We start from the raw sequence: 57,671 nt of genomic DNA on the forward strand, positions 1-57,671 counted from the left end.
TAATGATGGTGATCTGGATATGTATCTGGTGGTTAATGAAATAACTTCAAATATAAACCCGGCTGTTTTTAGACCCAAAATAGTAGATGGTTCATCGCCGAGCACAGGAAGGCTTTATAGAAATGACATGAACAATTCCTTGAAGCATCCGGTATTTACAAATGTTACTAAACTTGCTGGACTTACTATAGAAGGCTATGGGCATGGAGTAAATATTGCAGACTTCAATAAAGACGGTTGGAAGGATATTTTTGTTACTAATGATTTTATTTCAAATGACCTTTTGTATATAAATAATCATGATGGTACTTTTACTGATAAAGCCACATCTTATTTTAAACATACTTCTGCAAATGGAATGGGGCAGGATGTGATAGACATTAATAACGATGGACTGTCGGATGTTATAGAATTGGATATGAGTCCTGAAGATAATTATCGCAAAAAGATGATGTCAGCTTCAAACAGCTATCAAACATTTCAGCTTAATGATTTTTTTAAATATCAATACCAGTACGTTCGTAATTCATTACAAATTAATCAAGGACCAAGGGTAAATTTGAATGATTCCATTGGAGATCCAATTTTTAGTGATGTGGGTTACTTTTCAGGTATTTCAGAAACAGACTGGAGCTGGACTCCCATAGTTTCTGATTTCGACAATGATGGACTGAGGGATTTGGTGGTTACTAATGGTTTCCCTAAAGACGTAACAGATCGTGATTTTATTGCTTTTCGGCGTGAAGCCTCACCAGTTACTACTCAAGCCAATACATTAGCGCAAATACCAGAGGTTAAATTGCATAATTACGCTTTTCGTAACAATGGTAATTGCAGTTTTAGTGATGTATCTAATGACTGGGGTTTAACAGAAATATCATTCTCAAACGGAGGTGTTTCTGTAGATCTTGATAATGATGGTGATTTGGATATGGTGATTAATAACATTAATGATGAGGCGTCAGTTTATGAAAATACCAAGCTGAATTCAAAGCCGGAAAATGTGCATTATCTATCTGTGCAATTAAAAGGTGATTCCTTAAACTTAAATGGACTTGGTGCCTGGGTTGAAATATATTATGCAGGACAGCAGCAAGCGTATGAGCAAACTCCTTATAGGGGCTATCTATCCACTATACCTTTAAATCCTCATTTCGGGCTTGGAACTGTTACTTCGGTAGATTCTTTGATTGTTAAATGGCCGGATGGAACCAAGCAGTTGATGAAAAATGTAGCATCAGATCAAACCGTAAAAATTGATAAGAAAAATGCAAAAGAAAAGTACAATTGGCAAACTCCTGTATTAGCACAGAACACCTTGTTTAAGGAGATCACTAAGTCGGTAGGTATACAATATGTGCATACGCAAGCCGACTATATTGATTTTAATATTCAAAAGTTATTGCCCCACAAATTTTCAGAATACGGGCCATCATTGGCGGCCGGAGATGTGAATGGCGATGGTTTGGATGATATGATTGTTGGCGGTAATTCTTCTGTTGGGGCAGTATGTTTAACACAACAGAAAGATGGTTCTTTCCTGCAAAAAACAATTGTAGAGCCGGTTGAAGTAATGAATGTTCACTTTCAGGATATGGGAGCTATTTTGTTTGATGCAGATGGTGATGGAGATCTGGATCTTTACTTGTCTCGCGGTGGTTATGAAAGTAAACCAAATACAGCTGCGTATCAGGATCAGTTTTTCATCAATGATGGAAAAGGTAATTTCACAATTGATGCTTATGCACTTTCTCAAAATTTCACTAGTAAATCATGCGTTAGAGTAATTGATTATGATAAAGACGGAGATTTAGATCTTTTTATTGCAGGAAGGATAGAGCCCTGGAGTTATCCAAAACCGGTATCCAGTTACATTTATCGCAATGATTCTAAGGGTGGTAATGTGAAATTTACTGATGTAAGTACAGTGGTTGCAAAAGATTTAAATAATATTGGCTTGGTATGCGATGCCTTGTTTACTGATTTTGATAATGATGGATGGCAGGATCTTGTGCTTACCGGAGAATGGATGTCAATGACATTTTTAAAAAATGAAAAAGGTGTTTTCAAAAACGTTAGCGAAAAAACGGGCTTGTCAAGTCAAATTGGGTGGTGGAACAGTATTGCCGCGGGGGATTTTGATAACGATGGAGATATTGATTATGTAGTTGGCAATCTTGGTCAGAATTCTTTTTTTAAAGCGACTGATCAATATCCTGTATCAATTTATGCCAAAAACTTTGATAATAATGACAGCTTTGATGCTTTTCCTTCTTTGTATCTTCCAGAAAGCCAAGGTAATCCTACGAAAAAGGAATATCCGGCCCAAACGAGGGATGATGTTGTAAAACAGATGATCGGTATGCGTTCAAAATTTCAGAATTACAAATCATTTGCAACAGCTACTATGGATCAGGTGCTTAGTAAAGAGCAATTAAAAGATGCATTGATATTAAAATCAAATAATTTAAAATCTTCTTACATCAGGAACGATGGTGGGGGTAAATTTACTATGATACCCTTGCCTTTTCAGGCACAATTATCAGCTTTGAACGGAATGACTGTAGATGATTTTGATGGAGATGGAAATCTGGATTTAGTTATTAATACAAATGATTATGGAACAGAGGTGACGGTTGGTCGTTATGATGCTTTGAATGGGTTGATGTTGAAAGGAGATGGGAAAGGTGGTTTTGTTCCTCAAACGATTCTTGGGAGCGGTATTTTTATTCCAGGTAATGGGAAAGCACTAGTTAAGTTGAGAAGTGGAAGTGGTAAATACTTATTGGCAGCAGGTCAAAATCGTGGGCCATTAAAGGTATTTGAGCTTAAAAAAGATAAGAATAACATCGCCCTGCAACCAAACGAAGTAAGTGCCGAACTTTTATTTAAAAATGGTAAAAAGCAGAAGCAAGAATTCCCTTATGGCTTTTCATTTCTTTCTCAATCAGCAAGGTTTCTTAGTGCTGATAAGAATGTTGCATCCGTTGTTATTTCCGATAGCAAGGGGAAAACAAGGAAAATAGTTTATTAAAGTAATAGAAGTTAGATATGAAAAAAAGTCTGGAACCAATCTGGTTATTATTGTGTTTTTTTATTTTGATTAGTGGTTGTGGTAAAAAAGGCGAGGTGAAATTATCAGATGCTGAAGTATTGCATCAAAACCAGGATCTACTTACACAGATTATTATTTACGATGTATTTACTCCCCCGGTAGCTACCAGGATTTATGTGTATTCATCTTTAGCATCTTATGAAGCTGTAAGGTTTGATGAAAAAGGAAGCAGCTCCATTGCTGAAAAATTGCATGGTTTTGGTAAGATGCCTCAGCCGGAAAAAGATAAAAAATACAATTATACGCTTGCTGCCACAAAAGCTTTTTTTACAGTAGTTCGCAACATTAAAGTTTTTTCTATTGACTCGTTGAAAGCTCATGAAGATTCTGTTTATACTAATTTTAAAGAGAATTTAGATGATTCAACTTATCAGCGTTCCTTAGCTTTTGGTGATACAGTTGCTAAGGCAATACTGAAAAGAGCTATGGTAGATGGGTACTTACAATCCAGAGGGAAGCCTAAACATTTGGGAAGTAACGCCCCAGGAAAATGGAGGCCAACGCCGCCGGATTATTTAGATGGAGTGGAGTGGTGTTGGAATACAATGAAACCAATGGTGCTGGATTCTGCTTCGCAATTTATGCCTCCGCGACCTCCTGAGTTTAGTAAGGATACTAATAGTGTGTTTTATAAGCAAGTTAAAGAGGTTTATACTGTAGGTAAGAGTTTAACTGAAGAGCAAAAAACAATTGCGCGGTATTGGGATGATAATCCTTTTGTAATTGAGCATTCAGGACATTTGATGTTTGGTACTAAAAAGATAACTCCGGGTGGTCATTGGATGGGTATCGCAGCCATTGCTGCAAGGCAAACGAAATCTAGTCCGGTAAAAATTGCAAAAAGCTACACAATGACAGCGATAGCTTTGTATGATGGTTTTATTGCTTGTTGGGATGAGAAATATAGAAGCAATGTTGTTAGGCCAGTTACAGTAATCAATGAGTGGATAGATAAAGATTTCTATCCGTTTTTGCAAACCCCGCCATTCCCGGAATATACCAGTGGACATAGTGCGATTACCGCATCAGCATCTGCAGTGTTAGCTCATATTTATGGTGATAATTTCTCATTTCTAGATACAAGTGATCTTAAGTATATCGGGATGCAACGTCATTTTAATTCATTTCAGGAGGCGGCAGCCGAAGCATCCATTAGCAGGATATATGGTGGAATTCATTACCGATCCGGTGTAGAGGCAGGAGCTGAGCAAGGCAAAAAAGTTGCTGAACTTATCATTCAAAGATTAAAAGATACTTTTTAATGTATTAACATATAGGGTGGGTTTATTCGCTATTTTTAAGTTGTAATAGCTATTTTACAGGTTTTTTTTACTTTTTATAAGGAATTTATAAAAAGTATTGGTATATATGTATATACAAACTAAAGGAGGTTTAATTGGTTTCCTTTAGCTAACCAAATTAAACCAAAACCAATGAAGTATAAATTCTTACTTATATTATTGTTAGGATACATAAAGGCCAATGCAGGAGGGGATAATATTGCCCCTAAGGCAAAAGTGTCCGTTTCGACTACCTACAGTGCTGATTTTTCAGCTCAAAATGTGACAGATGGTATTATTGGCGTAAATGGCAAAGGTGAATGGGCATGTATGGGAAGTACAGCCTTTTGGGGATATGTAAGATATCCTTGGATACAGCTTGACTGGACAGATAATGTGATGGTTGATCGAATTGTTCTATACGATAGACCAGATTTGAAGGAATTTACAGGCAGTGGGAAACTGATATTCAGTGATGGATCTGTTGAATGGGTTAATTCTATCCCAAATAACGGTACTGCCAAGGCAGTTACTTTTAAAACTAAAAAAATTAAGTGGGTGCGTTTTGTGGTTACGGATGGAGATGGTAATAATCTTGGCCTCTCTGAAATTGAAGTGTTCAGATCACCTGAAAATAACCCCGACTATACCTCACTTGTCGATCCTTATATTGAAACAAACAGAGGACGATATTTTTATTTTATAACAGGGTGTAGACCTTTTGGAATGATGAGTGCTGCACCGCATACCAGAAATAAAAACCAATGGGGAGGTGGATATAATTACAATGAAAATCAGATACTTGGTTTTGGGCAAATCCATGACTGGAGTTTATCAGGATTGGAAATTATGCCAACTGCGGCAAGTGTAGATCCGGTAAAAGGTGAAGCAGCCTGGAAATCTGAATATAGTCATGACGACGAAATTGTGCAACCTGGATACCAGCGTGTTTTTCTACGAGATCATAAAATATGGACAGAACTAACTTCTACTGATAGGGTAAGCTTTTATCGTTTTACTTATACTCAGGATATGAAAGCTCAGGTAATTACCAATTTGGGAGGACTTATTGGGGGTACAACTATGGTAAACGCCAATGTAGATCAGGTTTCAGGTAGTTCGTATGAGGGTTCCTTTAGTTCAGTTGGCCGCTTGTGGGGTGGGCCTAAAGATGTAAGAGTATTTTTTGTTGTTCAGTTTGATAAACAATTTAAATCGCTTGCAGGTTGGAAAGGCCAAAAGCGTTTTGAAAGCATTAGTAAATTAAGTGGAGATAACGTAGGTGTTGCACCGCAATATGATGTTTTAGCAGGAGATCAGATACAGATGAAGATTGCAATTTCATATACCAGTCTCGAAAATGCTCGTAATAATTTAAAAACAGAATGTGCCGGTTGGGACTTTAATTTTGTAAGAAATGAGTCTAAAAATGTATGGAATGAGTGGCTTGGTAAAATTGATGTGAAAGGCGGAAGTACAGATCAGCAGAGAAAGTTTTATACTGATTTGTGGCATGTGCTTTTGGGACGCCATAAAATAACAGATGTTTCCGGAGATTATCCCGACCGTACAAATAAAAAAGGAGAACCAGTATTGAGTGATACTGCTTTTAGAATTAAGACCGTGCCAAAGACGGCTAATGGTGTGCTTAAACACGATATGTACAATACAGATGCATGGTGGCTTACCCAATGGAATCTTAATGTGTTATGGGGGCTAGGATGGCCGGAAGTACAAGATGATATGTCGGCAGCAATGCTTCAGTTTGCCGATGATGGCGACTTATTGCCACGAGGTCCGGTAGGTGGAGGTGATACTTTTATTATGACGAGCTCTCCTGTTACAAATCTCATAGTTGGAACCTATATGAAAGGTTTATTAACAAAAACAGATCCTGCTCATGCATTTGATATTATACGAAGGAACCATTTACCAGGCGGTGTTCTTGATACTAAAGAAAATATTGAATTTTACACTAAAAACGGATATTTTCCCAACAGTGCAGGAGTAACTGTTGAAGCTGTTTTTCAGGATTATGCTATTGCACAGATGGCAGACAAGCTTAACAGAAAGGAAGATTACAAATTCTTTATGAAGCGCTCTGAAGGTTGGAAGAAACTCTTTGACCCAAAACAAAAATTGCTATTCCCAAAAGATAAGGATGGTAAATTCATGACAACCGATCCATTAAGCCCGGCTGGCTGGATAGAAGCTAACTCCTGGCAGGCTACATGGGGTATTTCTCATGACATTGGCGGGCTAGCAAAACTTATGGGAGGAAATAATATGCTATGTGATAAACTTAATTATGCATTTGAAAAAGCATTGGAGAGTGATTTTGTAGCAGAGTATGGTCAAGGATACATTAGTTATGGCAATCAACCCGGATTATCAGATGCCCATGTTTTTAACTATGCCGGAAAACCATGGTTAACACAGCGCTGGGTACGAATAGTAAAAGAACAATCTTACGGAGGAGTTAGTCCTGACCTGGGGTATGGTGGGCAAGATGAAGATCAGGGACAAATGGGAGCTTTAAGCGCTTTGATGGGGATAGGTTTGTTTAATTTACAAGGTAATGTAACTAAAGATCCAGTTTATGATATTACAAGCCCTATTTTCGATGAAGTAACTATAAAGCTTGATCCTAAGTATTACAAGGGAAAACAATTCGTGATTAAAACCCATAACAATTCTGTTAAAAATTGTTACATACAAAAGGTAACTTTAAATGGAAAACCTTTAAATCGGTTTTGGTTTAGGCATGCCGACTTTGTTAAAGGAGGCGAGTTACAGATTTGGCTAGGAGCTAAGCCAAATAAACAGTGGGGTATTGCAGGTTTACCTTCAATGAATAATTCTAACTAATTAGTAAAATAAAATATTAAGTATTATGGTAGATTTTTTTCAAGCGATTTATGATTGGATTATTGGTTTCTTTGGTATTGGGAATTTTATCAAGATCATTAATTCTGGCGATTATAGTTCATTTTTAACTTATGATGGATTTATCTCTATTATAGGTCCGCTTTTTCCGATAGTTTTAGTGTTAGAGGTGTTAATGGCTTTGGTATTAAGGAAGTTCAAAGCTATCGATTATAAGATATCCTTCTTTTCTTATGTTTTGAATGCTTTTATCGGACGATTTATTTCCATAGCAGCCATAGTATTTTGTATAGGCCTTTTTGAAAAATATGCCATTTTTAAAACCACTTTTACTTGGTATTGGTTTATTTATGGTTATATAGTGTGGGAATTTGGACACTTTATCTATCATTATCTTGGGCATAAGGTTCGCTTGTTTTGGTGCCTGCACTCTACTCACCATGCGCCACAGGCTATGAACCTTTCGGTATCCTATGCCCACTTTTTTTTAGAAGGACCATATGCAGATGTTATCAGAACTACGGTTTGTATTCTATTGGGTGTTAACCCGCCAATGCTATTTGTAATCATGTTTGTTGATGGTTTTTACGGGGGCTTTATACACATTGGGGAACAGTTGATGAAGGATGGTAAATTAGGCTTCCTGTATAAATACATTCTAACGCCGTCACATCATAGGGTGCATCACGCTAAAAATCCATTGTATATGGATACAAATTTTTGTAACCTGTTAAATATCTGGGATCGTGTTTTTGGAACTTACCAGCCAGAGAAAGAGAATCTTTCTATCGAATATGGTATTACCAGAGAAATGAAGCCTAACAGTTTTTTAGATAGTTATTTTGGTGAGTTTGCTTGTTTGTTAAAGGATGTTTACAAAGCGCCAGGTCTTAAAAATAAATTTCTATACATTTTTATGCCACCCGGATGGAGCCACACCGGCGATCATAAAACAGCAACCATAGCAAGAAATGAGTTTCTAAAAATGGAGCACGCAACTATACAAAATGAAGAGGAACCTAAATTTAATGCTGATAAAAGCAAAATGGTGATTCAGGAATAAAGAATCTGATTAAGTCAAACTATCGTGTTCCATGATTGTTATCAATTAAATACATTTTTGATAAACGCAATGGACATACATGGACTTAAAAATACTGCTCAAAGGTTAATGGCTGATGATAAAGGATTATTGGCTATGGATGAAAGTTTGGGTACCTGTAACAAAAGATTTGAAGCACTTGGAATTCCCCAAACTGAAGAGTATAGAAGAAAGTATCGGCAATTGATTGTAACCACTCCTCAATTGGAAGAAAGTATAAGTGGTGCTATTCTTTTTGACGAAACTGTCTATCAAAAAACCGAAGATGGGGTGTCATTTTTAAGCCTGTTGGAGCATAAAGGAATCATTGCCGGAATAAAAGTTGATCAGGGGGCAGTACCCTTGGCTGCTTTTCCGGATGAGAAAATTACCGAAGGGTTGGATGGCTTGCGTCAGCGTTTGGAATCGTACTATGCCTTAGGTATTCGGTTTGCGAAATGGCGTGCAGTCATTAAAATAGATGAAGGTATACCTACTAAGGCTTGCATCAAAGCTAATGCCCTAACGCTTGCACGGTATGCTACACTGTGTCAGGAGACAGGTTTAGTGCCCATTGTTGAACCTGAAGTATTGATGGACGGGAATCATACCCTTGAACGATGTGCAGAGGTAACTCAAGATGTTTTAAAGGAAGTTTTTAATGAATTGTATGAACAGCGCGTTTGTTTGGAAGGAATGATTTTGAAACCTAATATGGTTGTTCCTGGTCTGAATTGTAATGTACAACAAAAGGCAGAAGATATTGCCGAAGCCACAATTTCTTGTTTCTTAAAAGTGATTCCGGCAGCTGTAGGCGGCGTTGCCTTTTTATCTGGTGGCCAATCCTATGAATTGGCTTCAGAACGTTTAAATATGATGCATTTGCGGTTTGGACAAGTGATGCCCTGGCCCTTAACATTCTCTTTTTCAAGAGCTATACAGCAACCTGCACTTGATATTTGGAAAGGGGAGGATCAGAATATTGCAGCTGCGCAAAAAATGCTGGCTTACAGAGCTTCCTGTAATAGTGCAGCACGTAGGGCTGAGTATAGTCAGGCAATGGAAGCCATTTAAAGAAGTTAATTAAATAGGTAGTGTAAACCAAAAAGTACTGCCTTTGTCTAATTCGCTTTCTACACCTATTAGTCCATTATGTTTTTTGATGATTTCTGCGCAAATGTAAAGCCCAAGACCTAACCCCTTATATTGAGTTCCAGGATTTTCAGCACGGTAATATCGATCGAAAACATAGCCTAGTTTTTCTGGCTGTATACCAGGGCCATTGTCAATAACCGATACCTTAACCACATCTTTTATCGTTTCGATGAAGATTTTTATTTCTTTTGACTCAGGCGCATATTTTATCGCATTGGTAATGAAATTGCTAACTATTTGCCCAATTCGAATGAGATCTGCGTATACCTCAATGTGCAGATTTCCTTCGATTTTGATCGTATAGATACCTTCTTCGCGTATATCATTGCAACATTCATTAATGGCGTCGGATAGGATGAAATTTTGTTGATGGATATGTAGTTGACCTTGGTTAGCCATACTTGAATTTAACAGATCATCAATCAATGCATTAACTTTACCTAAGCTTTTGTTAGCCTGCACAATGAGTTTGGAATGTAGAGGTGAAGGAGAATTATCTTTTATTTTATCCAAAAGTTGTAGAGATGCCTTTAAACTTGTTATTGGCGTTTTTAGTTCATGGCTTGCAATAATGATGAAATCATCTTTATGCTGCTGTAGCACCCTGAGCTCTTCTATATCTGTAGCAGTACCCACCCAAAGTTGCATTTGGCCTTCTTGATCCATAATTGGCATTAAGCGGATCAGATGCCACATATAAAGACCGTCTATACGTTTTACACGGATTTGGAATTCGCCACCATTACTTGTCTTCAGGATTGTTCTGAACTGGTCAAAACTAATCTTAAGATCGTCTGGGTGGATTACGGCCTTAAATCCCATTAATTGAGCCTGACCTTTATCCAAGCCTGTATAATTATACCATCGTTGGTTGTAAAACACTACTTCGCCTTTTACTGTATTGGTCCAGGCGATTTGAGGAATGGTCTCCATCATACTGCGAAACAGGCTTTCGCTTTCCGCCAGTGCTTTTGTACGATGAAGTACTCGAGCTTCCAGTTCCTGATTAAGCTCCAAAAGTTCCTGGTTAATGACTTTTAGTTTTTCATCAATTATTAATTTATCCTTCCTGACTTGGGTATCATTTAGTGCCCTGTTAATTTTTGTAGATAGGGTAAATAGTTTACCTTTAGATACATAGTCTGTAACACCAGCCTTAATTAATTCAACGGCATTTTCTTCTCCGATTATACCAGAAACAATAATAAATGGGGTGTCGGGATGTTTATTTTGTTTAATCTGAAAAGCTGCGACAGCATCGAAAGAAGGTAGTGAATAATCAGATAATATTAGATCAGGATTGAAGTTCTGCAGGGCATTCTCAAATTCTATACGAGTCTGGACAATTTCTGACGTAAAACTCAACCCTGATTTTTTCAATTCACGGTTAAGGAGATCAGCATCACTTTGATTGTCTTCCAGGATAAGTATTTTAAGGGTCGGTGCCATTATTTGTTCCTGATGTTAATTTGGAGGCTGATTTAAGATCATCCAATATAATCCGATCTCTTTTACTGCATTAAAAAAATTATCGCTGTCAACAGGTTTAACGATGTAACTGTTCGCTCCAAGGGCGAAGCATTTTTCTATATCCGGACCTTCATTAGATGAAGTCAGCATAACTACCGGAATGGAGTTAAGATTTGGATCTGATTTTATTTTCTCCAGCACCTGTACACCAGATACCTTTGGCATTTTTAAGTCCAGTAGGATTAACTTAGGGAACTCTTTATTATTCCTCGTGGCATACGCTCCTTTGCAATAAATAAAGTCCAGCGCTTCGGCTCCATTAATTACATGGTGGAGCTTGTTGGTGAAGCCACTTTTTTTAAGTGCGCGAATGGTAAGCGCAGCATCGTCTGCGCTGTCTTCCACAAATAAAATTTCAACGTTATGGTAGCTCATTTTTTTGATTTTATTGTTTTACACTAAGAAGACTGAAATAAAAGCAAGACCCTTTGTCTAACTCAGATTCGGCCCAAACTGTGCCGTTATGGCGATGCACTATTTTTTGTACAATGGCCAGCCCAATGCCTGTGCCTTCAAACTCTTCCTGAGAATGTAACCGCTGAAAAACTCCAAAGAGTTTATCATAATATTGCATGTCAAACCCAGCTCCGCCATCTTTTACATAGTAAACGATCAGATCGTCTTTTTTATAAGCACCAATCTCAATACTTGTTTTTATCTTATGTTTTGAATATTTAACAGCATTGGAAATCAGGTTGATCCATACTTGCTTAATCAGAGATTTATCTCCTATAGCATTTGGAAGGTTATCTGTTTTGAATTCAGGTATGTTTTCGTAATCCTCAAATGATAATTCGTCATGAACCATGTGAAGAAGGTCATTCATGTTAATCTCTGATACCGTTACTTGTTTTCTTCCCAATTTTGAAAATGCAAGCAGATCATCAATCAGTTCACCCATTTTTTTCGAATTGTTAATAATGGACTGAAGGATTTTTATGCCATCCGAATCAAGTTTGTCGGAATAATCTTCTACCAAAATTCTCGTATAGCCATTGATGGCCCTGATTGGAGCACGTAAATCGTGCGACACCGAATAGGAAAAAGATTCTAGTTCTTTGTTTACAGACTCTAATTGAGCTGTACGTTCGATTACTTTTTGTTCTAATTCGTCATTTAACTTACGAATATCATCTTCTGCATTTTTAAGCTCTCTGTTTGCGATGATTAACTCTTCCGCTCTTTTTTCTTTCTCTTTATTCTGAAAGGCAAGCTCTTTATTTGCTATTATGAGTTCTGCAGCACGGTTTTCTTTTTCTTCATTCTGAAAGGCAAGCTCTTTATTTGCAATAATCAGTTCAGCTGCTCGATTTTCTTTCTCTTCATTTTGGAAAATTAGCTCCTTATTTGCAATCACTAATTCAGCCGCTCGACTTTCTTTTTCTTCGTTTTGAAAAACAAGTTCTTTGTTGGCGATGATTAATTCTGCAGCACGGTTCTCTTTTTCCTGATGTTGAAATGCAATCTTTCTATTAGCAATGATCAATTCATCAGAATCTTTTTTTTTCATATCCTTATTAAAAGGTGATGTTGTGAAAATATATTGGAAATATGAATTGGATAATGGGCAGGAAGGAAAGTGTTTCCTCTTTGTAAGTTTATAAAGCTAACATAATATTGGAGGAAACCTGTGTAGAGTTGTATATATAGTTTTAACTTTGGGCATTGTCCCAACCAAATATGAACGATTTCCCCCCGGCTTTTAAAAGTATTATTGCCGTTTCTCCTGTGCCGATGGCAATTGTCGATACCAACATGTGTTACCTGGCAGTTTCTGATAAATGGGTGAGTTTCTATGATCTTGAAAATATAGAACTTATAGGTAAGTCTCATTATGAAGTATTTCCGGAAATAGAAATGCGCTGGAAAAATATTCATGCTGCCTGCCTGAATGGAAAAGATCAATCCTGCAATGAAGATCGGTTTGAACGTGCCGATGGTACAATAATCTGGTTGAAATGGGAGGTTAGACATTGGTTAGATGATGCAGGAAACATAGGTGGTATGATGATGTACAGCGAAGACGTAACAGGGAGCGCCAACATCACTATGAATGAGAAGCGATTTCAGCTATTTATGGATGAATTGCCGGGGCTCTGCTGGATAACTGATTATCATGGTATTTTAAAGTACGCTAACAAGTGTTTTTTTGATAACTTTCATCTGCCTGCCGAGACACTAGGTAAAAACCTCACAGAGATATTTGGTGAAGATATTGCTAATGCTACTCAATTAAATAATAAAACTATACTGCAAACAGGCGAAAATAAGGAATTTCATCAGACTTTAAGAGATAGTCATGGGCATCCTCAATATTATAAAACTTATAAATTTCTTTTTCGGGATAAGGATGGGGAAGGAAATATGGTGGGTGCTATTTCTTTTAATATCACCAAACGTATAAAGTTAGAAGAAGAGTTGCATCAAAGTGAAGCTCAATTTAAACAAGCTTTCGAACATTCCTTAATCGGAATGGCTTTAATAAGTCCTGAAGGCAGATGGAAAAAAGTGAATAAGAGCCTGTCGCAAATTTTGGGCTATACCGAAGCCGAACTTAATCTCTTAACAATACAGGATATTACTCATCCTGAAGATATGGAAAGTAGTATTTCAATTTTAGAAAACCTTGCTACGGGTAAAATTGAAGAGATGAAGTACGAAAAACGGTACATTCACAAAGACGGTCAACCTGTATGGGTGGTGATTGCAGCAACCATGCTTTACGATGTTACAGGGCACCCTTTGCATTACGTTTCTCAAATAGAAGACATCACTAAAAGGAAAGAAATTGAGAACGATCTGGTGCTAAGTGAAAAGAAATACCGTACCATTTTTGAAAATGTACAAGATGTATTTTATCAAACGGACCAGCAGGGGATTGTGACTGAGATTAGTCCTTCAATTGAACTTCATTCCGGATATCCTCGTCATGAAATTATTGGTATGCCCGTAGCCAATTTTTATTATTATCCTCAAGACAGGGAAAGAATTATCGAAGAACTGCAAATTAATGGCTTTGTGATCGATTTTGAAGTACGATTAAAAACAAAGAATGAAGAGTTGAGGTATGCATCTGTAAATGCCCGACTGATTGTAGAAAATGGATCTGTAGTTGGAACTGAAGGTAGCATGAGAGATGTGACCACAAGGAGATTTCATGAGAATGCACTCAGAGCATTAAATACAGAATTAACGGCCTCTAATGAACAGAAAAATAAGCTTTTCTCAATTATTGGACATGATCTCAGAAATCCTATATCCGGTAGTTTACAGTTGCTGAATCTAACTTTAATGGATTTTGAATCTAGTTCGGCGGATGATGTTCATGCCTATCTCTCTGTGATGAAAACAGAATTATCTAATGCAAATGATTTGCTTGAAGATTTACTAACCTGGGCCAAGTCACAGTTTAATGCTTTAAGTTTTAATCCTGTAGAAGTTAGAGATTTGTCAGCATTGATGCATAAATGTATTCAAACCGTGCTACCCATGGCTGTAAAAAAGGATATCGAAATCGTCCAAAGTGTTAAAGGCGATTCCCTGCTTTATGTGGATAGAGGGATGCTCGAAACTATCATTCGAAATTTATTATCAAACGCTGTTAAGTTTACTCATGAGGGTGGAACAATCATTCTTAAAGCAAGTGCAGGTCAGAATGAGGTTAGGTTTTCGGTTAAGGATACAGGTATAGGTATCCCAAGAGATAAACTAAGTGAACTTTTTAATAAGCACTCTAATTACACTACATTCGGTACTATTGGCGAAAAAGGTACCGGACTTGGGCTTAGCCTTTGTTATGATTTTGTATTAAAGCATGGCGGACAGTTATGGGCCGAAAGTGAAGAGGGTATCGGTTCTACTTTTTATTTTACCATACCCCAAACTCCTAAGGATTAAAAAGCATCTAAGATATTTCTGTTCTCTATTTCCTTCATAACTAAATCTGCCATGTCTTTTAAAGATTTGATCTGTTCAGTGGTAAACCCTCTGGGTTTTGTATCAACTATGCATAAAACTCCGATAGTAAAGCCATCTGGGGTTGTCAGTGGAGCACTTGCATAAAATTTTAAACCAAATTCGGCAGCAATGATCGGATTGTTTAATAAACATTTTTTGTTTTCAGCATAGTGAATAATGAGAGGTTCAGTATCCAAGATAGCAATAGAACAAAGGCTTTTCCCTCTTGCCATACCATTCAACCCCTGAACACCTATGGTCGCTTTAAAGAAAACATGATCTACATCAACCAATGAAATTAAAGCCATCGGGGTGTCGAATGTTTTTGCAGCAAGTTGTACAATTTGATCTAAGACCGGTTCTGGAGGTGTATGTATTAAATGATAACGTTTTAAAGCAGCAACACGCTGAACTTCATTGGACGGAATAATGTCTCTTCCAAAAATATTCTCCATAAGTAGTTAATCAGTAGCTTCTTAAAATCCCCTTTGCTGATACCGGTAGGTGAGTGCCCAGGTAATCAACATAAATGCAAGATAATAAAATGTACTAATGATACTAATCAATAGTAAAAAAAGATGAATATGATAGGAAATGGGGCAATTTGCTGGATTATGTTATCTTTATTGCCAATGTATATTTGCTTATGAAAGTTGCTCCGTTACCAAAAAATGAATCTGACAGACTCTCTGCTCTAGCTTCTTATAAGCTAATGGACAGTGATCAGGAGCAGGATTATGATGATCTGGCAATGTTAGCTGCAGAAATATGTCAGACTCCAGTGGCTCTAATTACATTTATTGGGGAGGAACGCCAGTGGTTTAAGTCGCGATATGGTACTGAGCTGACCGAAAATCATCGTGACTATACTTTTTGTAGCCATGCAATTCTGGATGATCAGGAGATTATGATCGTTAGCGATGCCACTAAAGATTCGCGTTTTTTTGATAATCCAATGGTTACGGAACATAAGGTAGTTTTTTATGCCGGCGTTCCATTGGTAAATCCCGAAGGATATGCGCTAGGTAGTATCTGCGTAATTGGCAATGAAAAGAAGCAGCTTAATGACAACCAGATTAGCGCGTTGAAAATTCTTGGCAGGCAGGCCCTGCAGTTGATAGAATTGCGTAAAAAAGTATTTGAATACGAAGAATTAAATAAGGCATTGGAGGTGTCTAATGGTTTAGTTAGAAAATTTGCAGAGCGCGTGGCTCATGATATTAAAAATCCATTAGGTAATATTATGCTGACTGCCCAAGCGCTAAGAAGTAAAGCAGAAAAGGCAGGGCATGTAGATTATTACCGTTTTATAGATATTTCATTAAACTCGGCCAGGAAGCTTTTAGATTATGTAAATCAATTGCTGCAGGATTCAAAAACGCAAGTAGGGGTAGGAGAAGAGAAAGAAAGGTTTTTCTTAACTAATTTACTTGAAGAAATATTAGGTATGTTAACCATACCAGATCATTATGAACTTGATCTACCGATAGATGCTGAAATTTGTTCTTCCAGGATCGCCTTAGAGCAAATATTATTGAATCTCTTGAGTAATGCGGTTAGGTATAACGACAAGGTTAAACCGGAGATTGAGTTGAGTTTTGAACAAACTATTGAAGGATATCATTTTATTGTACGTGATAATGGAATCGGTATCCCTTTAGATGTTCAACATCGTATTTTTGAACATGGTTACTGTTCAGGCCTTTCTGATCGTTTCAGTAATATAGGGAATGGTATAGGACTGGGAACTGTAAAGTCGCAGGTTGAAAGATTAAATGGTAGTATTAAGGTTGAATCTATTGAGGGAGTTGGTTCTAGCTTTTTTCTGTTTTTGCCTAAGTAAGTCGGCTGGCATTGCTTCATGGAGCATCGATTTTATACCCAATAAAAGATTTTATATGCAAGTGTAACCACAGCCAAAATCAGAATCAATCCTTTCAGAAAATTTAGTTTAACAGGGGTAATTTTTTTTAAACCGTAAGACACCGGCTTTAAAAAATATGCCATTGTGGATAAGGATATTACCGTGCCAACCAGACTACCAACAAACACATCACCTAAGAAATGTGCACCCAAATATATTCTAGAGTACGAAACCAATAAAGTTATTAGGGTGAGCAAAAAGACTGTTATTTTTGATCGGTAGTTGGATAAGGCTACTGTAGTTAATATTGTGGTAACGCAAATTGTGTGACCAGATGGGAAACTATGTTTAAACAGTAAGTAATGATTTACAGTATGTACCAGTTTCTGGTTGCCTATAACAGCTAAGGGTCTATCCCAGTGGGCAAATAGATATGTTTTACATAGAGAGGTAATAATCCCGCAAAATATAGACGCAATGATAATGGTGATAATGAGTTCCGGTTTTTTCCATATAAATATAAATACAAGTATGGGGATAAGTAAAGTGGCATCACCAAACTGAGTAATCTGGAGCATAATATTGTCCAATGAATCCATATGATGGCGATTCAGAAAAAGAAAGCTGTTAACATAGCCAAAATAGGCCAATAACATAAAGGAGCCAATCCAAAATGGTAGCATGAGCATAATCAAAAATCTTGCTCTGATCCATTGGTTTGTAAATTCCTGCTTAAATGTCATCGTGTTATCCATATCCTTCTAAATTTGTACAAAACCTAAATCAATACTGATCTAAGTTTTACTTGCATAGTTACAAGTATAATTTGAAGCAAATCTGTTTTTTGCTAAGTTAGGACATCATTTGCTTTGATTACGTAAAGCTTATTGCGTATATTTAGTAGTTAGATTATTGTAGTCTAATCATTCTAAAACTAAATAGAGATGATAAAAGTAAAAATCAACTCCCTGATCGATTTAGTAGCTGCGTTGAATAGCCATGCTCCAACAAATTTAGAACTACAAACCTCCATTCTTTGTCCGTATTCGATAGTATTACCTATTGGTTTCAGTTTAACAGGAACAGATAAGGAGAAGTGTATTATTAGTTTTAATAATGGTGATGGAATAGGTTTAACGGCTGATAATGAAGTGTCTAATCTTACCATTCAAGCTAGTCCAAATAATCGCGCCATTTATACCCTAAGCAATCATCCTGATTTAGGGACTTTAAATTTAAATAACCTTGTCGTTTCCGGACAGGTTCAAATATTAACTAGAGCCGGTACTCTTAAAACAAAACTAATTGCAACTGATGTGGATGTTGTGGCCTGTGATGCCAGAAGGTATTGTGAGCAACCGCAGAAATATGGCGTTAATGTGTTTCAGGGAGCCTTTACTGTATATAATTTCAATAGTGACCCAAACAGTGTAATTAACGCAACTTTAAAGAATATTAGCCTGGGCCGCAAAGGTGCTCCTGTAATTGGTTCGGGATTGTTTATTTGTGGTTTTGGGGATAATGGTGGTTGGGTAATAGCCGATAGCATCACTACAGGAGAGATTTATTCGAATGGAATGTTACCTTATGGACAACCGGATATGATTACCGCTGGTGTTTTTATTGTAAACGGAACCAAAATAAAAAGTATCATACACCATGGTGCTATAACCACTTACGGAGTAAATGATATGGTACTGGATACTTGGGGCTATGTAGAAAAGTGGGTGGCTGAGAAGCCAATTGTATCTTTTGGCCCAAGTGGTATTGGTTTTGTGAATTTTGGAACCGTAGATGAATTTGAAGCCAAAGACAGAGTAGAAACTTTTGGTCTTGGAGCAAGAGGCTTTAACCAGTACGATGGTACGGTGGGAAAAGCAGTTTTTCATTCCATTATTACTCATGGAAATGGATCTATCGGAATGCAGTTCAGTAAGCCTGTTGGTAGCATTGAAGTAAAAAACGGTGTAGTAACTAATGGCTCAGAGGGGCAGACGTTGGTAAAAGGCGTAATTATGACTCTTCCAGCAGATGCTATTAGTGTAAAGGCTGGTGGAGAAATTCAATATTTAAAAATTTCTGGGGGTATAAAAACCTATGGGGAGAATGTAAATTCCTATCATGTGGAAGGTGGGATTGTGCATGAGCTAAGTGTGACAGGTGATGTGGAGGCAAACGGGAATGGTTCAACTGCGATAGCTGTTTCTAGCCAGGGAGAAACCCCTTTGGCCAATATTTCAGCCATATCGAAATATGGAGTTGCCATTCAGATTTCTGGCGGAAAAATTACTGATCGAAAAGGGTTGTCTGCTAAAGGTGCAAAAGGGGATGTTATTGAGCAATCTTAATAGGGATGCTACAAAACAGAGTTACCCCATTTGGAAATATTATCAAAACCTCTGCTAGGGGTAGTTTAATGGGGAATAGGGGTTTGTTGCATAATGAAAAACAGGAAATCAAACGTCCCTTTAAGCTAACTGCCTGGATTACTTGTGTGCTTGAATTTAAAGATAGAAAGAGGCCAGTTATGGCACCTGGGCAATATACTGAGTTTTTTTTTATGGATGAGGCAACTTCATTTGCAGCAGGCCATAGGCCATGTTTTGAATGTCGCAGATCGGAAGCCAGTGCATTTAAAACCTTTTGGTTAAAGGGAAATCCAGAATATGGATTCAATTCTAAAACACCTATAAAATTAATCGACGATATTCTTCAAAAGGAACGGATCGATACGGATTATAAAAAAGTGACTTTTGAGGAAGATCCAGTTGCCTTACCCGATGGTACATTTGTGGTATTCGGAAACGAACCGTATTTAATAAAAAAAGGAATGCTGCATCTCTGGTCAGCAGAAGGATATGGAATAGCAAAGTCATTGCCTCAAGAAAAACTATCTGTACTGACACCAAAATCAATAGTCAATACATTTAAAGCGGGTTACCTTCCTTCTTTTATAGAATAATAAGGATATTGGCTAGGAATTTTGTTTAAAAAGAGATTATGAAATTTACTAAAGCTGTAGTAAGCTGCTTGTTGTTGGTTTTTGCACATTCAGCTGGCTTATGTCAGAATTTGAAAGAGCATGCACCCACGTTCGACTATAAACTGATTGCTCATAGAGGTGGTGTGGTAGATAGTGTTACCGCCGAGAATAGCCTTGGCGCACTAAATAAAGCAGTTAAGAGAGGATACAGCATGGTAGAGATAGATCTAAGATTAACCAAAGACGGTGTATTAATCACAAATCATGATCGTAATTTAAAGAGATCTTTTGGTATGGATGCTGATGTTTCATCTATGACCTGGAACCAGATGAGTAAGCTAAAAGGCACTAAGGGTAATAAAATATTGAGGTTTGAAGATGTTCTTAATTATTGTAAGGGCAAATTGCAGATTATGATTGATAATAAAATAGATGGAAATGATACTCTACTATTTGCTAAAGTGATAGACTTGCTAAAGAAGTACAATTTGTATGATAATGCACTAATGATTGGTACGGATGAATCTACAGAGTTTTTTACAGGTAAGATAAAACTCAGCTGTACCCGAAAGCAGTTGGAAGAAAATATGCTTAAACCTAACTATCGTTCATCTAACTATTTTTTGTTCTCAGATAGTATCTCAAAAGCTGATTTTGAATGGGCACATCAGCATAATATTTTAGCTGTGGGCGTTATAAATTCATGGGCATTAAAATCAAGTGATGCAATGCAAGAGGCTAAAATGCAGGCTGATAAGTTGAAATCTTCAGGGCTATTGTGGTTTCAAATAGATTCCACATATGATCATTTGTTTACTGGCAACAATTAGCAGCCAAGATACTGGCTTATAGCTTTCTTTAATTCAGCAGAAATGGCTGTTCCTTTTTTATTCTCAAGCTGGTGCTGTGCTGAATTGAACTTTTCAATATAAGTGCCGGTCTGAGCATTAAATTTCAAATAGCCTTCATCAAAGAAACGTTCTTGTACCTCGTCAGATGAGTCCATGGAACGGAAAGTTAATGGCGAAAATTCAGATGTCTCTTTGTTCAGGTGCAACCACCTAAAAACATCAGAAATGTCGGCATTTGCAGGCAAATCATTGCGTTTAATCTCCAATAAGCAATTAGAGTCGTTTTCAAGATAATACAAACAGGTAAAAGCAGTCTTCATGAATTTTAAAAGCAGATGTGGGCCGAAAATAAAGAAAAGTTATCTGATTTGAAAATGTTCAATGATTTGCTATTTGCTATTTGAGATATAATGTTCCAGATTTCCAATAATAAACTCTTGCTCCTCAATAACGTATTTCACTACATCACCAATAGAAATAATACCTGCTAATTTACCATCATCTATTACAGGTAAGTGTCTGATGTATTTATTTGTCATTATCCACATGCAGTCTTCAATGGTGCTATCTGAAGATACTGTAAGTGGGTTTTCGGTCATGATTTCGCTAATTGGTATTTCTTTTGAAGACTTTCCTTTTAGAATTACCTTTCGGGCGTAATCTCTTTCCGTAAAAATTCCAATGAATTTTTCGTGGTCCATAACTAAAAGCGACCCAATGTTTCTTTCAAACATTAATTCCAGCGCTTCAAATACTGTAGTGTCTGGGCTTACAAAGGCAGGTGAAGTGGTTTTTCCTTGTAAGATGTTTCTAACTTTTCCCATAATTGAACTCCTTTCTGTAGCAGATTTGGATTGTATCGTATCAATAGGTTGGTCATATTAAAGTTAACTTAAAATTCACTAATAAAAGAATAATAGGCTGTAAAATTTAAGCATTCTGTGTGATGATTTTTACATTGTTTGTCGTTGATTTTCAGTATATTTATATGTTCTTTCTAGTGAATCTACAACATAAAAGTGATTCAAATGTTTTCCATAATACAACATAAAAAAGTAAGTGTGAAGAGTAAGCTGTTATTCTTGTTTTTTCTTGCCTTTTTTCCACTGGTATTGGAAGCACAAAAGGTTGTGTTGATAAAGATTGATGGTGCAATCAATCCGGTTTCGGCTTCCTTTATCCACGATGGAATTGAAAAGGCCCATAAGGAAAAAGCAGCATGTCTTGTTATTCAGCTAAATACGCCGGGCGGCTTATTGCAATCTACAAGAGCCATTGTTAGTGATATTTTGATGTCTCCGGTTCCCGTAGTTGTTTATGTTTCTCCATCTGGCTCACATGCCGGCTCTGCCGGAGTTTTTGTTACACTTGCAGCACATATTGCTGCCATGGCGCCTGGAACCAATATTGGTGCTGCACATCCGGTTAATTTTGTTGGTAAAACAGATTCTGTAATGAATATGAAAGCCACCAATGATGCCGCCGCATTTATCAGGAGTATTGCTGAAAAACGAAAACGGAATCTCGAGTGGTCAGAAGATGCAGTAAGGAATAGCCTATCTATCACTGAAAATGAAGCACTCAAAAAAAATGTGATCGATTATATCGCACCAGATGAAAACGCTTTACTTAACCAGATAAATGGTCGCACTGTAACACTTAATTCAGGTAATGTGGTATTGCATACAAAAGGAGCCAAAATTGAATATGTGGAGATGAGTGCTTCTGAGAAATTGCTCGACTTTATCAGTAATCCTGATATTGCCTATCTTTTACTAATGCTGGGCATGGTTGGAATATACTTTGAATTGTTCAATCCAGGGGCTGTGTTACCGGGAGTGGTTGGGGTAATTAGCTTGATTCTTGCCTTTTATGCCATGAATACTTTACCTGTAAATTATGCAGGACTAATGTTAATCATCTTTTCTCTGGTTTTATTCTTATTAGAAATTAAAGTGGTTAGTCATGGGGTGTTGGCAATTGGTGGCGTAGTTTCCCTTTTTCTGGGCTCTGTAATGCTATTTAAGTCAAGTTCTTCATTGGATATGATCAAAGTATCTGTCGGAATCGTTGTTTCGGTTACTGTAATTAGCACTGTTTTCTTTCTCGTTGTAATTGGTTTAGGTCTAAAGGCTCAGAAATTAAAAACAGTAACAGGAATTAATATTTTGCTTGGACAAACCGGAGAGACATTGAGCATGCTTGATCCTCAGGGACAGTTACAGGTAAATGGAGAGGTGTGGACAGCTGAATCAATAAAGGGAACAATAAATAAAGGTGAATTAGTAAAAGTAATAAAGGTTAAGGGGCTTACATTGTTTGTGGAGCCAATGAGCCATGTCGTTTAATTTTATATTTAACTAAAAGGAGGATTTATGTTTTACAATGTGTTTAGTCTGGTGCTCATTTTTTTTGCTATTCTGGTACTTTCAAGTGCAATTCGTATACTTCGTGAATATGAACGTGGAGTTGTGTTTCGTTTAGGTCGTGTGCTCGATAGGGGAGCAAAAGGACCGGGACTGATTCTTTTAATTCCTTTTATTGATAAAATGGTAAGGATATCTCTACGTATTGTAGTAATGGATGTGCCACCTCAGGATGTGATCACTAGAGATAATGTTTCTATAAAGGTTAATGCGGTAATCTATTTTAGGGTAGTAGATCCTCAAAAAGCTGTTGTAGAGGTAGAGAACTTTTTGGTTGCTACTTCGCAGTTTTCGCAAACCACATTGCGTAGTGTGCTTGGGCAGTCTGAGTTGGATGACTTACTTTCTCAGCGTGATAAGATAAACCTGCATTTGCAACAGATCATCGACTTAAAAACGGAGCCATGGGGAATAAAGGTTACCACAGTTGAGGTAAAACAAATAGACCTGCCTCAGGAAATGCAACGTGCAATGGCTAAACAAGCCGAAGCAGAACGCGAAAGAAGATCAAAAGTAATTTCTGCTGAAGGTGAATTTCAGGCCTCACAACGTTTGTCTGACGCTGCAAAAATTTTAAGTGAACAGCCGAGTGCATTAACATTACGCTATTTGCAAACACTTCGTGAAATTGCCACAGAGAATAATTCGACTACTATTTTCCCTGTTCCGATAGATCTGTTGAAGCCTTTTATGCAGCCATCCGTGGAGATTCATCCTAAAGAAGAAACTAAGCCCGAAGCTGATGTTTAAAAAGTAAGAAAGTCCATCAATTAAAACAAAATGTCCATTCGTTGAAGCTTTAGTTCATGTAAGTTTGCTTTTATTGCCAAGTTATAGATCATCATGAATTTAAAGTCTTTATTTACTTTTTGTGCCTTCCTTTTAATTATTCAATCTGGTTTTTCACAGCAGAACCTTTCAGTTGCAGGTTCATGGAAATTTCAATTAGACCCTGATAAAAAGGGTGAAAAGGAGCAATGGTATCAAAAGCAACTTGGAGACAATATTCAGCTACCCGGTACAACGGACGAAGGGAAAAAAGGACTAAAAACCACAGGTGCAGATTATGGTGTTCTATCCAGAGCCTATAAATATATAGGTGCAGCATGGTATAGTAAGGAAATAATTATTCCGGCAGAATGGAAAGAAATGGACGTAGATCTTTTTCTGGAAAGGGTAATGTGGGAATCTAAAGTATGGGTTGATGACAAACAAATCAGCGTTAAGGATGCACTCGGTGTGCCACATGTACACTCATTAGGTAGATTAACGCCAGGGAAGCATCGCCTGACCTTGCTTATAGATAACAGCTTAATTTATAATATTGGAGATAAGGGGCACGCTTACACCGAGTACACCCAAAGTATTTGGAATGGTGTTGTGGGTAAAATTGAACTAAGGCCAAGCAAATCAACTCAGATTGTAGATTTTCAGGTGTTTGCGGATGCAAAAAGTAAATCTGTAGCACTCGACTTAAAAGTGAACAATCCTGTTCCAATGAAAGTTACTTATACCATTGTTGATTTGCAAACCGGTAAGCAAGTTTTTAAAGCAGACCAAACCTTATCAAAGGATACTCAACAGAAGCATAGCCTAAAATTAAATTTCCCTATTAAATTATGGGATGAGTTTACCCCCAATCGGTATAAGATTTCTGCTAAACTTCAAAATGGAAACCTAACGGTAGTTGATTTTGGGTTTCGTAGCATTAGCCATTCTACTTCAAAAATACTTGTAAATGAAGCGCCTGTATTTATGCGTGGAAACCTGGATTGTGTCCATTTCCCGCTTACAGGATACCCTTCTTGCGATGTAAAAGAATGGGAAAGAATCTTTAAAATTTATAAATCATACGGACTTAATCATGTTCGTTTTCATTCCTGGTGCCCACCTGAGGCAGCTTTTGAAGCGGCAGATAAATTGGGTATTTATATACAGGCCGAAACCATATGGATTGATTGGTGGATGACCGAACCGCCTAAGGATAGACCTGATATGAAAACTGAAGGGCTTCCTAATGGTCTTGGGAAAAATCCATCGGCAGATAAATATGTGCAGGCAGAACTTCAGCGGATGGTAGATACCTATGGAAATCACCCCTCATTTGTAATGTTGTGCATTGGTAATGAATTAGGTAATTCAGATTTCAATCAAATGCAGGAATGGATGAAAAAGATAAAGGTAAAAGACGACAGGAGACTATACGCTTTATCTACTGCAAGAACTATAATGCCAGTTGATGATTATTCTGTTACCCATAATATTCCAAATGTTGGTGGCACTTATAGTTTGCAGGGTGCTCGTTCAGATTATGATCTGGAAAAAAATTACTCTAAAAGCAGTATTCCAATTATTGCACACGAGGTTGGTCAGTTTCCGGTTTATCCATTATGGTCGGAGATAAACAAATATACAGGAGTTTTAAAAGCACGTAACCTGGAAGTTTGCAAGGAATCAGCAGTTGCTTCTGGATTGGAAAATAAAGATGTGGCTTTCCATAATGCGAGTGGAGCACTACAAAAGGTGCTGTATAAGAGCTTAATTGAGAATTTTTACCGTACACCTTCTTGTGCAGGTTTTCAAATGTTAAGCCTGCAAGATTATCAGGGACAAGGGGAGGCTTTGGTAGGCTGGCTTGATGTGTTTTATGACAGCAAAGGCACCACCTCTCCTGAGTATTTTAAGCAATACAACAATCATGTAGTTCCACTGGCAAGGCTTAAGAAATTTGTGTGGGAAAATACAGAAAGTCTTACCGCTTCATTAGAAGTAGCTAATTATGGCAAAGGAGATTTAAAGAATGATGTAAAATGGGAACTTATAGATGGCGAGAATAACAAAATTGGACAAGGTGTTGTAAAAGCTGCTTCAGTTAAAAGGGGAGAAGTTAAGACGGTTTCAGAAATCAATGTTTCATTAAGTAACGTAAGTAAGGCTACCAAAGCAAAACTTGTTGTCGGTTTGCCGGGCACATCTTACAGCAATGAATGGGATTTGTGGATATATCCTTCAGCTTTGCCTGATTTATCATCAGCTAAGGTTGTTGAAAGCGATCAACTTGATGATAAAACGCTGAGTGCATTAGAGGAAGGTAAAACGGTATTACTTTACGCCGCTAAATTGGGTAAGTCGGATAGTTTCAGGCCATTGTTTTTTACTTCTTTGTTTTGGTCAAATGTATTTTTCCCGGGTCAGGAGAATACTACACTTGGTGCTGTTATTGATGAAAAGCATGGTCTTTATAAGTATTTCCCAACACAAGGGTTTACTGATTGGCAATGGGAATCAATTAGTAAGGGCAGATCATTTAAACTGGCAAACTGGCCAAAAGATCTTGAACCTATTGCACAGCCAATCAGTGATTTCCATATTAATGAGAAATTGGGTTCTCTGTTTGAGTGTCGTGTTGGAAAGGGTAAGCTCGTAATTTGTGGTTACGATATACAGGGGAGTAAAAGCCCTGTAGCAAAACAGTTAAAATACAGTATGTTGAAGTATATGGAGAGCAATGCTTTTGATCCAAAAGTTAGCGTTGATACCACCCTTCTAAAAAGCAGTTTCCCATTAATTAAAGAAGCTGAAAGTAAAGTGCCTATACCGGCTGCATTTGCAGATGCGCTACTATATGTTAAAGCAGAACCCGAAACTGCAATTTTAAAGCGAAATACTAAATATGAGCTTCGAGGTTCTGAAGATATTTGGCGCTGGGATAATAAAGCAGCCTGGTACGGTAAAAAATTAGAAATAGAAATTAATCCGCCTCAAGGTGTGATAGGTGAACTATTTATCCACTTTGACGACTGGAATAATGAAGGGCGTTTTGCTAAAATTTGGATAGAAGGCAGAGAATTTACCACAGGCAAACTAGATAAACAAGGTAAATGGATAAAGCTTTTTGTAATGAGAGAGGATACCAATGATGGTAAACTATCAATTCGTATCGAATCTCAGGCCGGAAGCAATGCAATGATAAGCGAAGTGGTATTTATGGAAAACAAATAGTTATTTAGCAGGAACGAAATTGTAATCTATACTTTCGCCATTTCCTGAAATGACAGCCTGTATGTTTTTACCTTTTCTTTTGTAACTAATTTTTTTAGGGAAATCATGTTGTGGGTTCTCGCATGTAAAACTGTCATTGCTTAGTTCTGTTAGTTTAAAGTAGGTTGGTTGCTTTTCGCCGGTAACCATAACTACATAGAAAATGTCATTTCCTTTTACACTGAATTCCAGATTTTCTACAAAAATGGTTTTTTTACCTTTTTGTGTAACACCCTTGCCGGTCAATTTAAGCGCTGAAGCTTTTGTCCATGTTTCATAACCCGATTCTCCAGATTGAGCATTTGTACGAATCCATTTGCCAACCAACCAATCTAGTTTTTTAAATTTCTGTTGATTGCTTTCCTGTCCGTAGGCAGAGGTTATCATTAAAAGTGCAGGAATAAGAAGTAGTAATCTTGTTTTCATAATGTTTTTTTAACCAAAGATAAGTGCCGTGTTTCGATTGGTATTGTACAAACCCGACAAGGCTATTTACTTATTCAAAAAAAAGTTGGCCATGTTTTTCTCCTCAAAGAAATAGGAGGAAGGGTCTTCTCCCGTAAAGGCTTTGAAATTGCGTATAAAATGCGATTGATCGTAGTAACCGGATTGATAAACGATTTCCGTCCAGCTGTTCTTTTTCGATTTGATCAGTTGAAAGATGTAATTGAACCTAATAATTCTTGAATAGTACTTAGGTGAAAGGCCTATATACTTTTTAAACAACCGTTCCAATTGTCGTTCACTTACTTGAGCAACGGCAATCATTTCTGCAACAGAAGCCATTCCATTTGAGCTGAAAATAAGCTCTAATGTATCTTTTAGTGGATTTATAGTCGCATTTTCACTAAGTTCTAAAAAGTAACCATCTAAAACCTGTTTCAGGTGGTGCTCATCTTTAAATGGTAATAGCTTTTCTTTTAGTGTTGCCAGTTCATGGTTTGGAAAAGTATCCAGATCAACAATTTTATCCAGATAATTGACCATGTTGAGGTTAAAGAGTTGTGTTAATGCTGCGGGCTTTAGTTTGATGGCAAATGAGCCTGTAGGCCCTGTATTTTCCAAATAAAAGTAGCTACTGATTTGTCCGGCCAGTAAATTTGGCGTTTGCACGTACCACTCACCATTGGTTTTTGCTTTGTAAACGCTCCCGTAATTGAATATAAGCTCAGTAAAACCATCAGGTACAATCTTTTCTACGTTGGGGGTCGGATCATCGTCCTGCATCATCCAATAGCATTCTATAAGGTGTTCCAATTGGGGGTGAGGGTCAATTCTGGTGAATTTCATACAACGAATCTATCCAAATAAGTTATTATTTATCTTGTTGTGGCTGATTTTGAGCTATATTTTCAATTTCCTTATTCAGGAAAAAGGATAAGCCTGTTCTTATGAGCACTGTACCTGCAAGTATTCCCAAATCCTCAAATGTTGGATTGAGAATGGTGTCAATAATATCTGATGCGATTAAAAATTCCAGACCTAGTAGCAGATAATAACCAACCTCAATTTTAATCTGGACAGTTTTTTCTAAAGAGAGGGAGCGGTTGAGTCGGCCAAATTCATTGCCAATAAATTTAAGTAAACCAAGGGCTGCTCCATAACAAATGATTGCTATGCTAACGTAACTTATAATGTGCGATATAGTTTGTAGTAGCTGCGACATTGTTACTCCATATATCCTTTGTTTTTTAATGATGTAAGGATTGCAGGCATACGTTCATCAAGAACAGTTACGATAATCACTCCGTATGTTCCTCTTAATGGATATGCTTTGATCGCTGCAGAATCTTTCAGAACCTGTATTTCTTTGATGTCACTTTGTTCTAACACTTTAATCAGGCCTGGTTTGATTGAATCCGTTTTCAAGTCCTGTGAAGCACACCATTCTACAGTTTTACCTGCGCCTTTGATAACATACAGGGGAGACTTCTTTGAAGGCCCACCAATTTGTGCTTTTGAATAAGAAGGTTTAGATTTTTTTGAAGTAAAAGACACTTGGGCTTGAGTCTCCAGGCAAAAGAAAGTAGTAGTGATAATTGCTAAAGGAAGTAAATATTTCATCTCTATTATTTTAAGGCTCATACTAAAGATACAATTTATGTATGCAATTATTAAATTTACTTATTGTATTACAACCTCTATTTTTTTAAAAATGAAAGTATTTTTTTGCTAAAATTTATATAGATTGAAGTAATGCTTAGATTTGAATTATAGAAAGAGAATATGCAAAAGATTTATATGGGAGATGCGGGACCAAAAGTGTCCCCAGCAGTTTATGGTTTTTATAGATGGGATGACGTTAAAGATGCCGATGCTACTTTAAAAAAGATTTTTCATTTGTGCATGGAGTTAGGTATTAACACCTTTGAACATGGCGATAGTCATGGCTCTGAGAGATGTGAATCTTTGTTTGGTGAACTACTTAAAGAGGGGGCTTTTAAAAGAGAAGAGGTTGTTTTGTTTAGTAAATGTGGATTAAGACTTCCTCATGCTCAAAATCCGGATATTAGAGTTAAGCATTATGATACCTCATCTGCTCATATTATTGCCAGCGTTGAGCGGTCATTAAAAAACTTGAAAACCGATTACATTGATATCTTTTTGTTAGACAGACTTGATCCAATTTCTAATTTGGAGGAAACTGCATTAACATTAGATAGGTTAAAAGAATCTGGTAAGATTAAAAATATTGGTGTAGCAAATTTCTCAGTTTTTCAGCACCAACTCTTAACGTCATACTTAACAAAGCCTATAGTAACCAATCATATTGAATTGAATCTTTTAAATATGCAGGCACTTGATAACGGTCAGATTGATTATATCAAACAACGTTACATGCGCCCATTAGCCTATGCTCCTTTAGCAGAAGGAAGAATTGCTGCCGGAATGGATGTACAGGCTGTTAAAGTGCGCGAGAAGCTAGAAGAATTGAGTGCTAAGTATAATGTTCACATTGAGTCATTAGCTGTAGCATGGTTGGTTAAGCTAGGTGCATTGCCACTTATTGGTACTACAAATGAACAAAGAATAAAAAATGCAGTAAATGCTTTTACCATTGAACTTGATCATCAGGATTGGTATGAGTTGTATAATGTATCTGTAGAAAATAGAGCTTAACACAAGTTGTAAATTATTTTTTTTTAAAAATAGTAGGTAATCTAATTTACAATTGTATCTTTGTTGTGAGAGCGTTAATTTAAGCGGGAGTGACCATCATGGTTTATTCCCGCTTTCTTTTTTTAGCCGATTTTTTTTCTGAAAATAGGCAGTAAGATTTCCATAGTTTTTATCTCTGTATCATGATTCAATGCCGAAATTTTTTGAGCATGGATTAAATAATATCATCATTTATTAAGGTGGATAAATTGGTCGGTACCCAGTCGATGCCGTTCTAATTTACCTGAGGAATCGACTTGGTACTGGTGCACACCTCTTGCGGACTTTCTGCGCAGCTTCTGCGAGAAAAAGTCCCTTTTTGTGCATGAGGTCCGCAGGATCTGCGCAGAAGCTACGGAGGAGGCCGGAGCAGCATAGCTTGGTGCGTACAACCAAAAGCGATAAGATTTGGTAATAGTTGAGTAAGGAGGGAGGATGTATTTTAGTGTTGTAGCTCAAATTGGTTGGTGCTACATCAAAAGCTTAATTTTTTTATGGTTTTTAAGTGGCTGATATTGAGGTGAAACCCAACTAATGGGTTCTAAAAGGATGTTTTTTAGTAGGAATTAGTGTTTTAATGTTTGCAAGGAAATGAATTATTTCTATTTTTGCAGCCTTGGCTGATGAAGCTGGGAATAAAAAAAAAGTAAAGTTAGCTTTTACGAAAATAAAGTTGTTACTTTGCAATCCCTTCGAAAAAGGGAAAAAAGAAGATACCAGTTCGGGGTGTAGCGTAGCCCGGTATCGCGCCTGCTTTGGGAGCAGGAGGTCGTAGGTTCGAATCCTGCCACCCCGACACAACTACTTAGATAAGTAGTTTAATATTGACCAGTAAAAACAGATACCAGTTCGGGGTGTAGCGTAGCCCGGTATCGCGCCTGCTTTGGGAGCAGGAGGTCGTAGGTTCGAATCCTGCCACCCCGACACAACTACTTAGATGAGTAGTTTAATATTGACCAGTAAAAACAGATACCAGTTCGGGATGTAGCGTAGCCCGGTATCGCGCCTGCTTTGGGAGCAGGAGGTCGTAGGTTCGAATCCTGCCATCCCGACTTAAAATGTTAAAACAGAAAAAAGAGGCCTTTGCCTCTTTTTTCGTTTATACAGCTCTGCAATGGTGGGAATTATTCGATATGTGACCGCTGTTTTCAATTTGCCTTTCACAGCAGGTAATTTAATTTCTAATATCTACTTTTTAAAATTTATCAATTGCTTAGGCATCTTAACCTTGTTAAGCGGGGTATGACTAGTATAATTGGTTCTTAACTTCACTATTAAATAATAATATTTAGTATTTATAATTATGTATGTACATTGGTGTATTGATCTTTGTAAGATCCTTATCTAGTGATAAATTTTGATTGCATGATTAACTTAATTATGTTAAAAACTCAACGACAATTAATATCGGTTAATGGACCAGATTGTTTTAGAATGCTCAGGTTCAAATTAGTCTTTAGCGTTCTTTTATCTTTCTTTACGCTGCAAGTATCGGCGCTTGATCTGTATGTATCAGTAAGGGGGAACGATCATTGGTCAGGTAAACTTGCAAAGGCCAATTCTGCAAACACTGATGGGCCTTTTGCCAGTATAACAGCAGCGAAAGAGGCGATAAGAAAATATAAAAACACCCATGTTTTAAATGAGCAGGTGACTGTTTTTATTGAGGAAGGCACCTATTTTTTAAGTGAAACCATAGAATTAAACCCAGAGGATTCGGGTAGCGAGAGGTATCCTGTAAAATACATAGGAAAAGGTAAGGGAGTTGTTTTTATTGGTGGTATTCCAATTGAGAAATGGGAAAGTGAAAATGGTTTATGGGTGGCCATATTGGATAAATCCCTCGTAAATCAGTATCATTTTGAGCAATTGTATATTGATGGTTTGCGCGCCCAAAGAGCCAGGACACCGAATCAGGGTTTTTATTCACCGAAAAACATAAAGGAAACTGTGCTGGAGAAAGGTACTGGGAGCGTAGCAGATAAGGCTGAGCAGCAAGTATATTTGAGGGCCGGACAATCGGATTGGCTTAAAAGTATTACTGGGTCTGAAATCAATAATGCCGTGGTTACTTTTTATCATAAATGGGATAATACACGTAAGTATATTGCTGATGTTAATCTTCAAGATTCCAGTCTCACCATAAAGGGCAAAGGGATGAAACCTTGGAATCCAATAAATGAAAAGTCACTTTATATTGCCGAAAATTTTAAAGCGGCCTTGGATACTGCCGGCGAATGGTATCTGGAACCATCCGGTAGGTTGTATTATATGCCTCTAAAAGATCAAAAAATGGATCAGGTTAGTGCATACGTACCTACTTTGCAGCAATTGCTGGTTATTAATGGTAATTCAGAACATCCGGTAAGTAATGTCAGTTTTCAAAACATTGCCTTTAAAGTGTCTGGTTATAAACTTCCTTTGCTAGGTCAGGATGCTGTGCAATTGGCGGCGCCAACATTGGCAGCTATTATGCTTGATTATGCAGATGGGGTTAATTTTATAAATTGTGAAATTGCAAATACAGGTGCCAACGCGATCTGGTTCAGGACTGGCTGTTTAAACAGTTCAATATCTCAAAGCTATATGCACGATTTAGGGGCTGGTGGTGTTAAGGTTGGTGTATTTGAGGTGCCTGCAAACCGAAACGAAGTTACCCGGAATATTACTGTTGATAATTGCATTATTCAATCGGGAGGCTACATATTTCCATGCGCGGCAGGTGTAGCGATTTTCCATGCGGCTGATAATAGGATCAGACATAACGATATTGGCGATTTTAGGTACACAGGTGTATCAGTTGGCTGGGTATGGGGATACAAGGAAAGTTTGGCAACGGGAAATGTAATCGAGTACAATCATATACATCACTTGGGTTGGGGCGAGCTCAGTGATATGGGAGGGGTATATACTTTAGGGATCTCACCGGGTACGGTGATTCGCAATAATGTTATCCATCATGTTTTTTCTTATACCTATGGCGGCTGGGGCTTATATACTGATGAAGGATCAAGCAATATTCTCATGGAGAATAATTTGGTTTATCTAACTAAAAGCACCGGCTTTCATCAGCATTATGGTGAAAATAACACCATTAGGAATAATATTTTTGCCTTCGGTAAAGAAGCACAGATACAATTGACCAGGCCAGAAGATCATTTATCATTTAGGCTAACTAATAATATCGTCTATTATAATCAGGGCGACTTGTTTCAAAAAAATATGAATAAATCGTGGGAGAAAACAATAACCCTTATTGATTCTAATGTGTATTGGAACAGCGCTAATCAGACTGTTGCTTTTCCTGACGGGAATAGTGGCGCATGGCAGGCTAAAGCGCATGATCTTCATTCGGTAATTGCAGATCCTGGATTTGTTAATGCTGACAAGTTTGATTTCCGCATTAAAAATAGGAAGTTAACAGATCGTATTGGCTTTAAGACTTTTGACTATAAGCAGGCGGGAGTATATGGAGGGGCTGCCTGGAAAAATAAGGCAAGCCTGTCGCAGGCAAAACAAAAAGCATTTGACCTGTTACTGGCAAATCAAGATATGAAGTTTAATGATTGATGGATAGGCCTTTAAATCGTAAGATTTAAAGGCTTCATTGTTTTATATAAATTAAAATAATTTTATATATTTGCATCCAATTCTTGATTTGTTAATCATTTAAATATCAAGGAATCATGACAGAGCATATCTACATATCGTCCCTTTCGCTCATTGCCTAAATAGGCGGTCAAATCCACTGTTTTATTGAATAATTAAGCGGTTGCATGAGTAACTCTTGCAATGTTTGTCTGCCCAATTTATGGGATTTTTCTGAGCACTTTTAAATGGGTATATCCTTACACAAGGACGAACTGAGATCAGAAATCAAATTCAATAAAAATTAAAATGAAAGTGTGATGCACACACAAGAATGGTCGTGCCGTATTAAATCGGTACGTCAGAAAAGACGACTCGTTAAAACTGATCGTGATAAGCAACTGATAAAGCTTGATAAACGGCGTACAGAGCTTTGGCAACAAAAGAAGCTTTTACCGCTGATACCATTAGAGCATCCTTATCAACGTGGCTGGAAACGGTTTTTTATACTTCGAGCAGACGTAAAACATAGCCCAAGGATGATGGTTTATGAAACACTGCTTGCGAAGATAAATACCGTTGAATACCATGAGGATAAGGAGTTTAAACGGAAGAAGCGACGTAAAAAGCGCTATGGATACGTGATGAAACAACAATTATTACGTGAGTTTTCCGCTTATAGCTGGCATGCTAACAAGATGAATCTAACAGAGGACGAAAAGGCTTGCTTTACCTGCGTTGAAACCTTTGATGTTAAAACCAGGTGCGTAAATATAAAATACGTATTTACTGAGCCTTGGCGATATAAGTTAAAAGTTGAACCCCGGATGGTTACGCATATAAAGTTGATGGATCTGGATATTGAAAGGGAACTATCATATATACGCGATCATATTGATAATCATAACCTGGCACCACGTATCAATTTGCTAACGCGAGGCAGAGGTTACCGTTGGAACGACTGGTTTTGCGAGCGTGATAAATATATTAACAAATTTAAAAACATACCTAGGTACAGCCCAAAAGAAGCTTATCTGGAATTAGAAACATAAACCCACATGGGCAATTTAAGAACAAAAGATTTAAGTAAAATAGGTTATCATAATGATCAGCTGCGAAGCCTGGTTATTGGCATAGCCTCCAAAAATTTCAAACACTACAGTAAACAACAATTGCTTGATCTGTTGGTGAATATTAACAATGATCCGAAAGCATTTTTGGATAATGAATTAACCAGTAAAATAGCCGAAAAGATAATAGGCAAAGTAGAAGGGCCTTCGTTTAAAACTTACGAGTTACGCGATGAACCAGTATTCTGTAAAACATATGGAGGTAAGGGGATTGAACAGTCAGCCAAAAAGCAAATGGAACTTGCCAATCTATTGCCGGTAAGCATACAAAGTGCTTTAATGCCTGATGCGCATATGGGTTTTGGCTTGCCTATTGGCGGTGTGTTGGCTACAGATAATGCGGTAATCCCATACGCGGTGGGTATGGATATTGGTTGCCGAATGGCGCTTTCTATTATAGATGAAAGTGATAGTTTTATAAAAAGGTTTGAATATCAAATAAAGCAGGCCTTAAAAAATCACACTCATTTTGGAATGGAAGGTGGCTTGGATATGAGGCAAGAACATGAAGTATTAGATAGTTCGGTGTTCAATGAAATACCTTTTTTGAAACCATTAAGAGGTAAAGCGGTAAGGCAATTAGGTACATCGGGCAATGGTAACCACTTTGTAGAGTTTGGCGAAATTGAGTTGTTGGCCAATAATACCTTCGGATTACCTGCTAAGAAGTACACTGCATTATTAACACATTCCGGAAGTCGTGGTTTAGGTGCGGCCATAGCAAAGCACTACACAAAAGTAGCTATGGATAGCTGTAAGCTGCCAAGGTATGCACAGCAATTGGCTTGGTTGGACATTAACAGCGAAGCGGGGCAGGAGTATTGGCTTACTATGACATTGGCCGGTGATTATGCTAAAGCTTGTCATGATCGTATCCACGCAAACCTGTTAAAAGCATTAGGGTTAAAGGCACTCTATGTAGTGGAAAATCATCACAATTTTGCCTGGAAGGATAAATTGATCGATGGTAAGGAAGTGATTATACACCGTAAGGGTGCAACCCCGGCGCATAAAGGTGAACTGGGTATCATTCCCGGTAGTATGACAACACCGGCTTATCTGGTATCGGGCAAAGGAAACAACGATGCATTATGCTCTGCATCGCATGGTGCTGGCCGTGCTATGAGCAGGCAAAAGGCTAAGGATAGTATGACTGTGTCTGCAATGAAAAAGTTACTTGCTAATGCCCGTGTTACCTTAATTGGAGGAACAGTTGAAGAGAACCCTTTAGCTTATAAGGATATTGAAACTGTTATAGCTGCACAACATGATTTGGTTGATATCCAGGGCAAATTCTATCCACGTATTGTTAGAATGAATAAGGAATAGTGATGAAGGATATTATGATGCAAATTACATCAGGTTACGGTACTTTATCAATAATTAGGTTTGAATTGTGTAACTTTGTTTTATGGCACATACGGAGACACTAGAGGATTTCTACAAGAAAAAGTTTAATTGGTTACCTGATAATCTCAGTCAGGATATTGGACACTTTAATGTATTTAAATCCGAGGACTTTCATGTCCCTGGTGCAAAGCCCGTTCAGTACAGTCGCCGGGATTTCTACAAGATCAGTCTCTTCAGGGGTAAAGGGGTTATTCATTATGCAGATAAAAGCATAGAAATGGATGGAACTGCATTGGTTTTCTTTAACCCTGTTGTCCCTTATACTTTTGAAAATCTAAATGACAAGCATTCAGGCAGATTTTGTATTTATAAGGAGTCTTTTTTTACCGAGATGCTGCGCAGTAATATCCATCAATTGCCTATGTTTTCTCCTGGAGCAAATCCTGTTTATGTGCTTAACGCTGAGCAAGAAGCAATTGTATTGGCTTTGTTTGATAAGATGTTGTCGGAACTTAATTCCGACTACATTTTTAAATACGACTTACTTCGCAATTACGTTACTGAGTTGATTCACTACGCTTTGAAGATACAGCCGTCTAATCGCCTCTATCAACATCCGGATGCTAATTCACGTATCACAGCTATATTTACAGAACTTCTTGAGCGACAGTTTCCTATAGAATCTCCATCGCAAAGGTTTGGCCTGCGCTCTGCTAAAGATTTTGCCGATCAATTATCGGTACACGTTAACCATCTTAATCGGGCTGTACGGCAGACAACTGGAAAAACAACTACTGATCATATTATGGAGCGGCTAGCCAGCGAGGCCAGGGCACTTTTACGCCATACGAACTGGAATGTTTCTGAAATAAGCTATTGTCTTGGTTTCGAAGCACCCACGCATTTCAATAATTTTTTCAAAAAACAGACCAGTACTACTCCGTCAGCATTCCGTATTGTTTGAATTTCGTAATGATCGGTTTGATCAGCGTACACGCTCAGCTGTCGTTTCCCTATATCTTTGTATTGTAAAAACAAACGAAATATGGAGAAAATCAGAACTTGGTTTATTACGGGGGCTTCCAAAGGATTTGGATTAAGCCTGGTAAAACAATTACTTCAGGCGGGGCAGAATGTTGCAGCTACTTCCCGCGATTTAAAGGCATTGGTAGATGCCGTTGGCGTTACCGCACCAAACTTTCTACCGCTGCAGGTAGAACTTAATAATGAAGATAGTGTTGGTTGTGCTATCCATCAGACAAATGCAGCCTTTAAAAGCATCGACGTTGTAATAAATAATGCAGGCTATGGTATTGGAGGAAGTATCGAAGAATTAAGTGATCGTGAAACCCGCAATAGCTTTGAGATAAATGTCTTTGGAACACTGAACGTTATCCGAATGGTAATGCCTTATATGCGCAGTCAAATGTCAGGACATATTATTAATATATCTTCGATAGCCGGTATAACGGGTACAAGCGGATGGTCAGTTTATGCAGCTACAAAGTTTTCAGTTGTCGGATTGTCTGAGGTTCTTGCGCAGGATGTTGCAGAATTTGGAGTTAAAGTAACGGTGATTGCGCCTGGCGCATTTCGCACTAATTTTCTAAACGAGGATTCAATCAATATCGCGCAGCATACCATTCCTGAGTACACTGAGATGCATAATGCTCAGAAGATGCTTCTGGAAAAAAAAGGTAAGCAAATTGGCGACCCTGAAAAAGCAGCAGCAGCCATTATTGAGGTAGCTCATTTAGAAAACCCTCCACTTTACCTTTTGCTTGGGGATGATGCTTATGATCGTGCTATGTCCAAATTGGATAGGCTTAAAAAGGATTATTTACTCAACGAAGAGTTGTCCAAAGCTATGGCTTATAACGGATGATCAGGTAGTTTTTAAGCTATCTCCATTATAGTTTACTTGTTGTCCGAAAGCGCTAAAGTTGGTAGTAATCACAAATCGTGCAGAAGAAAGAAGGTGTCCAAAAGGGAAGGTCGTCATTCTGAATTTATTTCAGAATCTCGCAATTGCTACACAAAACCTGCTTAAACGAGATTCTGAAATAAATTCAGAATGACGATGAGCATATTCGAATAGTAATTAAACCCTTTTGGACACCCTCTTTCTTTGTTTATATCATATCAATGGAAAACGATTTGTTATTTGATGATGTCTACCTGACTTCCTGAATTTTGATTGATGCAAAGTATGCCACCTTTATCAAGTGACTGCCAAAACCATCCGGTTTTATTCTTGTCATTACTTTCTTTCAACGGTTTTCCGTTTACACTTACTTTAACAGGTTTGCTTGTGAGTGTTAAAAGATCTTTAGACGATTGATCAAAAATTCTATAAGAGATTTTGTCATTTTGATAGTCTATATGCTGAACAGTTGAAGAGGTTTTTAGCAGGTGATCTGAGTCTGAAGGAGCTAACTGAGGTGCTATTGACATTGCACGGATGTAGTGACGGACATAATCTCCATAACCATCGGTCATCCAGACATCATTAGTAGGATAATAGTTTTTGCCGTCAAAATCAACCGCATAGGTTGCCCATGTTAACGCTCTTACAGCATTACGTGTAAGTGTAGTATCACCTGTCATTGCCCAATACAATAATTCCATTGAAGCCTGACGTGCAGTGTGACTATTGCCTACAACGGGATAGGCAGTTTGTTCATTAGTTACTGTTACGCCGTATTTTGCCCAATCCTTATTGTTAAAGGTGGTGTGTACCCAGTTAAATATGCTATTTACCGTTTTTTTCCAATCGGCATACAGTTCTTTATGCTCCATTACATACATGGCGTAAGTAGTGGCATTAATCTGGGTTTTAGAATAACCTGGCACGTCCTCAAAGAAAGGTCCCCAGTCGTTTGTTTTCTCCGGGTAGTTTTTGAACCAGCTTAAGGTTTGGTTAAAAGCTTTTTGATACTGTGCTTTATTCCCTTTATTCAATTTAATTAATTCACTGAATAGCTCCAGTGTGCCTGTAAAATTAGTTGTGTATGTACCTTTTCTAGGTTCTTTATAGAAATCATTTTTCCCAAGATCAGCTACCTTACCGGTTATTGCGTTTACTTTAAACGGCCATGGTGAATGATTTGCATCTCCGGATTTTATTGTAGAAGCCATTGTATTTGCAATTTTTATTGCTACATCTAGGTATTTGGTTTCCCCGGTTTTCTTATATAAACGAACGAGTTCAAAACCTAAAGACCCTGCTTTATCTGGTTGAAGCACGCCTTTTCCGGCCATCATGTCTCCATCGTAAATTCCTGATTCTACATCTGTATTGTACGGATAGGGGATGTTTGGCCATTTACATGTAGGAGATGATATGGAATGTGCCAGGTAATAATCGGCCTGATATTTCATGTCTGTTATGATTGCCTCATCGCCTGAATAATTATACAGTAAATCCCATGATGAAATACCCATAGCAACCTGATCGCCGCCAATTCCGCGTTTATCATGTTCTGCCTTCCACACCTGGTGATTCATGTAGTATTTTTCACCATTGGTGTCAATTTCCATATCCTTCCAGAACTTCCAAACCAGCTTTAATGTTTGATCATAAGATTTACCAAGATCTGTAGCGTACCATGGTAAAAGGTTGCCTGATCCATCTACCCGTACAGTGTGGTAAATGATAGAATCTGGTAGTATGTGGGCACCTTCAGACTTTAACAGATCTTTGTTTAATATGCCATACTGCGCCTGAGTGGTGTTGTTTACAAGTAATAGAGCCAAAAGCACTAATGCACCTTTGCCTATGTTTTTTATGCCTGAGTTGTTTATTTTCATTTTTCTACAAGTTACTTAATGAGTTGATTAATAATTAGGATTTTGGAACAGTAGCGAATTTTTATTCATTTCATCTCTGGAAACAGGAAACAAATAAGCCTTATCTAACCATGCGCTTTGCTGTACTACATAAGGTGTAATAGTGGGGATTGTTGCGGTGGTGTGGTTTGCATTTAACTTATAAACTACATTTACTCCGCTAAATTGCTGATAAGCTTCTGATGCTATTAACCAGCGTCTAACATCATAGAAACGATGTTCTTCAAATGCCAGTTCTACTCTTCTTTCGTTGCGGTAGCGGTCTCGTAATGCAATTCCAGATTCTGTTATGTTTGGCATGCCGGCTCTTTTTCTAATCTGATTGAGCGCATCCTTTGCATCAGTTTCCTGATTTAAAGCAATACAAGCCTCGGCATAATTTAAAAGTACTTCGGCATACCGCATGTAGCGCCATGGTGTTCCATTGGTGCTAAACTGGCCATTAACAGCGGGATCAATAAATTTTTTAAGGTAATAGCCCGTGTAACCGCCATTGAAATTTTCTACGGGCCCTTTTCTACTGTCTAGCCCATATACTTCTTCCATTGAATTACTGGTGCTGTTCCAGCGTTGCCAGGTGCCTACCTGTATTACGCCGACAGGATCCAGGCCGGTGATATCTGCTGGGCGTGGTTTAAATTTAACGCCTTCATATAATATGGATGCATAAAAGCGCGGGTCTCTGTTCTTGTAAGGTTCTGTAGATTTAAGAGGGTCTGTCCAGCTAAATGGGGTGCCGTCCGACATCTCAAAATGATCTACCATTTCTCCTGAAGGCGTGTCTTGTCCGTACAAGTGGTATCCATTAGGTCCTGAAACAAGCGATAATGAGTTTAGGTCAGGAGATCCATTAAGCGAGGTAACTTTAAAATACCTTACCCAAATGTCTTCTTCAGTGCCGTCAGATAAAAAGATATTGGAGAAGTTTTGTGATACGGGGTCGCCAGGTGCAGGATTTGCTTTGTAAAGGTGATAAATTCCAAGATCCATGACTGCTTTTGCAGCATCTCTGGTGGCTCTCCATCTGGTGTCCCTGTCTTCGTCCATGTACCTGACTAGTTCTTGATGTGGATATCCCTGAAAAACAGTCTTATTGTGCAAATCACTTGCCGCATACAATAAAGTTCTTGCCTTAAGTGTAAGTGCTGCTCCTTTTGTAACTCGGCCCATATTACTTCCGCTTTGAACAAGTGGGAGTAAAGCTGCTGCAGAATCACATTGTTTAGTTATAAAACTAATACAATCACTATAGGATGCTCTTTTTACTTCAAAGGTATCATTTAAGCCATATGCTTTTGTGATTAGAGGTACGCCACCATATAGGCTTACTAATTGATGGTAAAGATATGCACGTAAAAAATAGACTTCTCCGGCCATTCTATCTTTTAATGATGCTCCATCTACTTTAATAGATGCATCGAAAGTAGATGAGTTTATTTTTTCAAAAAAGATGTTACAGGCCCTGATGTTTTTATACAATTTCTCCCAGTTCTCATGCGGCCATGATGCGAGGTCATCAGGTGTAATCAAACTATTGTTGAATTCAAAGAAACTAAACCATTGGTCATGCATTTCATCAACAAACTCGGCTTTTAGTAAACCGTCTCCACCATTGGCTGGATTATCAACATTGAGATAAATTCCATTAACGAATGCCTGAATTAGATTAGGGTCATGCCAGATGTCGTCAGGCGAGAACTCTGTGAGTGGTTTAGTATTCAGGAAATCTTTTTTACAAGATATAGTTGATACCATAAAGCATATTATGATACCGAAGGTTCTTAATATATTTTTCATGTCTTTCATGGAATTAAAATGATAGGTTAATGCCAGCGTTTACTACTTTATTAGAAGGGTAGGGATTGTCTGAGCTAGACTCAGGATCATAATCTTTCAATTTGGTTAATGTAACCAGATTCAGTCCGCTCAAATATACTCTTAGCCCTTTTACGCCAATCTTTGTAAGCAGTGATGTAGGGAAATTGTAACCAACCTCTACATTTTTTAACCTTACATAATTGCTGTTACGTAAAAAATAAGTGTTGTTGATGTCGTATTGGGTCATCCAATATTCCTCGGCAAAATTCCATGTTCTGGGCTTTGTTGCGTCAGGGTTTTCTATAGTCCAGCGGCCATTTGCATCATTTTGGAGGAAGTTTCCGCTTTCTCCAGAGAAAGTAAATTGTTTTCTCATAGCTCCGGTTGCACCCTGGATTAATAAACTGGCATAAAAGTTTTTATATTGAAGATCAATATTTAATCCTCCTGTAAAGGTTGGAAGATCTGTTTTGTCATTACGTACCTGATCTTGCCCATCAATCTTTCCATCCATATTTACATCTTTGAAAATAATATCTCCCGGTCTTGCATTGGCCCAATGTGGATATCCGTCTACCTGCGCCTGATCTTTAAATATTCCAATAGCTTGATAATACAATGCAGTATTCATTGGGTGTCCGGTTGATTGCTGGTAGATTGGAGCTCCTGGGACTTCATCCCAGAATACGATCTTATTTTTTTGATAGCCTCCATTTAAAGCTACTGTATAAGTCAGTTCTCCGGTATTATTGCTTGTTCCTACCTGGAACTCAAAACCTCTGTTGGCTACTTTTCCAATGTTTTGGCGAGGTAATGTAAGTCCGGTTGAACCTGGAACTGATGCGTTGCGGTAAGCAAGAATGTTGGTTCTTAGGTTGTAGAAATAATCTGCTGAAAAGAATATCTTACCATTGAGCATTTTGGCGTCAATACCTATGTTGGATTGATTTGCGATTTCCCACGTTACATTTGGGTTTGCAATGCGACTCTCATTAATCGCCTTATTTTCTTCGTTATGATTAAAGATGTAAGTTGTGGAATTTGTTCCGTCGCCTACATAGGCATATCCTTGTAGGTATTGATAAGGGTCTATGCGGTCGTTACCAGTTTGTCCCCATGATCCGCGTATCTTAAGGTTGTCGAAAAATGGGACGTTATTTTTCCAGAAATCTTCTTCTGAAACTACCCATCCCAATGATACACCCGGAAAGAATCCGAATTGTTTACCATTAGCTGGAAATATATAAGATCCATCATATCTGAATACAAATTCGGCCAGGTATTTTTCTTTGTAATTGTAGTTAAAACGACCAAAATAATTCAATCTCGCATCTAAACTTGCACCTCCTCCATTAGTCTGATTAGTTCCGTCGCCACCTGCAAATAATTGATCCGCTGCTGCTGAAATATAATTTCTACGGGCAGCATAAAAGTTTAGTGAATCACCCTTGATTTTTTCAATTCCTACCAGCGCTTTAAAATTGTGCACATTATTGATAGATGTACTGTAATTGATCAGTCCATTAAGTGTTGTTCTGTTTCCGTTATTAAAATCTTGTCTCAGCTGCGGAGTTTCATAGCCTCTTAAAGATTTAGTCAGTTGGGGTAGGTTGTCGCTTCCATAAGTTTGTCCGTCCCAATAATAAAGGTACCATGGGGTTTGCCAAAGTTTATGATTGTCTACCAGCTTATCAATTGATGCATTACCTGTAACAGAAAGTCCTTTAACCCAAGGGATGTTAATTTCCAGTTTTGCATTACTTTCCATAATGTATCTAATGTCCTTGTCGTAACCTGTCTTATCGGTAACCATTACAACCGGGTTGGCGCCACGCTCGATGTCTGGGCCTGGAAGTCCATTTGGCCATCTTGCAGCAATGGTTGGTTTGCCGCGCATTGTTGAAGAATAGATGTTGTCTGCGCTAAGCGTAGGGTAATTTCTATTTTCCTGGCGACCAGCCAAGTCTACACTCAGTTTAATGTTTGAGTTTACTTTAGCATCCAGATTAATCCTGAAATTTCCTTGAGAATAATTGGTAGCACTATTTCGATAAATGGCATCCTGATAACGGTATCCTGCTGATACCAGATAACGGATAGCCTCAGTTCCGCCCCTTAAAGACAGGTGTGAGTTTCTTTGTACGGAAATGGGTTTGTAAACCGCTTTAAACCAATCTGTGTTCGGATGGCCCCACGGATCTGAGCCGTCTTGGTATTTTTGAATGTCTTCAGGGCTATATACAAGGTCTTTATCTCGATATTGTTCAATTTCATTTACCATTTGAGCATAAGTAGCTGCGTCTGCCATCTTTGGGATAACAGAGGGGCTTACAAAGCCTTGATCGTAAGAGAAGTTGATGGTTGGCAGTCCTGATGTTCCTCTTTTGGTAGTTACCATAATGACACCGTTGGCTGCTCTTGCTCCATAAATTGCAGCAGAAGCATCTTTTAATACAGTTACACTTTCAATGTCTGCAGGGTCGATCCTGTCCAGTTGCCTTCCTGCTACTCCGTCAACTACAATCAGTGGGGTATTATCGTTAAGGGTATTGGAGCCTCTTATTAATAAAGTGCTGCCATCATTACCCGGTTCTCCACTTCTTGTTACCGCAGTTACACCCGGTACGCGTCCGGCTAGGCTATTGCTTAGGTTCATTGCCGGGGATTTTTCAAGATCACCGCCTTTTACAGAAACAATGGCGCCTGTAAGGGTAGCTTTTTTGGTGGTTCCATAACCCACAACAACTATCTGGTTTAAGGATTGTGTTTCGCTAATCAGTTCAATATTAATACGCTGACGGTTATTGACCGGGATTGATTGGGTGATATACCCAACAGAAGAGAAAATGAGTATGTCTGTACTGCCTGCTTTAATTGTGAATTTTCCTTTTGAATCAGTCATTGTAGTTAAAGTGGTTCCCTTGACTGCAACTGAAACTGCTGATAGGGTGGAGTCTCCTGAGGTAACCACTCCAGTTACCGCTTGCTGTGAGAAAGCAAGACTCGAAAGGCTGGTTAAGAAAAATAACAGTAAACACATGCGATAGAGAATCTTCCTTTTAAAGGAATTATCAGTATTGCTGAAGAGTAACAATAATTTCATAACTTATTGGTTTAAGAAAAAGAATATTTGGTTTTTGTGTAGACGGTTTTATTTGTTTATCGTATACTAAATTGTTTCGATAAATTTAAGCTAGAGTGCGTTCAGTACTTTTTTGTTGGCTTCCAGTGTTCGGTAAATGTCGTCAGGTGAATGTGCATAGCTAACTGAACTTTGCTTGCAGGCTATCGGCATCAGGTAAATTCCTTCGGCAATTAAAGCCTTTCGATATTTAAGATCGAAAGCAAAGTCATGATGGTTAAGTATGTCATGTAGATCCTGAGGTTTATTTTCCAGGAAATAAGTGCATGAAGCTGATCCGTTTCTGTTTGTTACTGCCGGAATGCCTTTTTCCTGGAATAAGTTTTCCAATCCACTGCTTAGTAATGAACTCATTGCTTCCAGATGATGATATACCTCAGGCCTTTCTAATATCTGTAATGTTGCAATTGCTGCCGAAACATTGAATGGATGTGCATTGTATGTCCCTGCAATCAGTACTCTTTTTGTTGGGTCATCAGTGTCAAAGAGTTCCATGATTTCTTTTTTTCCTCCTATAACCCCTAAAGGATAACCGTTTGCAATTGCCTTTCCGAATACTGAAAGGTGAGGTTTAACTCCTGCGATGTGCTGGTAGCCGCCGAGTGCGGAACGAAATCCGGTTTTAACTTCGTCGAATATACATACTGAGCCGTATTGCTCACACAAATCAACAAGACCTTGAAGGTATCCGGGGTTAGGTAATATTACACCAATGTTTTGCATTACGGGTTCAACCAAAACGCAGGCTACAGGGTATTTTTTCATTACATATTCTACTGAAGCCAGGTCGTTGAAATTGACGCAGTGTACATTTTCCATGACCGATTTAGGAATTCCGGCAGAGGAAGGTCTGAACTGGTATTCATCGGCTGATTTGCGTGGCCCAAGTTTGGCAAGTAAAGGCATTACCTCTCTGGCTACATCATTATGCCAGCCATTGTACCCTCCGATCATTAGTATGATGTGTTCTTTGTTGGTGTAGGCTCTGCTTAGTCTGATGGCGTGTGCTGTGCCTTCACTTCCTGTGTTGGTGATCTGGATTAGCTCTAGCGAAGGAATCAGTCTGCACATCATTTCGGCAAGTTTGATCTCCATTTGATTTGTGCCGCTGCCAATCAATGAGTGGTTGTCGTTTAAAGCGGCGATTACAGCTTCGTTGATCTCGCTATTGTTGTGTCCTAACAAGTGAGCTGCAAAAGCGGAATGGTAATCAATGTACGCTTTGTCGTTGATGTCGTAAATCCGACTTCCTTTTCCGTTCTTAAAGATAATGTGAGGATGCACCTTACGGTTTAAAGAGACTACGCCGCCGGCAATAAACCTGTTCGCTTCTTGGTAGACTTCTTTAAAGCTGTCTGCATCATTGAGCTGACTAAAATTTGAGTTAGAAGGCATGGTTACAGATTAAGTTATACTTGGTTCTGTAAATGTATACAATTGTCTGTTATATTGTATACAAAATATAAAAATAAATGTATACAAAAATAAATCATAACAGCTAAAAGCATTAGGCAATGCCCTCAGTTTAAAACTCTAATCTTGTTGTTCTGGTGTTTTATATGTTTTCAATGAGCGATTGACCTGGTTTCTGGCCAGCAAGCTGCCCTCCATCAGCAATCAGTATCTGTCCGGTCATGAAGCTGCTCTCTTCGCTGGACAGAAAAAGGAATAGGGGAGCAATTTCATTTGGTTTACCAACTCTGTTCATTGGTATGTAGCTTTTTACAAAATTATCAACAAACGCTTTTGAGTCTATTGTCTCAGATAGAGGAGTTTGAATGTAACCTGGGCACACTGCGTTCACTCTGATGTTTAAATGGGCAAGTTCCAATGCCATGGTTTTTGTAAGCATAATTACTCCAGCTTTAGAAGCATTGTAATGTGCATAGCCGAATTCCCCATCCAGCCCATTTTTACTGCTCATGTTTACGACCACGCCTTTCTTTCTGATCGCCATGTGCCTGCAAACACTCTGAGAAACGTAGAACATTCCGGTTAAGTTTACATCTAATATTTTTTTCCATTCCTGTTCTTCAATCTGTAAAAAGGGAGTTTCAAATGCAATTCCTGCATTGTTAATCAGTACATCTATAGGTTGTCTGTTTTCTGCAGTTAAAACCGCAAGATCTACGTCAGCCCTAACTGAAATGTCTACATGATAACTATGAACTACCGAAGTTAATAACTGTAATTGCGCAACTGCTTCTTCCAGTAGAGCCTCACTGAAATCCAGCAACGACAATACAGCGCCCTCTTTTGCGAACTGACAGGCAATCTCAAAACCAATTCCTCTTGCAGCGCCAGTAATTAGCACGTGCTTATTTTCAAATCTCTTTGCCATACTATAAATAAATTTATTCGGTGCCTAATGCAGATGCTGAGCCTCTGGCTAGATGATTATACAAGGCTTCTTCTGCCAGCTTTAAATTCTTTTCTTTGATGTATTTGAGTATTTTGCGATGCTCAATATCTGTTTGCGCAAAATCGTCAAGATAGGTATGGACTTTCCCTAGTTTCAAATGAAAAAGCATGATATGGCTAGTATGGTAAGCATGATGTAAACGCTCATTGTCGGCAATTTCAAATAAGGTTTCATGAAATTTTTTATCGGCTTCCATTGCTCCGCTGTAGTATCCCTGCTCAACCATTGAAGTGAAATCATCACAAATCTTTTGCAACTTGGAAAGCTGTGTGGCATTCATTTTTTTGAAACAAAGACGCAATGCACCGATCTCCAGTATTTCTCTAAGTTCTCGTATTTGATGGATGTCGTTTTCGGTAATGGAAGTTACAAAATACCCGCCTTTTTCGCCAAAAGTTACCAAACGTTCTCCTAGTAATCTATTTAATGCCTCTCTCACTGCCATACGACCCACATCAAGTTTTTTTGCCCATTCATCTTCTTTTAGACGGGTATTTGGCATTAATAGATACAAGTGGATCATCCGCTTGATTTCATCGTAAACTTTAACAGCCTGAGAAACTGCCTTTAGTTTTTTACTTCCTGTTTTTAAATTTTCCTCTATCATGATATTAAATTAAGACCTACCTACTGTAGGGCTAATAAAAATTAATTCCTCTTTATTTTTGGGCTTCAAAAAATCAAAATCGCAACCTTCATTTGCTTGCAGTACCTCTCTTATATACAAAGCAGGGTATCCTCTTTTGTGTAGGCTCACAATTGGTTGCCATTGTTGCTTTCTTAATTGTAATTCATGGTCATCTACCTCAAGTTTGATTTGTCTTTCCATCACGTTGATACTAACCAGATCTCCGTCTTTAACTAAGGCTAATACGCTTCCTAACGCAGCTTCAGGGGCAACATGCAGAACTACTGTCCCAAAACTGGTTCCACTCATCCTGGCATCACTAATCCTTACCATATCTTTTACACCCTGCAGTTGTAGTTTCTTTGGTATGGGGATCATGCCCCATTCAGGCATTCCTGGGACGCCTTTTGGTCCCGTATTTCTTAAAATTAATACAGTATTTGCAGATACCGGCAATTCAGGATCATCAATTCTATTTAGCATGTCCTCGTAATTATTAAATACGAGAGCAGGTCCGGTATGGTCAAGTAGTTCCAATGATGCTGATGCTACTTTTATCACGGCCCCTGCAGGAGCGAGGTTGCCGGTTAAGATTGCGATGGCAGGGAGGGGGCTTATAGGTGCTGAAAGCGGCCTGATCACTTCTTCATCAATAGCTATGCTTTCTGAGATCAGATTCCCTAAAGTTTGACCCGTATAAGTAATTGTATTGCCATCTAATACGGTATTTAAGCGATTAAGTACAGCAGGAATACCTCCAGCACGATCAAATTCATCAATCAGATAACTACCTGCCGGCTGTACATTTGCAATGCAAGGGACTAATTGCGCCATTTCATTAAATACCTCAGGATATATTGGGATATTTAAGCGTCCTGCTATAGCAGTAAGGTGAATAATGGCATTTGTAGAACCTCCTAGTGCCATTAATAGCGTAGAAGCATTTCTGAAAGCTGCTTTTGTTAAAATATCAGCAGGTTTAAGGTCGTCAAATACCATTTGCACAATGCGTTTACCGGCTTCTTTGTTTATTGCTGCCCGCTCATCAGCGTCAATAGGTAATGTGCTTAAGCCTAAAGGCATTATGCCAAGTGCTTCCAGCAAGCCGTTCATGGTAGCTGCCGTCCCCATAGTATTGCAGGAACCAGCTCCACAACTTAAACTAATACCTATATTTTCCCATTCTTCTTCATCAATAACGCCTTTTCTAAGTTCATCCCAATATTTCCACAGATCTGTACCACTGCCCAATCGTTTGCCTTTATGCACGCCTACTTGTTTTGGGCCAGCATTCAATTGTATGGTAGGTAAATTAGCGCTAATAGCTCCCATTAGTAATCCGGGTACTGTTTTGTCGCAATTACCCAATGTGATTACCCCGTCAATCGGGTAAGACCTCAGGTTCTCCTCAACATCCATAGACAGGAGATTGCGATACAGCATGGCACTTGGTTTCATTAATTCTTCCCCTAGGGTGATTACAGGGAACTCGAGAGGGATGCCGCCAGCTTCGTAAATACCTTCCTTAACCTGTTCGGCTACTTCTTTAAGACTAATGTTGCAGTTATTCAGTTCTCCCCATGTATTAGCGATGCCGATAATTGGCTGTCCGTGATAATTGTCCATGTCTATTCCGGCAGATCTCAATGCTCCTTTGTGTAAGAGCCCAGTTTCGTTAGCGCCATAAAACCATTGGTGACTGCGTAAGTTATACTTCATTCTATTTTTAAATCAGGTATTACTTTGATAACATTAGACACATTTACTGCTTTCTTTTTGTACTCCCAAACAGTAATTACAATTGTACTGATCAATACCAGTAAACCGCCAGCAACAGAAAGCCAACTTAATTTTTCATGCAAAAATATTACAGCAATGGGAAGCCCAAAAAAGGCAATAAGGAAATTCGATAAAGCAACTTGTATGGCTTCTAGCTTTTTAAGGGCTTTAAAGAAGAGGATCATAGATAGAAAATTATGAAATACAGTTAATAAGATAAGTCCTATCCAGGTTCTTTCCGTAAAAGAGGCAAATCCGTTTAACACGTTTCTTTCGTAATGATAAACAAAAGGAAAGAGTAGTATTAGCATGAAGATATAAGTGTAAAACAGCATTTCCATTTCTGTATATCCTGATGCTATTTTTTTACACATGGTATTATAAAAACCACTCCCCAATACACCCGCAAAAATCAATAAGTTGCCAATGGTATATTGCATACTCAAGTTAAAACCAAGCATGTCTTTCATAGAGCATAGTGTAACACCAACTATGGCAATAGCAAAGCTTAACCAGCGCAATGGATTCATTTTTTCTTTCAAAAGCACTACAGCCAATAAAGCTGAAACTACAGGAAGCGTAAGGTTTATGATGGAAGTGGTACTGGCTGTTGATTGCTGGGTGCCGAATGTCATCAGTACCTGCGCAGGAAATTGACCAGCCAGCGCAAGCAAAGCGAATATCTTCAAGTCGCTCAGCTTTCTATTCTTGTTTGCCTTCACATCTTTGTAGACAAAAGGAAGCATAAAAATAGCAGCCAATGTCATCGGTATAAATACCGTGCTAAAGGCGCCTACCTGATCCTGCACTAATTTAATGCAAGTAAATTGAAGGGACCACATTAAATTGCATGCAAAAAGAGCTCCCCAAGAGATCACTGATCGTTTCATACTAACTTCTAAAGTAGCTATTTTTTTTAATTTTTGTATACAAAAATATTTAGTTTAAGTAGTTGTCTTTATATGCCTAACTGTTTACGTTGTCGCTATCACTTAATTCCATTAACTAACAAAAGTCAAGTGTCTCCGGGAATCTATATAGGAACTTTGTGTCTTTAATAACTATAAGATAAGATGACACAGAAAAAATTAGCATTGGTTTCAGGTGCAAATGGACATTTAGGAAATAATCTGGTAAGGTTTCTCATTGATAAAGGTATTCCTGTGAGGGCCTCTGTCCGCAAGATCAATAACAAAACACCTTTTGCAGGATTGGATTGCGAGGTGGTACAGGCAGATATTACGGATAAGGCCTCTTTTGTAAAAGCTTTACAAGGTGTAGAAACCTTTTATGCCGTTGGTGCTTCATTCAAACTTTGGGCTAAAGATTCTCAAAAAGAGATTTACGATGTCAATATTCAGGGAACAATAAACACCATTGAAGCTGCTGCAGAAGCTGGCGTAAAACGCATTATTTATGTGAGTTCAATCGCTGCATTGGATTATGCAAAATTACCAACTAAGGAAAGTTATGGATATAATCCAGATCGGAGGGATATGTATTACAATTCTAAAAATGATGGTGAAAGGTTAGCTTTTCAGCTGGCAAAAGACTTAGGTGTAGAGCTTGTGGCTGTAATGCCTGCAGCTATGATTGGTAGTGAAGCTTGTTTACCGCTTAACGTATCGTATGGAGTGCTTAAACTTATTCTGAATAAACAAATTCCAGTTGACACTAAAATAACTTTGAATTGGATTGATGTAAAAGATGTAGCCGAAGGCTGCTGGTTGGCTGCGGAAAAAGGAAGAAGTGGCGAACGTTACATACTGGCAAATGAACAATGTATGACGATTACCGACACTACTAAACTTGCCAATGAGTTGTATCCGGAATTAAACCTTAAAATACCGGGTGCTGTTCCAAAATTTATGTTATTTGCTATTGCAGGGATAATGGAGTTTTTAGCAAAAGTTAGCGGTAAGGCACCTGTATTAACGAGAAAGGATATTGCTATGTTTTCTGGGTTGCAGCAAAATTTCGACATTAGCAAGGCCAGAAAGGAATTAGGGTTTAATCCTAAAACCCCAGAAAAAGCAGTAACCGAAGCCTTGGTATACTTAATGGAGCATAAAGCGTTATTAAAATAGTTGTTGTAAATTTGAAAGGGTTTTAAAGATATGCTGCAACAGAAATTAATTGACTTTATCCAATCTGGCCATTCACTTTCAAAAGAGGATATGGATTTGATTGTCCGATATTTTGAGCCGGTACTTTTTCCAAAAAATCGTATCATCGAAGAAGAAGGAAAAGTACCAAAGTATCTTTATTATATTGTTTCCGGTTACCTACGCCTGTTTCATTATAATGAGACAGGTGATGAGATTACAACACATATCAATTGCCCTCCCGGCTTTTTTACTTCCTACTTCCCGTTTGTAAATGAAGTCAAGTCCAATGATAACGTTGAATGTATTACTGAATGTGAATTGCTTAGGATTACAAAGGCAGATCTGGAAAGCTTAACGTCAAAAAGCTTGGCAATGAAAGACTTCAGTATTGGCGTTTTTCAGCAGTCCATTGCCTATAATGAAACCCGGTCCATAGAATTGGCAACACTTTCAGCTGAGCAGCGCTATCGAAAGCTTGTTGAGAACTACCCCGGAATTTTACACAATGTCCCCATTACTTACATCGCATCTTTTCTGGGTATGAAACCGGAAAGTCTAAGCCGTATCAGGAGGAAGTAGTTGCTAACAAGAACTCTTCTCCACTTGCTGGTCTAAGGTGGTCTGTTCTACCCATAAATAACGCAGTTCAATTAATCGTTGTTGCTTCCAGGCTAGTGTATCAGCCTGATCTATGAATAAAATTGCATGATCCACTAAAACTGAACACTAGTTCCAATTGTCTATTTTTACATCAAACGGATCAGGAGTACCTTTTCCGGTTTCTATAAGTGATTTGAGGCTCATCAGAAATATTGCCCATTTTGTACTGCAATGGTGCATAAACTCAACAGGTTCTTTCCAGTTCAGGTGTTTGAAAAGTAAAATTACATATTCATTTTCCTGTTTCAGTTCAAAACTTATGGTAGTCCCCATCCATTCTTCTGGTCCTTCGGCAAGTTCCCAAACTACCAGAGATGGTGAGTTAAGGTCTACAACTTTCATATCGAAACCTCCTGCTCCAAAGCGGAACTGGATGATGTCATTAACTTGATTGCCTTTTCCCTGAGTGTTACTTGTCCACCATCCTGCAAGACCATCTATTGTGGTCAATGCTTGATAAACATCGTCCATAGATGACGATTTGATTCCTATTCGGTGTAAGATGTCAGCCATAATTATTTTGTTTAACCAAAAATAACGAATGCTGCGGATTTAGAAGGAGTGTAATATGGACAATATTAGGGGTTGATTTGGACAATATTTTAAAGGTCAAAATTACACGGAATCTTGTGGTCTGAGTTAATGAAATACCTTTGTTATTATAATACAGAGCTATTCGAAAAATTCCTTTGGATAAACTACCTCACCCCGAATGTTTTTTAAAGCGTCGGACTGTAATTCGATTGCCATACAGTTTTCCTTTGGAACATCAAATGGTAGCGATATGCCAAATTCGCATGCAAGATGGTAGCCGAATTTTGGATAGTATTTTTCGTGACCCAGCAATATAATTGATTGATAACCTAAATCACTTGCCTTTAAGTGTGCAGCCTCAATGAGTCTTCCTCCAATTCCCTTACCTTGAAATTCAGGTATGACTGCAACTGGTGCCAAAGCCAAAGATGTGATTTCATCTTCCGAAGTTTTAATCTTTATTTTCGTGAGTAATATGTAGCCAACTATTTTGTTTTCTACTTCGCATACCAAAGATAATCCGGGCACAAAAGCTTCGGATTTTCTCAATCGCTCCACTAAAAAGTGTTCTTTATGATCGCTGTATTTCTCGTCCCTGAAGGCTTTTTCAATCAAATCAAAAACAGAATGAAAATCTTCAGGCCTTTCTTCTCTTATGTTAATGTTCATTTTTAATATTTTAAGTGACTACCTTTTGTTGTGATAAATTCTTTAGTGTTTCTTCCCTAATACAGGCAAGATATCCGATTTTATTGAATTTCTTACCATTAAGAAGTTTGAAGTTTTACAATCCAAGCATTAGAATTGACTATAAAGTAAAAAGTTGATGTTTTAATATTAATTTAGAATAAAAGTTGAAACATACCTTAAAAACGCCCATTTAATAAAATCCAAGAATGATACTGAACAATAAAATTTCAATATTTTACTTTATAAATCTCATCAAACTAGATATTATTGTTATAATCTTATATGCACTTATATCAGGGATGTTAATCCACTTAACACCATTTAAAGGTGTTGATATATCCTTAAGTGTATCGGCAATGATTGGAACATTGGTGTCACTTCTGCTCGCTTTTAAGACCTCCCAATCCTATGAACGATGGTGGGAAGCCAGAATCATTTGGGGCGGAATTGTTAATGACAGCAGAAGTTTGCTAAGGATACTAAAGCAATATATCCCAGAATCCCCTGAATCCGCAGAGGATTTAGAACAGTTTGCCCGAAGACATATTATTTGGTGTTATAGCCTTGGAGAAACACTCCGTCGTACAGAATTCTCCGTTAAAGTGTCAGAGTACTTAAAAAAACATGATTTAACAAGTGATAACATACCTAATTTTCTTCTTAATAAGCATTCAGAGGATTTGTCTCGTTTTCAAAACAAATATAGCCTCAACCCCAACATCATGGTTCATATCGACTCTGTTGTAGCCAGATTAAATGATAGTATGGGTAGGTGCGAACGGATAAAAAACACTGTATTTCCAAAATCATATAGTCTTTTAATCAGAAGCATCATTTATGTGTTTCTAACTATATTTCCATTTGGATTGGCACATATGGCCCCTGCAGCAGAAATTTCAATAACCATCTTAATTCCTATCCTATTTATTTCAATAGAAAGAACCGCAATGATCTTACAGGATCCATTTGAAAACCGTCCGACTGATACGCCTGTCAGTAAAATTTCTCAAACCATAGAACGAAACCTTGAGGAATTATTGGCGCTTCCACAAGCGGAGCAGGAAGATGCGATGAGGGGTTATTACATATTATAGAAGAGGCTAAAAATTGGCATTTTTCTTCAACCATTCTTGCCTACGCTGATCGGGTAATTGCTTTACTGTAAAACCTTCAAACTTGGCGTTGAAACCGTTTCCGTCCGGACTGGCAGCCATAAAACCAACCATAACGGGCCTATTGTCCTGTAGGTAAGCGTTTCGCATCATAGTGTAGGTTTTGTCGTCATAAGAATAGAATATTTCAACCGCATCAAGTCTTCTAACAGCTTTTATCCATATAAAATCTGGTGCTTTATCCAGAGTTGTTACGCTCCAATCACTGGTCTTATGTGTTACTACAGTACTTAGATTGTATTTGCCATCAACAAATTCGATTCCTGCTTTAATGTAATTCTCGTGATCTGTACGCAACATTAAACCCATTTGATCGAAACGTGCTTTGTAATTCCCCGTAATCTTTACTTTAACTTCAAATTCTCCACCATAGGTGCTGTAGTAAAATGGCGCATCATCAACAGTAAAACCATAATGAGAAATCCTCCAATAATCGCTTTGGGGTGTTACAAACATGGTTAAGGCATTGTTTTTAATCTCCCACTTTTGTGGCTCGTTAAACCACTGCATCTTATCCAGACTTTGAGCAAATCCTGTTTGTGTAATGATGAATGCAATTGCGCTTAAAATAATCTTTTTCATTTCCTGTTTTGAGTTGATAACCATACGTTATATTTACGTTGCTAAGTTAGAACACCGTAAATAGTACTGCAATACTGATTAATAACCATATTGAAATGAGTATCCAAAATACCTTAAATGAAAAATTATTAGCGCAAACATTTGAAGAAGAGCAGGATGCATCTGTAACTCTTTCTCAATATCAGCATATGGCTTTTATATATTCCAGAATAGAAAATGCTATAGCTGTGTTAAGTGATATGAAGGCTAATAAAAGTTATATTTATAATGGAAGGGTAGCGAAAGAGTTGGGTTTTCATGAAAGTAATTTGCTGCAAGAAATAAACTCAATATGGGAAGATGCTATTTTTAATAAAATACATCCTGATGATCTTGTGAAAAAACATGTGACAGAGCTTAAATTTTTTAACAGGCTGAAAAGTCTGCCTATTGTTGAAAGATCTGATTATCATGTTAAAAGCAGAATTCGCATGCGCAACAAAATTGGCGTTTATATACCTGTAGAACACCGTATGTTTTATGTACGTAGTGCATTAAATGGCAGTTTATGGTTAGCGCTTTGTCTTTATAATCTTTCTCATGATGAAACTCTAACGGAATCCTCAGATGGTGTAATTCTAAATTCTGCAACTGGGGAGAGGATAACACCCAATCAGCAAGAGTACAATCAAATATTATCTATTCGTGAAAAAGAAGTATTGCAACTGGTTCGAAAGGGTAAAATGAGTAAAGAAGTTGCAGATTTATTATCTATCAGTGTAAACACGGTAAACAGGCACCGGCAGAATATACTGGGAAAGCTGAGGGTAAGTAACACACTTGAAGCATGTCGGATTGCAGAGAATATGAATTTGATCTAATAAATCATCGTCATTCCGAAATAAATTCAGAATGACGATTTTACCTTTTTGGACATCCGCATTAATAAAACATCCTATCTTCTTTCGTTGTACACACCAAATTCGGCGATAGATGGTGGCCCATCAAAAGATTGTATAGTCATTTTTACCTTTTCTGCCCAAACCCGATCAAATCGGAAAATCTGGATCTTATTATCTTTGTTTCCTTGTTTTGTTTCTAATGGATACCATTTTCCATTGGCAAAGTATTGGAGTGTAAATGAGCTTTTTGTATTCCTACCTTGGGTAATTACCAGCATATTAAAAGGTTTGGCCTTTTCAAAGTTTAGTTCATACCATGGCGATTTTACTTCAGGGTTAGAAACCCATGAACTCCCAAAATTATCATCATTGGCAAAGTCCATGATGTTCATATCGTCACTCCAGCTACTATTACTTTTAACATGCTTAGCTATGTTACTGGATATAATTGGTGCTGTATGCTCTGGAATTTCTGGTAGCTTTTCTGGCTTTTTATATAGTTTTCCTATTTCTTTTAAAGCCTCTACAGCATTATCATCAATCAATCCATCCTTGTTTGGTGCCACATTGAGTATGAAATTACAGTATGCATTGTTGTATGGAACGATAAATTTATTTACCAACTCATTTACATTTTTAACAGGTGTTCCCGGAAAAGATGTTTTCCAAAACCAATTTTCCTGTAATGGAAGACAAGCCAAAGCTGGAAGTTTATTATGCTCTTTGGATATGAACTGACCTGCACCTTGTTCGTAGGATTTGATATCGGTGTAAAAAAGAGCTTCTGCAGGGTATTTTGCTGCATTAAGATCCATTACCAAACAATTAGGTTGTAGTGATTTTATTAGATAGTATATATCCTCAAAAGGTACATCATCGTAAGAAATTCTTGACCATGGTGCATCCCATCCATCAATAACCAAAGCAGTAATTTCACCGTAATTGGTTAATAATTCAGTGATTTGATCTTTAATCATTTGAATATGTTCAGGCGTTATCTGATTGGGGCG

At 37.9% G+C, this 57,671-nt stretch carries 46 protein-coding genes and 3 tRNA genes (2 of these 49 running past the window's edge); 26 read left to right on the plus strand and 23 right to left on the minus strand.

All coding sequences use genetic code 11. The features are described from left to right. From HQN83_RS12630 to HQN83_RS12650, 5 genes are all read left to right on the plus strand, one after another. Window positions 1-3,034, plus strand: the 3' portion of a protein-coding gene (locus tag HQN83_RS12630) for an FG-GAP-like repeat-containing protein (protein WP_173090710.1). 548 nt of this gene lie to the left of the window's left edge; the window shows 3,034 of its 3,582 coding nt (coding positions 549-3,582); the start codon falls outside the window, past its left edge; the stop codon is at window positions 3,032-3,034. Between the two features lie 17 nt (window positions 3,035-3,051). Further along, a complete protein-coding gene (locus HQN83_RS12635; protein ID WP_173090711.1) occupies window positions 3,052-4,377 on the plus strand; it encodes a vanadium-dependent haloperoxidase in 1,326 nt (441 codons plus the stop codon). Window positions 4,378-4,548: 171 nt separating this feature from the next. Further along, a complete protein-coding gene (locus tag HQN83_RS12640) occupies window positions 4,549-7,263 on the plus strand; it encodes a GH92 family glycosyl hydrolase (RefSeq protein WP_173090712.1) in 2,715 nt (904 codons plus the stop codon). A 25-nt stretch (window positions 7,264-7,288) separates the two neighbouring features. Next, entirely contained in the window at window positions 7,289-8,344 is a 1,056-nt protein-coding gene (locus tag HQN83_RS12645) for a sterol desaturase family protein (protein WP_173090713.1), read from the plus strand. A gap of 69 nt (window positions 8,345-8,413) precedes the next feature. Next, window positions 8,414-9,436, plus strand: a complete 1,023-nt coding sequence (locus HQN83_RS12650) for a class I fructose-bisphosphate aldolase (RefSeq protein WP_173090714.1) — start codon at window positions 8,414-8,416, stop codon at window positions 9,434-9,436. A 9-nt stretch (window positions 9,437-9,445) separates the two neighbouring features. Here the strand turns inward: HQN83_RS12650 and HQN83_RS12655 are convergent, their stop codons facing one another. Genes HQN83_RS12655 through HQN83_RS12665 form a run of 3 tightly spaced genes read right to left on the minus strand, consistent with a single transcriptional unit; the run spans window position 9,446 to window position 12,557 of the window. After that, window positions 9,446-10,966: a sensor histidine kinase gene (locus tag HQN83_RS12655; protein ID WP_173090715.1), complete on the minus strand. Its 1,521-nt coding sequence runs from the start codon at window positions 10,964-10,966 to the stop codon at window positions 9,446-9,448. A 15-nt stretch (window positions 10,967-10,981) separates the two neighbouring features. After that, on the minus strand, window positions 10,982-11,422 hold the full coding sequence (locus HQN83_RS12660) for a response regulator (RefSeq protein WP_173090716.1): 441 nt from the start codon (window positions 11,420-11,422) through the stop codon (window positions 10,982-10,984). Between the two features lie 10 nt (window positions 11,423-11,432). Then, window positions 11,433-12,557, minus strand: coding sequence for a sensor histidine kinase (locus tag HQN83_RS12665; protein WP_173090717.1), 1,125 nt, complete (start codon window positions 12,555-12,557; stop codon window positions 11,433-11,435). 170 nt (window positions 12,558-12,727) lie between these two features. On the opposite strand from HQN83_RS12665, the gene HQN83_RS12670 reads away from it, so the two are divergent. After that, the gene (locus tag HQN83_RS12670; protein WP_173090718.1) at window positions 12,728-14,944 is read left to right on the plus strand and encodes a PAS domain-containing sensor histidine kinase; all 2,217 of its coding nucleotides are present in this window, start codon (window positions 12,728-12,730) and stop codon (window positions 14,942-14,944) included. Here HQN83_RS12670 and HQN83_RS12675 read toward each other — a convergent pair. Continuing rightward, entirely contained in the window at window positions 14,941-15,459 is a 519-nt protein-coding gene (locus HQN83_RS12675; RefSeq protein WP_173090719.1) for a GAF domain-containing protein, read from the minus strand. The genes HQN83_RS12670 and HQN83_RS12675 overlap by 4 nt on opposite strands. Before the next feature lie 191 nt (window positions 15,460-15,650). Between HQN83_RS12675 and HQN83_RS12680 the strand changes: the two genes are divergently transcribed. Further along, a complete protein-coding gene (locus tag HQN83_RS12680) occupies window positions 15,651-16,847 on the plus strand; it encodes a GAF domain-containing sensor histidine kinase (protein ID WP_173090720.1) in 1,197 nt (398 codons plus the stop codon). A gap of 32 nt (window positions 16,848-16,879) precedes the next feature. Here HQN83_RS12680 and HQN83_RS12685 read toward each other — a convergent pair whose 3' ends face one another. Beyond that, a complete protein-coding gene (locus HQN83_RS12685; RefSeq protein ID WP_173090721.1) occupies window positions 16,880-17,623 on the minus strand; it encodes a phosphatase PAP2 family protein in 744 nt (247 codons plus the stop codon). Between the two features lie 189 nt (window positions 17,624-17,812). Between HQN83_RS12685 and HQN83_RS12690 the strand changes: the two genes are divergently transcribed. From HQN83_RS12690 to HQN83_RS12700, 3 genes are read left to right on the plus strand one after another with little or no spacing between them, the layout of a single operon-like run. Continuing rightward, window positions 17,813-19,216, plus strand: a complete 1,404-nt coding sequence (locus HQN83_RS12690; RefSeq protein ID WP_173090722.1) for a hypothetical protein — start codon at window positions 17,813-17,815, stop codon at window positions 19,214-19,216. A gap of 5 nt (window positions 19,217-19,221) precedes the next feature. After that, the gene (locus tag HQN83_RS12695; protein WP_173090723.1) at window positions 19,222-19,830 is read left to right on the plus strand and encodes a hypothetical protein; all 609 of its coding nucleotides are present in this window, start codon (window positions 19,222-19,224) and stop codon (window positions 19,828-19,830) included. Between the two features lie 38 nt (window positions 19,831-19,868). After that, a complete protein-coding gene (locus tag HQN83_RS12700; protein WP_173090724.1) occupies window positions 19,869-20,681 on the plus strand; it encodes a glycerophosphodiester phosphodiesterase in 813 nt (270 codons plus the stop codon). Here HQN83_RS12700 and HQN83_RS12705 read toward each other — a convergent pair. Both HQN83_RS12705 and HQN83_RS12710 read right to left on the minus strand, forming a co-directional pair. Continuing rightward, entirely contained in the window at window positions 20,678-21,022 is a 345-nt protein-coding gene (locus tag HQN83_RS12705; protein WP_173090725.1) for a hypothetical protein, read from the minus strand. The two genes, HQN83_RS12700 and HQN83_RS12705, sit on opposite strands and share 4 nt — an antisense overlap. A 69-nt stretch (window positions 21,023-21,091) precedes the next feature. Next, entirely contained in the window at window positions 21,092-21,526 is a 435-nt protein-coding gene (locus HQN83_RS12710; RefSeq protein ID WP_173090726.1) for a CBS domain-containing protein, read from the minus strand. Between the two features lie 204 nt (window positions 21,527-21,730). On the opposite strand from HQN83_RS12710, the gene HQN83_RS12715 reads away from it, so the two are divergent. From HQN83_RS12715 to HQN83_RS12725, 3 genes are all read left to right on the plus strand, one after another. Continuing rightward, window positions 21,731-23,050 (plus strand): NfeD family protein, encoded by a 1,320-nt coding sequence (locus HQN83_RS12715; RefSeq protein WP_173090727.1) that lies wholly within the window; start codon window positions 21,731-21,733, stop codon window positions 23,048-23,050. 27 nt (window positions 23,051-23,077) lie between these two features. Next, on the plus strand, window positions 23,078-23,878 hold the full coding sequence (locus HQN83_RS12720; RefSeq protein WP_173090728.1) for a slipin family protein: 801 nt from the start codon (window positions 23,078-23,080) through the stop codon (window positions 23,876-23,878). A gap of 93 nt (window positions 23,879-23,971) precedes the next feature. Further along, window positions 23,972-27,130 (plus strand): sugar-binding domain-containing protein, encoded by a 3,159-nt coding sequence (locus tag HQN83_RS12725; protein ID WP_173090729.1) that lies wholly within the window; start codon window positions 23,972-23,974, stop codon window positions 27,128-27,130. On the opposite strand, the gene HQN83_RS12730 is transcribed toward HQN83_RS12725, so the two are convergent. The 4 genes from HQN83_RS12730 to HQN83_RS12745 all read right to left on the minus strand — a co-directional run bounded on the left by HQN83_RS12730 (window position 27,131) and on the right by HQN83_RS12745 (window position 29,233). After that, window positions 27,131-27,595: a DUF6265 family protein gene (locus HQN83_RS12730; protein WP_173090730.1), complete on the minus strand. Its 465-nt coding sequence runs from the start codon at window positions 27,593-27,595 to the stop codon at window positions 27,131-27,133. It lies immediately after the preceding gene. Window positions 27,596-27,661: 66 nt separating this feature from the next. Continuing rightward, window positions 27,662-28,459, minus strand: a complete 798-nt coding sequence (locus HQN83_RS12735) for a helix-turn-helix domain-containing protein (RefSeq protein WP_173090731.1) — start codon at window positions 28,457-28,459, stop codon at window positions 27,662-27,664. Between the two features lie 25 nt (window positions 28,460-28,484). Next, window positions 28,485-28,835, minus strand: coding sequence for a DUF1622 domain-containing protein (locus HQN83_RS12740; RefSeq protein ID WP_173090732.1), 351 nt, complete (start codon window positions 28,833-28,835; stop codon window positions 28,485-28,487). A gap of 2 nt (window positions 28,836-28,837) precedes the next feature. Next, the gene (locus HQN83_RS12745) at window positions 28,838-29,233 is read right to left on the minus strand and encodes a hypothetical protein (protein ID WP_173090733.1); all 396 of its coding nucleotides are present in this window, start codon (window positions 29,231-29,233) and stop codon (window positions 28,838-28,840) included. Window positions 29,234-29,395: 162 nt separating this feature from the next. Between HQN83_RS12745 and HQN83_RS12750 the strand changes: the two genes are divergently transcribed. The 9 genes from HQN83_RS12750 (at window position 29,396) to HQN83_RS12790 (ending at window position 38,281) form a co-directional block, all read left to right on the plus strand. After that, window positions 29,396-30,289: an aldo/keto reductase gene (locus HQN83_RS12750; protein ID WP_173090734.1), complete on the plus strand. Its 894-nt coding sequence runs from the start codon at window positions 29,396-29,398 to the stop codon at window positions 30,287-30,289. Window positions 30,290-31,050: 761 nt separating this feature from the next. Next, window positions 31,051-31,124: transfer RNA gene (locus HQN83_RS12755), tRNA-Pro, on the plus strand. 54 nt (window positions 31,125-31,178) lie between these two features. Further along, window positions 31,179-31,252: transfer RNA gene (locus HQN83_RS12760), tRNA-Pro, on the plus strand. Between the two features lie 54 nt (window positions 31,253-31,306). Then, a tRNA-Pro gene (locus tag HQN83_RS12765) sits at window positions 31,307-31,380 on the plus strand. 382 nt (window positions 31,381-31,762) lie between these two features. Continuing rightward, window positions 31,763-33,898 carry a right-handed parallel beta-helix repeat-containing protein gene (locus tag HQN83_RS12770; RefSeq protein WP_173090735.1) on the plus strand — a complete coding sequence of 712 codons (2,136 nt, stop codon included), beginning with the start codon at window positions 31,763-31,765 and terminating at the stop codon, window positions 33,896-33,898. Between the two features lie 338 nt (window positions 33,899-34,236). Continuing rightward, window positions 34,237-34,968 (plus strand): hypothetical protein, encoded by a 732-nt coding sequence (locus HQN83_RS12775; protein ID WP_173090736.1) that lies wholly within the window; start codon window positions 34,237-34,239, stop codon window positions 34,966-34,968. 6 nt (window positions 34,969-34,974) lie between these two features. Beyond that, entirely contained in the window at window positions 34,975-36,375 is a 1,401-nt protein-coding gene (locus HQN83_RS12780) for an RtcB family protein (RefSeq protein ID WP_173090737.1), read from the plus strand. An 82-nt stretch (window positions 36,376-36,457) separates the two neighbouring features. Next, the gene (locus HQN83_RS12785) at window positions 36,458-37,360 is read left to right on the plus strand and encodes a helix-turn-helix domain-containing protein (RefSeq protein ID WP_173090738.1); all 903 of its coding nucleotides are present in this window, start codon (window positions 36,458-36,460) and stop codon (window positions 37,358-37,360) included. Window positions 37,361-37,441: 81 nt separating this feature from the next. Beyond that, entirely contained in the window at window positions 37,442-38,281 is an 840-nt protein-coding gene (locus tag HQN83_RS12790; protein ID WP_173090739.1) for an SDR family NAD(P)-dependent oxidoreductase, read from the plus strand. A 275-nt stretch (window positions 38,282-38,556) separates the two neighbouring features. Here HQN83_RS12790 and HQN83_RS12795 read toward each other — a convergent pair whose 3' ends face one another. The 8 genes from HQN83_RS12795 to HQN83_RS12830 all read right to left on the minus strand — a co-directional run bounded on the left by HQN83_RS12795 (window position 38,557) and on the right by HQN83_RS12830 (window position 50,924). Then, window positions 38,557-40,206: a hypothetical protein gene (locus HQN83_RS12795; RefSeq protein WP_173090740.1), complete on the minus strand. Its 1,650-nt coding sequence runs from the start codon at window positions 40,204-40,206 to the stop codon at window positions 38,557-38,559. Between the two features lie 27 nt (window positions 40,207-40,233). Next, window positions 40,234-42,042 carry a RagB/SusD family nutrient uptake outer membrane protein gene (locus HQN83_RS12800; protein ID WP_246254489.1) on the minus strand — a complete coding sequence of 603 codons (1,809 nt, stop codon included), beginning with the start codon at window positions 42,040-42,042 and terminating at the stop codon, window positions 40,234-40,236. Between the two features lie 13 nt (window positions 42,043-42,055). After that, the gene (locus HQN83_RS12805; RefSeq protein ID WP_173090741.1) at window positions 42,056-45,166 is read right to left on the minus strand and encodes a SusC/RagA family TonB-linked outer membrane protein; all 3,111 of its coding nucleotides are present in this window, start codon (window positions 45,164-45,166) and stop codon (window positions 42,056-42,058) included. A 90-nt stretch (window positions 45,167-45,256) separates the two neighbouring features. Then, window positions 45,257-46,600, minus strand: a complete 1,344-nt coding sequence (locus HQN83_RS12810) for an aspartate aminotransferase family protein (RefSeq protein WP_173090742.1) — start codon at window positions 46,598-46,600, stop codon at window positions 45,257-45,259. 160 nt (window positions 46,601-46,760) lie between these two features. Next, window positions 46,761-47,546: an SDR family NAD(P)-dependent oxidoreductase gene (locus tag HQN83_RS12815; RefSeq protein WP_173090743.1), complete on the minus strand. Its 786-nt coding sequence runs from the start codon at window positions 47,544-47,546 to the stop codon at window positions 46,761-46,763. Between the two features lie 13 nt (window positions 47,547-47,559). Then, the gene (locus HQN83_RS12820; protein ID WP_173090744.1) at window positions 47,560-48,234 is read right to left on the minus strand and encodes a GntR family transcriptional regulator; all 675 of its coding nucleotides are present in this window, start codon (window positions 48,232-48,234) and stop codon (window positions 47,560-47,562) included. 9 nt (window positions 48,235-48,243) lie between these two features. Beyond that, on the minus strand, window positions 48,244-49,974 hold the full coding sequence (locus HQN83_RS12825; RefSeq protein WP_173090745.1) for a dihydroxy-acid dehydratase: 1,731 nt from the start codon (window positions 49,972-49,974) through the stop codon (window positions 48,244-48,246). After that, entirely contained in the window at window positions 49,971-50,924 is a 954-nt protein-coding gene (locus HQN83_RS12830) for a DMT family transporter (RefSeq protein ID WP_173090746.1), read from the minus strand. The genes HQN83_RS12825 and HQN83_RS12830 overlap by 4 nt, the downstream gene beginning before the upstream one ends. Before the next feature lie 183 nt (window positions 50,925-51,107). On the opposite strand from HQN83_RS12830, the gene HQN83_RS12835 reads away from it, so the two are divergent. Together HQN83_RS12835 and HQN83_RS12840 are read left to right on the plus strand one after the other, a co-directional pair. Continuing rightward, entirely contained in the window at window positions 51,108-52,121 is a 1,014-nt protein-coding gene (locus HQN83_RS12835) for an NAD-dependent epimerase/dehydratase family protein (RefSeq protein WP_173090747.1), read from the plus strand. Window positions 52,122-52,151: 30 nt separating this feature from the next. Then, window positions 52,152-52,721 carry a Crp/Fnr family transcriptional regulator gene (locus HQN83_RS12840; RefSeq protein WP_217277385.1) on the plus strand — a complete coding sequence of 190 codons (570 nt, stop codon included), beginning with the start codon at window positions 52,152-52,154 and terminating at the stop codon, window positions 52,719-52,721. 147 nt (window positions 52,722-52,868) lie between these two features. Here HQN83_RS12840 and HQN83_RS12845 read toward each other — a convergent pair whose 3' ends face one another. Then, a complete protein-coding gene (locus HQN83_RS12845) occupies window positions 52,869-53,315 on the minus strand; it encodes an SRPBCC family protein (protein ID WP_173090748.1) in 447 nt (148 codons plus the stop codon). Window positions 53,316-53,474: 159 nt separating this feature from the next. Next, entirely contained in the window at window positions 53,475-54,005 is a 531-nt protein-coding gene (locus tag HQN83_RS12850) for a GNAT family N-acetyltransferase (protein WP_173090749.1), read from the minus strand. Between the two features lie 227 nt (window positions 54,006-54,232). Here HQN83_RS12850 and HQN83_RS12855 point away from each other — a divergent pair, with 227 nt between their 5' ends. Then, the gene (locus tag HQN83_RS12855; RefSeq protein WP_173090750.1) at window positions 54,233-55,120 is read left to right on the plus strand and encodes a bestrophin family protein; all 888 of its coding nucleotides are present in this window, start codon (window positions 54,233-54,235) and stop codon (window positions 55,118-55,120) included. Window positions 55,121-55,126: 6 nt separating this feature from the next. Here HQN83_RS12855 and HQN83_RS12860 read toward each other — a convergent pair whose 3' ends face one another. Continuing rightward, window positions 55,127-55,780 (minus strand): DUF1349 domain-containing protein, encoded by a 654-nt coding sequence (locus HQN83_RS12860; protein ID WP_173090751.1) that lies wholly within the window; start codon window positions 55,778-55,780, stop codon window positions 55,127-55,129. Window positions 55,781-55,875: 95 nt separating this feature from the next. Between HQN83_RS12860 and HQN83_RS12865 the strand changes: the two genes are divergently transcribed. After that, window positions 55,876-56,640: a response regulator transcription factor gene (locus tag HQN83_RS12865; protein WP_173090752.1), complete on the plus strand. Its 765-nt coding sequence runs from the start codon at window positions 55,876-55,878 to the stop codon at window positions 56,638-56,640. Window positions 56,641-56,714: 74 nt separating this feature from the next. Here HQN83_RS12865 and HQN83_RS12870 read toward each other — a convergent pair whose 3' ends face one another. After that, on the minus strand, window positions 56,715-57,671 hold the 3' portion of the coding sequence (locus HQN83_RS12870) for an alpha-L-fucosidase (RefSeq protein WP_173090753.1). The gene runs 456 nt beyond the window's last position; 957 of the gene's 1,413 nt are visible here — the last part of the coding sequence; its start codon lies beyond the right edge, outside the window — the gene reads right to left on this strand; its stop codon occupies window positions 56,715-56,717.

This window comes from Pedobacter foliorum, assembly GCF_013266735.1.
Taxonomy (GTDB): domain Bacteria; phylum Bacteroidota; class Bacteroidia; order Sphingobacteriales; family Sphingobacteriaceae; genus Pedobacter; species Pedobacter foliorum.

Bases quoted from the DNA above. Each gene is read 5' to 3' on its own strand.
- HQN83_RS12840 (WP_217277385.1), top strand. From the start codon at position 52,152: ATGCTGCAACAGAAATTAATTGACTTTATCCAATCTGGCCATTCACTT.
- HQN83_RS12850 (WP_173090749.1), bottom strand. From the start codon at position 54,005: ATGAACATTAACATAAGAGAAGAAAGGCCTGAAGATTTTCATTCTGTT.
- HQN83_RS12815 (WP_173090743.1), bottom strand. From the start codon at position 47,546: ATGGCAAAGAGATTTGAAAATAAGCACGTGCTAATTACTGGCGCTGCA.
- HQN83_RS12675 (WP_173090719.1), bottom strand. From the start codon at position 15,459: ATGGAGAATATTTTTGGAAGAGACATTATTCCGTCCAATGAAGTTCAG.
- HQN83_RS12820 (WP_173090744.1), bottom strand. From the start codon at position 48,234: ATGATAGAGGAAAATTTAAAAACAGGAAGTAAAAAACTAAAGGCAGTT.
- HQN83_RS12865 (WP_173090752.1), top strand. From the start codon at position 55,876: ATGAGTATCCAAAATACCTTAAATGAAAAATTATTAGCGCAAACATTT.
- HQN83_RS12835 (WP_173090747.1), top strand. From the start codon at position 51,108: ATGACACAGAAAAAATTAGCATTGGTTTCAGGTGCAAATGGACATTTA.
- HQN83_RS12690 (WP_173090722.1), top strand. From the start codon at position 17,813: ATGATAAAAGTAAAAATCAACTCCCTGATCGATTTAGTAGCTGCGTTG.
- HQN83_RS12780 (WP_173090737.1), top strand. From the start codon at position 34,975: ATGGGCAATTTAAGAACAAAAGATTTAAGTAAAATAGGTTATCATAAT.
- HQN83_RS12775 (WP_173090736.1), top strand. From the start codon at position 34,237: ATGCACACACAAGAATGGTCGTGCCGTATTAAATCGGTACGTCAGAAA.
- HQN83_RS12810 (WP_173090742.1), bottom strand. From the start codon at position 46,600: ATGCCTTCTAACTCAAATTTTAGTCAGCTCAATGATGCAGACAGCTTT.
- HQN83_RS12735 (WP_173090731.1), bottom strand. From the start codon at position 28,459: ATGAAATTCACCAGAATTGACCCTCACCCCCAATTGGAACACCTTATA.
- HQN83_RS12740 (WP_173090732.1), bottom strand. From the start codon at position 28,835: ATGTCGCAGCTACTACAAACTATATCGCACATTATAAGTTACGTTAGC.
- HQN83_RS12700 (WP_173090724.1), top strand. From the start codon at position 19,869: ATGAAATTTACTAAAGCTGTAGTAAGCTGCTTGTTGTTGGTTTTTGCA.
- HQN83_RS12685 (WP_173090721.1), bottom strand. From the start codon at position 17,623: ATGGATAACACGATGACATTTAAGCAGGAATTTACAAACCAATGGATC.
- HQN83_RS12800 (WP_246254489.1), bottom strand. From the start codon at position 42,042: ATGAAAAATATATTAAGAACCTTCGGTATCATAATATGCTTTATGGTA.
- HQN83_RS12695 (WP_173090723.1), top strand. From the start codon at position 19,222: ATGCTACAAAACAGAGTTACCCCATTTGGAAATATTATCAAAACCTCT.
- HQN83_RS12750 (WP_173090734.1), top strand. From the start codon at position 29,396: ATGCAAAAGATTTATATGGGAGATGCGGGACCAAAAGTGTCCCCAGCA.
- HQN83_RS12670 (WP_173090718.1), top strand. From the start codon at position 12,728: ATGAACGATTTCCCCCCGGCTTTTAAAAGTATTATTGCCGTTTCTCCT.
- HQN83_RS12635 (WP_173090711.1), top strand. From the start codon at position 3,052: ATGAAAAAAAGTCTGGAACCAATCTGGTTATTATTGTGTTTTTTTATT.
- HQN83_RS12830 (WP_173090746.1), bottom strand. From the start codon at position 50,924: ATGAAACGATCAGTGATCTCTTGGGGAGCTCTTTTTGCATGCAATTTA.
- HQN83_RS12845 (WP_173090748.1), bottom strand. From the start codon at position 53,315: ATGGCTGACATCTTACACCGAATAGGAATCAAATCGTCATCTATGGAC.
- HQN83_RS12825 (WP_173090745.1), bottom strand. From the start codon at position 49,974: ATGAAGTATAACTTACGCAGTCACCAATGGTTTTATGGCGCTAACGAA.
- HQN83_RS12680 (WP_173090720.1), top strand. From the start codon at position 15,651: ATGAAAGTTGCTCCGTTACCAAAAAATGAATCTGACAGACTCTCTGCT.
- HQN83_RS12725 (WP_173090729.1), top strand. From the start codon at position 23,972: ATGAATTTAAAGTCTTTATTTACTTTTTGTGCCTTCCTTTTAATTATT.
- HQN83_RS12710 (WP_173090726.1), bottom strand. From the start codon at position 21,526: ATGGGAAAAGTTAGAAACATCTTACAAGGAAAAACCACTTCACCTGCC.
- HQN83_RS12730 (WP_173090730.1), bottom strand. From the start codon at position 27,595: ATGAAAACAAGATTACTACTTCTTATTCCTGCACTTTTAATGATAACC.
- HQN83_RS12860 (WP_173090751.1), bottom strand. From the start codon at position 55,780: ATGAAAAAGATTATTTTAAGCGCAATTGCATTCATCATTACACAAACA.
- HQN83_RS12655 (WP_173090715.1), bottom strand. From the start codon at position 10,966: ATGGCACCGACCCTTAAAATACTTATCCTGGAAGACAATCAAAGTGAT.
- HQN83_RS12705 (WP_173090725.1), bottom strand. From the start codon at position 21,022: ATGAAGACTGCTTTTACCTGTTTGTATTATCTTGAAAACGACTCTAAT.
- HQN83_RS12660 (WP_173090716.1), bottom strand. From the start codon at position 11,422: ATGAGCTACCATAACGTTGAAATTTTATTTGTGGAAGACAGCGCAGAC.
- HQN83_RS12855 (WP_173090750.1), top strand. From the start codon at position 54,233: ATGATACTGAACAATAAAATTTCAATATTTTACTTTATAAATCTCATC.
- HQN83_RS12795 (WP_173090740.1), bottom strand. From the start codon at position 40,206: ATGAAAATAAACAACTCAGGCATAAAAAACATAGGCAAAGGTGCATTA.
- HQN83_RS12715 (WP_173090727.1), top strand. From the start codon at position 21,731: ATGTTTTCCATAATACAACATAAAAAAGTAAGTGTGAAGAGTAAGCTG.
- HQN83_RS12640 (WP_173090712.1), top strand. From the start codon at position 4,549: ATGAAGTATAAATTCTTACTTATATTATTGTTAGGATACATAAAGGCC.
- HQN83_RS12805 (WP_173090741.1), bottom strand. From the start codon at position 45,166: ATGAAATTATTGTTACTCTTCAGCAATACTGATAATTCCTTTAAAAGG.
- HQN83_RS12720 (WP_173090728.1), top strand. From the start codon at position 23,078: ATGTTTTACAATGTGTTTAGTCTGGTGCTCATTTTTTTTGCTATTCTG.
- HQN83_RS12665 (WP_173090717.1), bottom strand. From the start codon at position 12,557: ATGAAAAAAAAAGATTCTGATGAATTGATCATTGCTAATAGAAAGATT.
- HQN83_RS12770 (WP_173090735.1), top strand. From the start codon at position 31,763: ATGCTCAGGTTCAAATTAGTCTTTAGCGTTCTTTTATCTTTCTTTACG.
- HQN83_RS12745 (WP_173090733.1), bottom strand. From the start codon at position 29,233: ATGAAATATTTACTTCCTTTAGCAATTATCACTACTACTTTCTTTTGC.
- HQN83_RS12790 (WP_173090739.1), top strand. From the start codon at position 37,442: ATGGAGAAAATCAGAACTTGGTTTATTACGGGGGCTTCCAAAGGATTT.
- HQN83_RS12785 (WP_173090738.1), top strand. From the start codon at position 36,458: ATGGCACATACGGAGACACTAGAGGATTTCTACAAGAAAAAGTTTAAT.
- HQN83_RS12650 (WP_173090714.1), top strand. From the start codon at position 8,414: ATGGACATACATGGACTTAAAAATACTGCTCAAAGGTTAATGGCTGAT.
- HQN83_RS12645 (WP_173090713.1), top strand. From the start codon at position 7,289: ATGGTAGATTTTTTTCAAGCGATTTATGATTGGATTATTGGTTTCTTT.